Annotated in this window: 55 protein-coding genes and 1 riboswitch (2 of these 56 cut by a window edge); of the genes, 40 read left to right on the top strand and 15 right to left on the bottom strand. The window is 42.0% G+C overall.

What is annotated here, in order from left to right:
• Positions 1-731, bottom strand: the 5' portion of a protein-coding gene (locus FQV26_RS01620) for an SDR family oxidoreductase (RefSeq protein ID WP_146555631.1). The gene continues 139 nt to the left of window position 1, outside the view; 731 of the gene's 870 nt are visible here — the first part of the coding sequence; it begins with the start codon at positions 729-731; the stop codon falls past the left edge of the window.
• A 218-nt stretch (positions 732-949) separates the two neighbouring features.
• On the opposite strand from FQV26_RS01620, the gene FQV26_RS01625 reads away from it, so the two are divergent.
• From FQV26_RS01625 to FQV26_RS01635, 3 genes are all read left to right on the top strand, one after another.
• A complete protein-coding gene (locus FQV26_RS01625; protein WP_146555632.1) occupies positions 950-1,387 on the top strand; it encodes an Rrf2 family transcriptional regulator in 438 nt (145 codons plus the stop codon).
• Between the two features lie 135 nt (positions 1,388-1,522).
• Complete coding sequence (locus tag FQV26_RS01630) at positions 1,523-1,894, top strand: DUF4181 domain-containing protein (protein ID WP_146555633.1); 372 nt, start codon at positions 1,523-1,525, stop codon at positions 1,892-1,894.
• Between the two features lie 48 nt (positions 1,895-1,942).
• Complete coding sequence (locus FQV26_RS01635) at positions 1,943-2,317, top strand: DUF4181 domain-containing protein (protein WP_146555634.1); 375 nt, start codon at positions 1,943-1,945, stop codon at positions 2,315-2,317.
• 185 nt (positions 2,318-2,502) lie between these two features.
• On the opposite strand, the gene FQV26_RS01640 is transcribed toward FQV26_RS01635, so the two are convergent.
• Complete coding sequence (locus tag FQV26_RS01640; protein ID WP_146555635.1) at positions 2,503-3,105, bottom strand: hypothetical protein; 603 nt, start codon at positions 3,103-3,105, stop codon at positions 2,503-2,505.
• 136 nt (positions 3,106-3,241) lie between these two features.
• Positions 3,242-4,225, bottom strand: coding sequence for a LacI family DNA-binding transcriptional regulator (locus FQV26_RS01645; RefSeq protein ID WP_146555636.1), 984 nt, complete (start codon positions 4,223-4,225; stop codon positions 3,242-3,244).
• Between the two features lie 413 nt (positions 4,226-4,638).
• Between FQV26_RS01645 and FQV26_RS01650 the strand changes: the two genes are divergently transcribed.
• The 7 genes from FQV26_RS01650 (at position 4,639) to FQV26_RS01680 (ending at position 12,705) form a co-directional block, all read left to right on the top strand.
• Positions 4,639-5,670, top strand: coding sequence for a TRAP transporter substrate-binding protein (locus tag FQV26_RS01650; RefSeq protein WP_146555637.1), 1,032 nt, complete (start codon positions 4,639-4,641; stop codon positions 5,668-5,670).
• Between the two features lie 85 nt (positions 5,671-5,755).
• A complete protein-coding gene (locus FQV26_RS01655) occupies positions 5,756-6,265 on the top strand; it encodes a TRAP transporter small permease (protein ID WP_146555638.1) in 510 nt (169 codons plus the stop codon).
• A 13-nt stretch (positions 6,266-6,278) separates the two neighbouring features.
• Positions 6,279-7,574, top strand: a complete 1,296-nt coding sequence (locus FQV26_RS01660) for a TRAP transporter large permease (protein ID WP_146555639.1) — start codon at positions 6,279-6,281, stop codon at positions 7,572-7,574.
• Between the two features lie 68 nt (positions 7,575-7,642).
• Complete coding sequence (locus FQV26_RS01665; RefSeq protein ID WP_146555640.1) at positions 7,643-10,045, top strand: glycoside hydrolase family 31 protein; 2,403 nt, start codon at positions 7,643-7,645, stop codon at positions 10,043-10,045.
• 67 nt (positions 10,046-10,112) lie between these two features.
• Positions 10,113-11,519, top strand: coding sequence for a glucuronate isomerase (gene uxaC, locus FQV26_RS01670; protein WP_146555641.1), 1,407 nt, complete (start codon positions 10,113-10,115; stop codon positions 11,517-11,519).
• Between the two features lie 398 nt (positions 11,520-11,917).
• Positions 11,918-12,307 (top strand): DUF4181 domain-containing protein, encoded by a 390-nt coding sequence (locus FQV26_RS01675; protein WP_146555642.1) that lies wholly within the window; start codon positions 11,918-11,920, stop codon positions 12,305-12,307.
• 5 nt (positions 12,308-12,312) lie between these two features.
• The gene (locus FQV26_RS01680; RefSeq protein WP_146555643.1) at positions 12,313-12,705 is read left to right on the top strand and encodes an RDD family protein; all 393 of its coding nucleotides are present in this window, start codon (positions 12,313-12,315) and stop codon (positions 12,703-12,705) included.
• A 114-nt stretch (positions 12,706-12,819) separates the two neighbouring features.
• Here FQV26_RS01680 and FQV26_RS01685 read toward each other — a convergent pair whose 3' ends face one another.
• Positions 12,820-13,407 (bottom strand): hypothetical protein, encoded by a 588-nt coding sequence (locus FQV26_RS01685; RefSeq protein ID WP_146555644.1) that lies wholly within the window; start codon positions 13,405-13,407, stop codon positions 12,820-12,822.
• Between the two features lie 288 nt (positions 13,408-13,695).
• On the opposite strand from FQV26_RS01685, the gene FQV26_RS01690 reads away from it, so the two are divergent.
• Entirely contained in the window at positions 13,696-14,421 is a 726-nt protein-coding gene (locus tag FQV26_RS01690) for a class I SAM-dependent methyltransferase (protein ID WP_146555645.1), read from the top strand.
• A gap of 145 nt (positions 14,422-14,566) precedes the next feature.
• On the opposite strand, the gene FQV26_RS01695 is transcribed toward FQV26_RS01690, so the two are convergent.
• Positions 14,567-15,973 (bottom strand): sigma-54 interaction domain-containing protein, encoded by a 1,407-nt coding sequence (locus FQV26_RS01695; protein WP_146555646.1) that lies wholly within the window; start codon positions 15,971-15,973, stop codon positions 14,567-14,569.
• 211 nt (positions 15,974-16,184) lie between these two features.
• Here FQV26_RS01695 and FQV26_RS01700 point away from each other — a divergent pair, with 211 nt between their 5' ends.
• From FQV26_RS01700 to rpoN, 4 genes are all read left to right on the top strand, one after another.
• Complete coding sequence (locus FQV26_RS01700) at positions 16,185-17,516, top strand: aminotransferase family protein (RefSeq protein WP_146555647.1); 1,332 nt, start codon at positions 16,185-16,187, stop codon at positions 17,514-17,516.
• A 13-nt stretch (positions 17,517-17,529) separates the two neighbouring features.
• Complete coding sequence (locus FQV26_RS01705; protein ID WP_146555648.1) at positions 17,530-18,978, top strand: aldehyde dehydrogenase family protein; 1,449 nt, start codon at positions 17,530-17,532, stop codon at positions 18,976-18,978.
• Positions 18,979-18,994: 16 nt separating this feature from the next.
• Entirely contained in the window at positions 18,995-20,128 is a 1,134-nt protein-coding gene (ald, locus tag FQV26_RS01710) for an alanine dehydrogenase (RefSeq protein WP_146555649.1), read from the top strand.
• A gap of 288 nt (positions 20,129-20,416) precedes the next feature.
• Complete coding sequence (gene rpoN / locus FQV26_RS01715; RefSeq protein WP_186759587.1) at positions 20,417-21,772, top strand: RNA polymerase factor sigma-54; 1,356 nt, start codon at positions 20,417-20,419, stop codon at positions 21,770-21,772.
• Positions 21,773-21,881: 109 nt separating this feature from the next.
• On the opposite strand, the gene FQV26_RS01720 is transcribed toward rpoN, so the two are convergent.
• Positions 21,882-23,675, bottom strand: a complete 1,794-nt coding sequence (locus FQV26_RS01720; RefSeq protein ID WP_186759589.1) for a sigma-54 interaction domain-containing protein — start codon at positions 23,673-23,675, stop codon at positions 21,882-21,884.
• A 169-nt stretch (positions 23,676-23,844) separates the two neighbouring features.
• On the opposite strand from FQV26_RS01720, the gene FQV26_RS01725 reads away from it, so the two are divergent.
• From FQV26_RS01725 to allB, 17 genes are all read left to right on the top strand, one after another.
• Positions 23,845-24,048 (top strand): hypothetical protein, encoded by a 204-nt coding sequence (locus FQV26_RS01725; RefSeq protein WP_146555652.1) that lies wholly within the window; start codon positions 23,845-23,847, stop codon positions 24,046-24,048.
• A 70-nt stretch (positions 24,049-24,118) separates the two neighbouring features.
• Positions 24,119-25,564, top strand: coding sequence for a purine-cytosine permease family protein (locus tag FQV26_RS01730; protein WP_186759591.1), 1,446 nt, complete (start codon positions 24,119-24,121; stop codon positions 25,562-25,564).
• Position 25,565: 1 nt separating this feature from the next.
• Positions 25,566-26,558: a heme-dependent oxidative N-demethylase family protein gene (locus FQV26_RS01735; protein ID WP_146555654.1), complete on the top strand. Its 993-nt coding sequence runs from the start codon at positions 25,566-25,568 to the stop codon at positions 26,556-26,558.
• Positions 26,559-26,571: 13 nt separating this feature from the next.
• Positions 26,572-27,087 carry a hypothetical protein gene (locus tag FQV26_RS01740; protein WP_146555655.1) on the top strand — a complete coding sequence of 172 codons (516 nt, stop codon included), beginning with the start codon at positions 26,572-26,574 and terminating at the stop codon, positions 27,085-27,087.
• A 5-nt stretch (positions 27,088-27,092) separates the two neighbouring features.
• The gene (locus tag FQV26_RS01745; protein ID WP_261384241.1) at positions 27,093-28,058 is read left to right on the top strand and encodes a PDR/VanB family oxidoreductase; all 966 of its coding nucleotides are present in this window, start codon (positions 27,093-27,095) and stop codon (positions 28,056-28,058) included.
• Between the two features lie 21 nt (positions 28,059-28,079).
• Positions 28,080-29,570, top strand: a complete 1,491-nt coding sequence (locus tag FQV26_RS01750) for an aldehyde dehydrogenase family protein (RefSeq protein WP_146555656.1) — start codon at positions 28,080-28,082, stop codon at positions 29,568-29,570.
• Between the two features lie 389 nt (positions 29,571-29,959).
• Positions 29,960-30,139, top strand: a complete 180-nt coding sequence (locus FQV26_RS01755; protein ID WP_146555657.1) for a hypothetical protein — start codon at positions 29,960-29,962, stop codon at positions 30,137-30,139.
• Between the two features lie 51 nt (positions 30,140-30,190).
• Positions 30,191-31,789 (top strand): PucR family transcriptional regulator, encoded by a 1,599-nt coding sequence (locus FQV26_RS01760; RefSeq protein ID WP_146555658.1) that lies wholly within the window; start codon positions 30,191-30,193, stop codon positions 31,787-31,789.
• A 181-nt stretch (positions 31,790-31,970) separates the two neighbouring features.
• Entirely contained in the window at positions 31,971-33,029 is a 1,059-nt protein-coding gene (locus FQV26_RS01765; protein ID WP_261384242.1) for a TRAP transporter substrate-binding protein, read from the top strand.
• Between the two features lie 146 nt (positions 33,030-33,175).
• Complete coding sequence (locus FQV26_RS01770) at positions 33,176-33,649, top strand: TRAP transporter small permease (protein ID WP_146555659.1); 474 nt, start codon at positions 33,176-33,178, stop codon at positions 33,647-33,649.
• A gap of 15 nt (positions 33,650-33,664) precedes the next feature.
• Positions 33,665-34,939: a TRAP transporter large permease gene (locus FQV26_RS01775; RefSeq protein ID WP_146555660.1), complete on the top strand. Its 1,275-nt coding sequence runs from the start codon at positions 33,665-33,667 to the stop codon at positions 34,937-34,939.
• 21 nt (positions 34,940-34,960) lie between these two features.
• Positions 34,961-35,704, top strand: a complete 744-nt coding sequence (gene nfsA, locus FQV26_RS01780; RefSeq protein ID WP_261384243.1) for an oxygen-insensitive NADPH nitroreductase — start codon at positions 34,961-34,963, stop codon at positions 35,702-35,704.
• A 15-nt stretch (positions 35,705-35,719) separates the two neighbouring features.
• A complete protein-coding gene (locus FQV26_RS01785; protein WP_146555661.1) occupies positions 35,720-37,018 on the top strand; it encodes a CapA family protein in 1,299 nt (432 codons plus the stop codon).
• A 176-nt stretch (positions 37,019-37,194) separates the two neighbouring features.
• A complete protein-coding gene (locus tag FQV26_RS01790) occupies positions 37,195-38,439 on the top strand; it encodes a Zn-dependent hydrolase (RefSeq protein WP_146555662.1) in 1,245 nt (414 codons plus the stop codon).
• Entirely contained in the window at positions 38,436-39,221 is a 786-nt protein-coding gene (locus tag FQV26_RS01795) for a dihydroorotate dehydrogenase electron transfer subunit (protein ID WP_146555663.1), read from the top strand. The genes FQV26_RS01790 and FQV26_RS01795 overlap by 4 nt, the downstream gene beginning before the upstream one ends.
• Positions 39,218-40,156, top strand: coding sequence for a dihydroorotate dehydrogenase (locus tag FQV26_RS01800; protein WP_222433889.1), 939 nt, complete (start codon positions 39,218-39,220; stop codon positions 40,154-40,156). Before FQV26_RS01795 ends, FQV26_RS01800 begins: the two co-directional genes overlap by 4 nt.
• 26 nt (positions 40,157-40,182) lie before the next feature.
• Positions 40,183-41,574, top strand: coding sequence for an allantoinase AllB (gene allB / locus FQV26_RS01805; protein ID WP_146555664.1), 1,392 nt, complete (start codon positions 40,183-40,185; stop codon positions 41,572-41,574).
• A 64-nt stretch (positions 41,575-41,638) separates the two neighbouring features.
• Here the strand turns inward: allB and FQV26_RS01810 are convergent, their stop codons facing one another.
• The 3 genes from FQV26_RS01810 to FQV26_RS01820 all read right to left on the bottom strand — a co-directional run bounded on the left by FQV26_RS01810 (position 41,639) and on the right by FQV26_RS01820 (position 44,170).
• Positions 41,639-42,310: an HAD family hydrolase gene (locus FQV26_RS01810; protein WP_146555665.1), complete on the bottom strand. Its 672-nt coding sequence runs from the start codon at positions 42,308-42,310 to the stop codon at positions 41,639-41,641.
• A 116-nt stretch (positions 42,311-42,426) separates the two neighbouring features.
• Entirely contained in the window at positions 42,427-43,365 is a 939-nt protein-coding gene (locus FQV26_RS01815) for a Gfo/Idh/MocA family protein (protein WP_146555666.1), read from the bottom strand.
• 136 nt (positions 43,366-43,501) lie between these two features.
• On the bottom strand, positions 43,502-44,170 hold the full coding sequence (locus FQV26_RS01820) for a sulfite oxidase-like oxidoreductase (RefSeq protein WP_146555667.1): 669 nt from the start codon (positions 44,168-44,170) through the stop codon (positions 43,502-43,504).
• Positions 44,171-44,248: 78 nt separating this feature from the next.
• A riboswitch (SAM riboswitch) is annotated at positions 44,249-44,360 on the bottom strand.
• Between the two features lie 224 nt (positions 44,361-44,584).
• Between FQV26_RS01820 and modA the strand changes: the two genes are divergently transcribed.
• From modA to FQV26_RS01845, 5 genes are all read left to right on the top strand, one after another.
• Positions 44,585-45,358, top strand: coding sequence for a molybdate ABC transporter substrate-binding protein (gene modA, locus FQV26_RS01825; RefSeq protein ID WP_146555668.1), 774 nt, complete (start codon positions 44,585-44,587; stop codon positions 45,356-45,358).
• Complete coding sequence (gene modB, locus FQV26_RS01830; RefSeq protein ID WP_146555669.1) at positions 45,355-46,038, top strand: molybdate ABC transporter permease subunit; 684 nt, start codon at positions 45,355-45,357, stop codon at positions 46,036-46,038. The genes modA and modB overlap by 4 nt, the downstream gene beginning before the upstream one ends.
• Before the next feature lie 4 nt (positions 46,039-46,042).
• Positions 46,043-46,681, top strand: a complete 639-nt coding sequence (locus FQV26_RS01835; RefSeq protein ID WP_146555670.1) for an ATP-binding cassette domain-containing protein — start codon at positions 46,043-46,045, stop codon at positions 46,679-46,681.
• Positions 46,682-46,751: 70 nt separating this feature from the next.
• On the top strand, positions 46,752-47,771 hold the full coding sequence (locus tag FQV26_RS01840; RefSeq protein ID WP_146555671.1) for a ThiF family adenylyltransferase: 1,020 nt from the start codon (positions 46,752-46,754) through the stop codon (positions 47,769-47,771).
• 18 nt (positions 47,772-47,789) lie between these two features.
• Positions 47,790-48,305, top strand: coding sequence for a MogA/MoaB family molybdenum cofactor biosynthesis protein (locus tag FQV26_RS01845; protein WP_146555672.1), 516 nt, complete (start codon positions 47,790-47,792; stop codon positions 48,303-48,305).
• Positions 48,306-48,402: 97 nt separating this feature from the next.
• On the opposite strand, the gene FQV26_RS01850 is transcribed toward FQV26_RS01845, so the two are convergent.
• The 4 genes from FQV26_RS01850 to FQV26_RS01865 all read right to left on the bottom strand — a co-directional run bounded on the left by FQV26_RS01850 (position 48,403) and on the right by FQV26_RS01865 (position 52,009).
• Entirely contained in the window at positions 48,403-49,086 is a 684-nt protein-coding gene (locus FQV26_RS01850; RefSeq protein ID WP_146555673.1) for a DUF4956 domain-containing protein, read from the bottom strand.
• Positions 49,087-49,132: 46 nt separating this feature from the next.
• Positions 49,133-49,831: a polyphosphate polymerase domain-containing protein gene (locus tag FQV26_RS01855; protein ID WP_146555674.1), complete on the bottom strand. Its 699-nt coding sequence runs from the start codon at positions 49,829-49,831 to the stop codon at positions 49,133-49,135.
• 209 nt (positions 49,832-50,040) lie between these two features.
• The gene (locus FQV26_RS01860; RefSeq protein WP_146555675.1) at positions 50,041-51,330 is read right to left on the bottom strand and encodes a sensor histidine kinase; all 1,290 of its coding nucleotides are present in this window, start codon (positions 51,328-51,330) and stop codon (positions 50,041-50,043) included.
• Positions 51,323-52,009 carry a response regulator transcription factor gene (locus tag FQV26_RS01865; protein WP_146555676.1) on the bottom strand — a complete coding sequence of 229 codons (687 nt, stop codon included), beginning with the start codon at positions 52,007-52,009 and terminating at the stop codon, positions 51,323-51,325. Before FQV26_RS01865 ends, FQV26_RS01860 begins: the two co-directional genes overlap by 8 nt.
• A gap of 181 nt (positions 52,010-52,190) precedes the next feature.
• On the opposite strand from FQV26_RS01865, the gene FQV26_RS01870 reads away from it, so the two are divergent.
• Positions 52,191-54,311, top strand: a complete 2,121-nt coding sequence (locus FQV26_RS01870; RefSeq protein ID WP_146555677.1) for a carbohydrate-binding domain-containing protein — start codon at positions 52,191-52,193, stop codon at positions 54,309-54,311.
• A gap of 114 nt (positions 54,312-54,425) precedes the next feature.
• On the opposite strand, the gene moaC is transcribed toward FQV26_RS01870, so the two are convergent.
• Both moaC and FQV26_RS01880 read right to left on the bottom strand, forming a co-directional pair.
• Complete coding sequence (gene moaC, locus FQV26_RS01875; RefSeq protein ID WP_146555678.1) at positions 54,426-54,914, bottom strand: cyclic pyranopterin monophosphate synthase MoaC; 489 nt, start codon at positions 54,912-54,914, stop codon at positions 54,426-54,428.
• Between the two features lie 59 nt (positions 54,915-54,973).
• Positions 54,974-55,834: an alpha/beta fold hydrolase gene (locus tag FQV26_RS01880; protein WP_146555679.1), complete on the bottom strand. Its 861-nt coding sequence runs from the start codon at positions 55,832-55,834 to the stop codon at positions 54,974-54,976.
• Positions 55,835-56,023: 189 nt separating this feature from the next.
• Here FQV26_RS01880 and FQV26_RS01885 point away from each other — a divergent pair, with 189 nt between their 5' ends.
• Together FQV26_RS01885 and FQV26_RS01890 are read left to right on the top strand one after the other, a co-directional pair.
• Complete coding sequence (locus FQV26_RS01885; protein ID WP_146555680.1) at positions 56,024-56,944, top strand: SDR family oxidoreductase; 921 nt, start codon at positions 56,024-56,026, stop codon at positions 56,942-56,944.
• A gap of 29 nt (positions 56,945-56,973) precedes the next feature.
• Positions 56,974-57,671, top strand: partial view of an SDR family NAD(P)-dependent oxidoreductase gene (locus FQV26_RS01890; protein ID WP_146555681.1) — the 5' portion only. Its footprint extends 205 nt past the window's final position; the window shows 698 of its 903 coding nt (coding positions 1-698); it begins with the start codon at positions 56,974-56,976; its stop codon lies beyond the right edge, outside the window.

The raw sequence follows: 57,671 nt of genomic DNA on the forward strand, positions 1-57,671 counted from the left end.
ATAGGAAGCAAGAAATCAGGCAACCCTGCTTCTGACATAGTTTTCGAATAAGTTGCATCGTCTACTTGTTGGACCGGTACTTCTTTTCCGATTACTTCTCCAAGGACAGCTGCAAATTCAGCTTGTGTGAATAAGTTTCCAGAAAGCTCATAGATGGCGTTTTCGTGTCCCTCTTCTGTTAACACGGCTGCAGCTGCAGTGGCATAATCCTGCTGCGGTGCCCAGCCGACTTTGCCGTCTTCGGCAGAGGTTAACCAGGGTGCTCCTGCCAAAACGCCTTGGATACTGGAAGTTTCGTTTTCCAAATACCAATTATTGCGGAGAAACGCATAAGGAATTCCTGTTTTTTGAATCGCTTGCTCTGTTGCACGATGCGTCGGCGCCAAGAAATTTTGGCTTTCCTGAGCATTTACGACACTGGTATAGGCGATGAAGGAAACTCCGACCCGTTGTGCAGCAGCGACAGCATTGGCATGCTGGGGGATGCGGGTTTCATTGTCTCCGTCAGTGGAGACGATTAGCAGGCGGTCGATGCCGACAAACGCTTTATCCAATGTTTCAGGCTCATCGAAGTTTCCTTGGCGTACGTCGACCCCACGTTCTTTTAATTTCGCAGCTTTTTCAGGATTGCGGACACTCACTGCCAACTGTTCAGCGGGTACAGTTTCCAATAATTTGTCGACTATTTTTGAACCTAACTTTCCTGTTGCTCCTGTTACTAATAATTTCATGATTGATTCCTCCGTTTTCTATAAATTAATGGGATTGTTTAACCTGTATTCAATACTGATACATGTACTCATGATAGATACTTCTTTTGTGGTTGTCAACGAATCCGAAACTGCATTTTTTATTTTTACTGGATTTTGAGGTATACTAACTTGTAATCAGGTTAGATACAGGGGTAACGACAGCTATCGAATCATAACTAATGAGGCAGGTGAATAAAATGTCCATCAGCAGTCGTTTTACTGTAGGAATTCATATTTTGACCTTGGTCGAGTTAAATAAAGATGGAGTCAGTTCATCAGAATACATTGCTGGCAGTGTCAATACAAATGCGACTTTGATTCGCAAAATTACCGGGATGTTAAAAAAAGCGGGATTAATCGAAGTGAAGCCCGGCATTGCCGGAGCAAAACTGGCAATGAAGCCTTCGGAAATTGCGTTGCTGGATGTCTATAAGGCAGTAGATGTGGTCCAGGAGCAGGAACTGTTCAGTGTACACGACAACCCAAATCCGGATTGTCCAGTCGGCAGAAATATCCAGGATTCGGTTCTGCCAATATTGTCTGCTGCCCAACTGGCATTGGAGAAGGTATTAGGTACCGTTACAATTGAAGACATTCTTCAGGATATTGCGGTGAAAGAAGATAGAGAGAACTAATTCGAGGAAAGCATTCCGCTAGAGGGGTGCTTTTTCTATTGGATATATTCTGGCTGAAGCAAAAGCAGATTTTGTTATCTTGGAACTTCTATCCTGTCCAACCGTAGAATAAGTAAGGCGTGAGGGGGTGCAGAAATGGGAATTGCCATTGCATGGCTGGTTTTTATTTTCGGTTTTGGTTTTTTGCGTGTGTTTCTGAGAAAACGTTTCGGCATTGATCAGGAAGAACAAGCGGGAGTTCCTGTCAAACGGTTTGAGCGCTGGAACGGCGCCGTGATGACAATAGTAATAATTACGGCAGCTATATTCCTAGTAGGTTCGCTGGAAGTATTCTTCTTTTCGGTATTTTGGATTTTCTTCATAGGAAGTGGTGTGCAAATTTATCTGGAGTGGAAATACCTGAGAGGGTCACGCAAGTATCAGGCATCGATTGTTTACTTTACCGTTACAGCGCTGGCGCTCATTATTTTTATCACTTTTGTCAGATTACAAACAGGGGTGCTTTAAACTTTTAAATCAATAAATGCAGCACAGCCGTTTGGGGGAGTATGAGACATGGAGATTTTGATTTTGATAGGATTTTTTATTGGCATGTTAGTAATTGTGGGACTGCTAAGTAAACTGGAAAAAATGTATGGAGTAAATCGAAAAGAAGCCGGAAAGCCGTTGAAGAAAATTGAGCGACTAGCAGGTTGGATTTGCGGGCTCGGTTTGATTCTAATTATTTTTTTGGCGATTAACGGAGTGATGATCAACTACCTGGTAATTGTGTTAGTTGCCGGCATACTGTCATTGTTGCAGACTTTGGTCGAATGGAGATACGTTAGGAATCCACGACGCTCTCTTATCAGTTTGATGTTAACGGTCGGCTTCCTCTTATCCATATTGGGTCTGGTAGAAATGGCGGAGTGGGTTTCGCTAAATTTGTAAAAAGATAGTTGGCTAATGGTTCTTAGCTCGTTAACAGCTGGAATTTTATTTAAGAAATTGCAAAAAAGCATTTCTTCAATGGAATGCCTTTTCATCGGTTTCCTTTTCTAGTACAACAGCGCCTTTATCCATTTCGCCATGCATACTAGCTAGCGGGCCGCACATATTTTTATAAATTTATTTTTTTAATTGTTCCGCTTTGTTTTATTGATGAACAGCACCAGCACCGGCCCAAGAATCGGAATCCAGGCAAGTTTTTTGAGCTTGGCTTCCGGATAGAAACGGTAGACAGCATAGACGGACAAGCCCCATAACACAAACCAGTCGACGGTCATGACAGAGACGAGGCCTGATGCGAAAAAGGCTTCGCGGTAAGCCGCCAGCGAAAAACCCTGCAGCAGCGTCAAGCCATTGACAGCCCATGACAGCATCAAGAGGATCAGCCAGAACCGGGAACCCAGAAAACGGACGAGCCAATTGGGCGTCCGCAGCCCTCTTTCAGCTTTCCGGTCGCCGAATGCGAAATATGGCAGCAGCGAGAAAGCCCCCACGCCAAAAGACAGCAAAGCAAACGGCCAAGCCGGCCATTTCTGCCGGTCATTCAGCAGCAGCAAAGTCAAAAACACCATTGGAAACAAGCCAAGCGAATTGAAGACAGCGAGCACCAGCGGATCGATTTCTCCCAGATTGCCGCTGAATATATTTGATAAGACGGGATCAGTTTCGTCGCCGGGTGCCAGGAACACAGCATAGCCGATCAGCAGCAGCCAAATAATGAAAAAGATCACGGTCACTCCCCCTTTTTTCTATTACAATATATTTCCGTGTTTTTTGGTTGAATCTGTACTTTTGCTCGAATTTATATGCTTTGCAGAAAAAGGAAATCTGCTATTTTAGAAGCACTATATTTGCCCAACTGCCTAATTATTTGTCTTCTAAGAGGGCACAAGAACTTCTTTCTGCAATTACAGGTGTCAGCGTCTGGGTAAGTGGAACAGAATCAGGATTTTTTATGTAGCTGATTAAGGTTTGAACCATACAATGGGCAATTTTTTCTACGGGAACGCCAACACTTGTTAACGGAATTTCCATATTTTCCATTTGAGGGATATTATCGTAGCTGATTACTGAAATGTCATTAGGGATATTAAATTTTTCTTGTCGTAATGCTCTCACAATCCCCGCACTAATATCATAGCTCGCCCCAATTATTGCAGTAGGCCTATAAGAAGAATTAATGAGGTGGTTAGTTGCCATATAACCATCATACCAATTTAAACCTGCTGTATTAAAGAGACTGTTTTCAGAATCAAGATTGAAATTTTTCATTGCTTTTTGAAAGCCGCTATACTTTTCTAGCTGACGCTCATCAAGAGGTGACAAGTCCCCGATATAAGCTATTCTTTTATGACCTAAATCATATAAATATTTTACAGCACTATGCATTGCTTCTTGGTAATTTACATCAACTACGGGAAAGGGCTTATCCTTGCTGACCCCGTAAGTAAGAGCCGGTAAAGAAAAGCTTTCGGGCATGCTATCTAAATATTCATTAAAAATAATTACTCCGTCAACTTGAAAGCGCTTAAACATTTCAAGTGAAGTTTGAAGAGAATTTACTGAGAGAATCATTGAATATGAATTCTTTGAGATTTCTTCATTTATTTTTGTTACCAATGCAGAAGGTGCAACTCGCTCTAATGTTGGCCATATTAAACCGATGACTTTTGATTCTTTTGAAACAAGCCGTTGAGCGGCATAATTTGGTTCGTAGCCCATTTCTTTAGCTAATTTTATTATCTTCTCTTTTGTTTTAGGTTTAACTAGCGAACTGTCGTTTAATGCCTTTGAGACGGTCGAGTAACTTACTCCAGCAATAAGAGCAAGATCTTTTATAGTTACAGACATATATAATCCCCCGTTAATTTAAGTACTTTAAATTTTGATTTTAGAAATGCCCACCACATTAGCTTACAAAATAAATACAAAGAAAAGTTATTTCGTTATCTAAATTTAGATTTATGAAAAGAGAGAAATTTCAAATAATAAGCTTGATTAATTAATTATAATACTTTATGATAAAAATTGTAATAACAACGTTGTTATTTTGTTGTTGTTTTGAATTTAATTCAAATTTTTATATTTTTCTACAAAATGAAAGCGTTTGCTGTTAGTGGAATATTAATTTTTATGGGAAGGAGAACTGCTCGAATATTACTTAGTAACTTAAGTATGCAAATTTCAATTAAAAGAAGAGGCAAATTAATAGCTTAGCAAGATCTGAATATTAGAATGCGTTATATAAAAAGGAGGAATTTAATATGAAATTCAAAAAAGGATTTTCTTTAATATCAGTAGGTTTAAGTTCTTTATTACTGCTAGCAGCTTGTGGGAATGATGAAAGTACGTCAAGCAGCAATGCTGAAGGCGAAACAGAACCAGTTTCTCTTCGACTGGCACATAACCAAGGGGAAGATCATCCTATTCATACTTCATTGGTTGAATTGACAGAAGTAGCTTCAGAAAAGTCGAGTGACAGTGTAGATATCGAATTATTCCCGAACGGACAATTAGGGGATGAGCGGGGTGTTATTGAGCTTGTAAAATCTGGAACATTGGATATGGCGAAGGTTAGTGCGAGCGCTTTAGAATCTTTTGATAGCAACTACGCAATTTTTTCACTTCCTTATGTATTCCAGAGTGAAGAACATTATTTCAATGTGATGGACAACAGCGAAGCTGTACAGGAAATTTTTCAAAATACACGAGATGAAGGATTCTTTTCAGTTGGTTGGTATACAGGAGGACAACGCAGTATTTATACTGCCGATAAAGAAGTGGCATCTCCTGCAGATTTGAACGGCATGAAAATCCGAGTACAGGAAAGTCCAACCTCGATTTCAATGATTGAAGCAATGGGAGGAGCTCCGACTCCGATGTCCTTTGGTGAAGTATATACATCTCTTCAGCAAGGAGTCATTGATGGAGCGGAAAACAATGAAACTGGTTTAACAAGTAATAAGCACGGTGAAGTTGCTAAAGCATACTCATATACGGAGCACCAATACGTACCAGATGTGTTGATTGTAAGTACGAGCATGTGGGACGGTTTATCGGAAGAGCAACAGCAAGCAATTACAGATGCGGCAGTTGAATCTTCAGAAAGCCATAAACAAGTGTGGGCTGAAGCCATTGAAACGGCAATTACAGATGCAGAAGAAATGGGAGTCACTTTCTATGAAATTGACAAACAGCCGTTCATCGATGCTGCAACACCTCTCCACGAAACTTACCAGTCAGAAAATGAAGACAGCAAACGTTACTTTGAAGATTTCCAAAGCTATAACGAGTAAGAAATGAAAAAGGGGTCTCAACTTTTGGCAAGAAACCCTTGCTCTAGTGAGGCCCTTAATTTATTCAGGAATGGAGAGAATCCCAATGAGAGATATTGTGGATCGAATAACAGCATTTTTGACATGTTCCTTGATGGCGGCAATGGTCATAGTGGCATGCTGGCAAGTTTTTACACGATTCGTATTAAATGCGCCCAGCACACTATCCGAAGAATTTCTGCGCTACTCTTTAATTTGGCTCACAATGCTTGGTTCTGCTTATGCATATGGGAAGAAAAAGCATTTAGCGGTAGTATTTATTGCGCGTAAAATACCGAAAAAATATAAATTTTATGTTGATATGCTCGTTGAACTAATAGTACTGGCGTTCATCCTGGTTATTTTACTTTATGGTGGCACCCAAGCTTATCAGAATTCAGTAGGGCAAGTTTCTTCCGCGTTGAATATGCCAACGCAATACTTGTATTTGAGTGTAATTGTTTCGGGGATATTATTTTTGTTTTATGCAGTTATACATATCGTCGAGCATTTCCATAATAATAGAAAAATGAAAAATGTGAAGCCCAAATTTGAACCTGATGAAATTCTAGAATGAGGAAGTGGACTTTATGGCATTACAAGCAGGAATCGTTTTAGCGATTGTATTTGCATTGATGCTCGTTATTAGTGTACCAATTTCAGTGAGTATAATCATCGCTTCGTTAGCTGCAATATTAATCGTTTTACCGTTAGACATGGCTATATTTACAGCCAGCCAGAAGCTCGTTACAGGACTTGATAGTTTTACCTTATTGGCAGTTCCTTTCTTCATTTTGGCAGGCATTCTAATGAATAATGGGGGCGTTGCTGAACGACTGATCAATTTTGCGAAAGTTCTTGTCGGGCGGACACCAGGAGCATTAGCTCATACAAATGTATTGGGTAATACCTTGTTCGGTTCTCTATCGGGTTCATCGGTTGCTGCAGCAGCAGCAATTGGTGGCGTTATGGGACCATTGCAAAAAAAAGAAGGATATGATCCAAAATTTTCAGCAGCGGTCAATGTGGCATCTGCACCAATTGGGTTGATTATTCCTCCAAGTGGAACCTTGATTATCTATTCACTTGTCAGTGGTGGAACATCTGTTGCAGCTCTTTTTGTTGCAGGATACCTGCCTGGGATATTATGGGCTATTGCTTGTATGGTTGTCGCATTCATCATAGCGAAAAAAAGGAATTATCCAACCTCAGAGAGAGTCAGCGTAAAGGTGGCTCTTAAAACATTCTTTGATGCTATTCCTAGCCTCATGTTAATTGTGATTGTGATTGGAGGAATTCTTGCAGGTATTTTTACTGCAACAGAAGCAGCGGCAGTTGCTGTTGCCTATACATTAATTCTAGCCTTAGCTTATAAAGCTGTTAAATTAAAGCACCTTCCCAGAATTATTATGGAAGCGGTGGAAATCACTGCAGTCATCATGTTGCTAGTATCAGCTTCGGCAGTCATGTCTTGGGTTATGGCTTTTACCGGAATTCCGTCTGCTATCAGTGATCTCATAATGGGAATTTCAGATAATCCGATTATCTTGCTGCTGATTTTAAATGTGTTCTTATTATTGATTGGAACTTTTATGGATATCACGCCGGCCGTTTTGATATTCACACCTATATTTCTGCCAATCGTGGTAGGTTTCGATATGGATCCAATTCATTTTGGGATCATGATGGTAATGAATTTGAGTATTGGTAATATAACTCCTCCAGTAGGCAGTGCATTATTTGTAGGGTCCAGCATAGCGAATTTGGATATCGAGGATGTTATAAAACCTCTTGTTCCGTTTTATATAGCGATTATTGTTGTGCTTCTTCTGGTTACTTATATCCCAGCTATCAGTATGCTATTGCCAAACTTGCTTGGTTACTAAAATGATATGCTTCAGATCATGTAAAAATTGCGGCAATTAGCCGTGTACAGTGAAAGGATGAATAATCTATGTCTTTAAAAGAGAAGTATTTATTTGGAATTCAAAAAGAAGAAAATAATATAATCACTTTCCAACTTGATAATCCTTTGATCGTTGCACGGGTAATGGTTCTGGAAAATGATTTGGTTCGTGTATTGATGTCAAAAGAAGACGAACTAGAAATCGACAAAACATGGCTTGTTGCTCCAGGGATGGAGGATGTCCCGCTTGAAGGAAGAAATCGTTTCGATTTATCGCCTTTTTCGCTTCCTTCATATCAGTTGCAAGATCAAGGTAAGTCGGTGACCATTGAAACCGATTCACTGAAACTTTCTATTGATCTGGACGGCTTCAAAGTTACTTGGTTTTTCAAAGGAAGTGACGGCAATATCACACAGATTGCTGCGGATCGAAAAACTCAGGCTTATAATCTTGATGGATCACTTGGGAAAGGAATTTATCATTATTTAGAGAGAAGTCAGGATGAACAGTATTTTGGACTTGGCGAAAAAAGCGGTGAAATGGACCGGCATGGCAAGCGTTATCGAATGTTGAGCGTAGACCCGATGGGATACGATGCCCAATACACAGATCCTTTATACAAACATATTCCTTTCTATATCACGCGAAATAAGCAATCGGATATTTCTTTTGGAATTTTCTATGACAATATGGCACAAAGTGTCTTTGATATGGGAAATGAAATGGATAATTATCATGGGTGGTATCGTTATTATCATTCGTTCGCTGGAGATTTGGATTACTACATCATTGCCGGACCAGAGGTGAAAGATGTGGTTAAAAGATATTCTTGGCTTACCGGAAAAACCATCTTTTCACCAAAATGGAGCTTAGGTTATTCTGGTTCAACGATGACCTACACCGATGCTCCAGACGCACAAGAGCAATTGAAGAAATTTATTGAACTGTGTGAGAAAAATGACATTATATGTGATTCATTTCAGTTGTCTTCAGGATATAGCTCGATAGGCGATAAACGTTATGTATTTACCTGGAATAGAGATAAGTTTCCAGACCCCAAAGGCTTTATTGATGAATATCATCAAAAGGGAGTCCAATTATGCGCGAACATAAAACCAGCGCTTCTAAAAAGCCATCCTCAATTCAATGAATTGGAGAAACAAGGATTATTTATAAAAAATAGTTCTGGAAAAGTTGAAATGGCCCAGTTCTGGGATGAAGTAGGAGCTTACATTGATTTTACAAATGAAAAATCTGTTCAATGGTGGAAAGAAAATGTTACTACTCAATTACTGGAATATGGGATTGACTCTACTTGGAATGACAATAATGAGTTTGAGATTTGGTCGACAGACGCAGTCTCTAATGGGTTTGGTAAAGAGCTCTCGTTTGAAACGGTACGTTCTCTTCAGCCGCTTCTTATGATGAAAGCTTCTTATGAAGCACAAAAAGCGTATGCCCCTCATCTGAGGCCTTACCTGATTTCCCGGTCCGGCAGTCCAGGCATGCAACGCTACGTGCAAACCTGGTCTGGAGACAATTACACGAGTTGGAAATCACTCAAATACAATATTAAAATGGGATTGGGACTAAGCATGTCAGGAATTTACAATGTCGGCCATGATATTGGAGGATTTTCCGGACCTGCCCCAGATCCTGAGTTATTAGTGCGTTGGGTGCAGAATGGAGCTTTCCATCCACGTTTCACCATCCACTCGTGGAATGACGATAAAACAGTCAATGTTCCTTGGATGTATGAAGAAACGACAGGTTATATACGCGATATGATGAAGTTCAGACACCGCATTACTCCTTATCTGTATACAGCACTTTATGAAGCGCATACGAAGTATGAACCCATTATTCGCCCGACATTTTATGATTTCGGACATGACATAAAAACATTTGAAGAAAATGATGATTTTATGTTAGGCGAATCGATGCTTGTTGCTTCTGTTGTTGAAAAAGGAAAAACTGAGAGAGACGTGTACCTGCCGCTTAATCCGGGAGGATGGTATAACTTCCATACTTCTGAATGGCATGAAGGCGGAAAAAATATTACAGTACCAGCTCCTTTAGAATATAATCCGCTCTTGATTAAAGCAGGAGGCATTATTCCGATAAATGATGCCAATCCATCATTTGCGACTAAAGACCAAACAGACAGAGGGTTTATCTTATTCCCGCATCGCCAAGAAGGAAGTTCTGCATACCAGTTGTATGAAGATGATGGGGTATCTGCAAACTACCAGGAAAATCATGCACTAGTCAGCGTATCGATGGAATCGACTGCTGAAAAAATTCAGTTAACCTTTGAAATTCAAGGAAATTTTACATTGCCTTACAGCAAAATCAGCTTTTATTTAAATGGAGAAGATGAGCGGCAATTGATCATAAATGGACAAGAAGCAGTAAAGAAAAACGGCCGTTATGAAGTGGAGATTAACTAATCGCCGTTGAGATTTTTGTGAACATCAATCTGTGAAATTAAAATTAATTCATTAAGGGGAGGTACCCATGAAGTTTATGGATGACGATTTTTTGTTAAATAGCAAAAGTGCGAAAATTTTATATCACGAGTATGCAAAGAACCTTCCTTTGTACGATTTTCATTGTCATTTGAGTCCAAAACAAATAGCAGAAGATCATCACTATGAAAACATAACAGATGTTTGGATCAGTGGAGATCATTACAAATGGCGTGCTATGCGAGCATTGGGCATAGACGAAGAGTTAATAACAGGAAGTGCAACAGACAAAGAAAAATTTCGCGCCTGGATTCAAACAGTTCCTTACACGATGGGGAATCCGTTGTATCATTGGTCGCATTTGGAGTTAAAGAAGTATTTTAATTATGATGAAGTGATCAGAGAAGAAAATTGGGAAGAAATGTGGGAGCAATTAAATGAAATTGTACAATCAAAATCTTTTTCTGCTCGAAATCTGATTAAAAACAGTAATGTTAACGTTATTTGTACGACGGATGATCCAGCGGATAGTTTGGAATATCATATTCAAATTGCCGAAGATAGTAGTTTTGAAACCAAAGTATTGCCAGCATTTCGTCCGGACAAGGGACTAGGCCTCTCTGACCCAAATTTTGAGAGTTATGTTAATAAACTTGCTGGTTCTGCAAATATGGACATCAGAAATTATAAAGATTTTTTGAAGGCTTTGGAGAAGAGAGTGAGATATTTTCATGAACATGGGTGTCGGGTTTCAGACCATGGCTTTGAATATTTGCCGTATGAAGAAGCTTCGTTAGAAGAACTCTCTGTCGGTTTCGAAAAAGCATTAAAAGGTGAAACGATTTCAAAGTTGGAAGAAGATCAGCATAAAACATTTACAATGCAATTTCTTGGAGAACTATATGCGGAATTGGAATGGGCGATGCAATTACATATTGGACCACTTCGCAACAATAATACACAAATGTATGAAAAAGCAGGTCCCGATACTGGCTTTGATTCTATTAATGATTTTGAGCTTGCCGGGCCGTTAAACAGATTTTTAGACAGTTTAAATCAAAAGAATGCCCTGCCCCGAACTATAATTTATCCATTGAATCCTACTCATTTTGAAATGGTTGCAAGTACAATCGGGAATTTTCAATCGAGTGAAGTAAGAGGGAAAATACAGTTTGGCTCCGGTTGGTGGTATAACGATCAGAAAGAAGGCATGCTACGCCAAATGAAAGAGTTGGCTAATGCTGGTTTGCTAAGTTTATTTGTAGGTATGCTGACAGATTCGCGCAGTTTTCTTTCCTATACAAGACATGACTATTTCCGTAGAATTCTTTGCCAGCTGATTGGGAATTGGATTGAAGAAGGCGAGATTCCTGCCGATTACGAATTTGTGGGTCAAATGGTAAGTGATATTTCTTATAATAACGCGAAGAATTACTTCACTATAAAGCTGGATTGAAGACGGTAAAAATTTAGAAGTCGATTGGTGATGTGGACGAAAAAGCTGGAAAAAAAAGATTTCGAGTGACGACGCAGCCAGTCGAAAAGAAGGATAAAAGCAGTAATATGCTGCATCCGTTTCCGAGTCCAAAGTAAAAATACTCCGTTCTCTTCCAAAAAGAGAGCGGATTTTTTTCAGAATAAGCCAATGTCGATGGCGGCTTTAGCAGTATGACAATTTTATAGTAAGAACACGATGAAAAAGCATCTTCTATTGAACTGACCAAAAAAGTTAGATACAACTAACAATGGAGGTGCAGTTCATATAAGGATGCTTTTTGTTTTGCAGTAAACTTATTTGGGATATTAAGGGATTTAAGATACAATAAAGAAGTAGACTATTCAGGAGGTTTCCCCATGCATTCAGTCACCATGATCGGATTAGCCGCCATTTTTACGGCATATTTTCTTTTTATCGCAATCTATCTGAGAAAAAAGCGCAACATTAAAATGCTGCCGGGAAGTATTTTCCTGAAAGACAGGAACGTCTACGGAATAGTGCTTGAACTGGCTATTTTTATGGGCTTTATGTTTGCTTTGTTCGCCGTCTATATGAAGGGCGATGGTACAGGGATTTCCTTGATTTCCCGCATCAGTCCGTTTGCTGCTTTGTTTTTCCTGCAGACCCTGTTTCGAGGGATCGGGGAATGGCATTCGCACCGGGAAGAAGAACGTTATTGGTATGAATGGTCAGCATCATTAACAATTTTTATAGCCTTTACTTTACTACTCATGATGGAGGGATAAACAAAATGAATGAATTAGCAAAAAAACGAGCAAAAGCCATATTGATCGATACGGCAATTTCTACAGCGGTCTCGTTTGCGGTGGAGCCTTTACTGAAAAGAAAGACAAAAGGAAGCTTTATCTATACAGTGGTGTCACCGACTGTGATTTTCTGGGGACTTGAATACGCGCAACTGCGGCTGAAAGGCCAGACAGTTGGGCAGAAAATGATGGGCATCGAAGTGCAAAACGAAGCAGGCGGCGAACCGACTCCTGAACAAATACTCGAACGCATGGTGCACCGTGATACGATCGGGCCTTTCGTTTACTTGAAAGACCGTGCTAAATTCGATGCTTACGAAGGCGGAAAGTTCCCGCATGATCTGTATTCGTATACGGTGGTTAAAGAAGTAGATTAAAAATGGAATTCGTTTTATTAAGCCCTCTTTATAAAAGAGGGCTTTTTATATCTCTCCTTTACATGAAATGAATAGCAGCGCTACAACTACACGGTAATCGAGAAGCTCTGTTTATCATTTAACAAAAAACTCTTCAATCGCGTACTCATTTTCAATTTCCTTAACCAATTCTTCATTCGCGTCCAGAAAATGGAGAGAAGATTGCAAGGTGTCCTTCTCCAACTCTTGAGGGTAAGACCAGAGAATAATATCTTCAGCATTCGAATTGTTCATGTAATCTGTCAGAGGATAGACTTTTAGCGCATCTTCAAATTCATGGGCGCCTGGACTTTCCAAGTATTCTACCTCTTTACTTTTAACAAGGCCGTAAGTGTGCTCCCAACCTTTAGGTGCGTTTAGAAATGCAATTGTACGATCGAGATCTGCATCAAATACATTCAAGTTAGTCGGGAAAATTTCAAAGTCTCTGTATAGCGTGTTAATTAAGAAGCGGCGTTCGGTAATCATCAGCGCAATGGAAAGCGCGCCGTTTTCATCTATCAGGATTACTTGCCCCTCATCCACTGTCGGAATCAGTTTGGAGTCTGTTGATTGCTGCAGTTCTTCGGATGCACCGCTTGGAGTGGTGTGGTATCCGGTTACGAGATAGACAATAAGGAAAGTCACCGCAGCCCCGCTAAGCCATAAAAGAATTTTTCTCATTTTCCATCTCCTTAATTAGGTTGGAATAAAGTTCCTGTTAATTGAATAGCCTTAGGTTTACTATATCAGTCGAACTAGCGATTAATAGCTATTTACACATTCTCCAATCATTTTAAGTGTATGCCAAAGGGAGGGATGAAGAATCCGGTTCTTGCATTATTGCGTCAGCTGGTTGGAGCGATTTCTCCAGTCGAGTTTATATTATTTCCGAAGAAATACACATCGCTTTTTTCTGCATATTTTCTTTCACCGCTATATAATAAAAGAAAAATCGGAAGGATGATCCATATGAAGCTGTACAGGGAACTGGCAAAATGGTGGCCGTTGCTGTCCCCGCATACGGAGTACGAAGAGGAAGCCCATCTTTTCCTGAAAATCATCCAGCACTACCATCCTTCAGTCAAAGACGCGGTGGAGTTCGGGTCGGGAGGGGGCAGCAATGCCTTTTACCTGAAAAAACATTTTGCCATGACCTTAACTGATCTGTCGCCGGACATGCTGGAGGTTAGCCGCAATCTGAATCCGGACTGTCCGCATTTGCAGGGAGATATGCGGACGATTGATGCAGGGCGCCAATTTGATCTGGTGTTTATCCACGATGCGATTTCCTACATGACGGATAAAGGCGATCTGCTGGCGGTCATGAAAAATGCCAAAAAGCATTTAAAACCGGATGGCCTCTTGTTCATCATGCCGGATCATTACAAGGAAACGTTTGAAACGCGGACAGACCACGGCGGAGTTGATAAGGACGGGCGGGGTATGCGCTATTTGGAGTGGAGCTATGACAGCGATCCGGATGATCAGGTGGCGGAGACAGAGTATGCCTATGTCATGCGGGATAGCGATGGAGAGGTGACCCATGAGTACGACAGCATGAAGTCGGGGTTGTTTTCCATGCCCGAGTGGGAGGAGCTGCTTACGGAAGCAGGATTCCATGCCCATTTTGAGCGGGTGAAATTTTCGGATGACCCTGGTTCCTATTTTGGTATTGCAGCGACGCAGATAGACTAAGAGTAGAAGGAGCGATTCCGGGTTAGTTCTGGAATTGGCAGGCCGCACGAGATTATAGAAGAAAATTTAACTTTATACGAAAATGACAAAGGCCGATTAAAGAGATTCTCTTTAATCGGCCTTTGTCATTAAAAGTTTTGGCTTCTTATTTTCTGTTTATATTATACTGCTTCAATTTGCGGACGACGGATGGCTGGCTGATGCCCAGGTAGTCGGCCATTTCATAGGTTGTTTTACAATAGCTTGCAGCTTTCTTCAGCAGTTGCGTTTCCGTTCTTTCGATAGTGTTTTTCCAATCATGTTCGTCAGTCTCGTCATTTTCGGCTTCCAATATCACCTTGTCTTCAATTTGAAAGTCGGCATTTCTTAAATTGACGGGGAGGTGTTCAGGACGAATCGTTTCTTCATCAGCGGTTAGAATAACACGCTCCAATATGTTTTCCAGCTCCCGCACGTTTCCTGGCCAACTGTATTGAGTAAGCGCATCATATGTGCTGGCATGGATTTTTTTGGTCAATTGGTATTTTTCATTGAGGTTTTGGAGGTAATGCTGGATCAAAATCGGAAGATCTTCTTTTCTCTCTTTTAAAGGCGGGATTTGAAGCGGAATGATATTGATTCGATAAAACAAATCCAAGCGGAACTCCCCGTTTTCAACCATTTCTTCGATGTTTTTATTCGTTGCTGTAATCAGGCGGAAATTCACTTGCCTTTCCTTTTTGCCTCCTACACGCATTACCTTTTTCTCTTGAAGCACACGCAATAATTTTGATTGCATCGCTAAAGGCAATTCTCCGATTTCATCTAAAAAAAGCGTTCCTTGTTCTGCCTGTTCAATCAAGCCTTGCTTGCCATGTTTGCTGGCTCCGGTAAATGAACCTGAATCGTAGCCGAACATTTCCGATTCGAATAAAGTTTCCGGAATGGTGCTGCAATCAACTTCTATGAATGGTTCATTTTTTCGGTTGCTTTGGGCATGCAGCATACGGGCGAATGTGCTTTTTCCTACTCCAGAAGGCCCGAGCAACAAAACAGAAGCATCTGTTTTGGAAACACGGTAAATCGTTCCCACAATCTGCTCGATGGAAGAACTCCGATACAGGATGCCATGATAATCCGATTCTTTTCCTCTCAATTCCTCCACTTCCGTTTGGTAGCTGACCAGCTTTTTTTCCAAGTCTTTATACTGCTCCTGTAAATTGAATATTTCAGTCTGGTCCTGGCTATAGCTGATGGCTCGGATGATTTCTCCGTTCTGATCGAATACTGGAAACCCGGTCGCCATGACAGTGCGGCCTGTTTTGGTTTTCTGAAGGATTTGGACGGGCTTCTGGCTTTCCAGAACCATGGCATGGATAGAAGGAGACAAGATACCTTCTTTTTGCAGTTGGTATACCGACTTGCCGATGTATTGGTTCGGCTCTATTCCATAAATGGACCAATGATTGGGATTTGACCGCAAAATTATTCCGTGTTGATCTGTAATGGTTATGTTGTTATTCGACGTTTCGATAATTTTAGTTAGTTCCGTGTGCAATAAATCGCTCTCCACCTAATCCCTCCTAAATAAACTTTCAAGAATTGATTCATAAATAAATCAATCGTACCAAATAATCCGGATGTGAATCAAATATACCATTTTAATTTGAATTTGAATCAAATTTCGTTAAATGTTCCTTTCGTCTCAGTAAAAAAGTTGGCACGGAACTTGCTGTATAAATTAGTAATACCAAAATTATTTAAATCAAAGGGAGATGTTTTGAATGACTAATGAAAATACAATCCAAGAATTGATGGAATTAGATAAAAAGCACTTTTTACATCCTACTTCGCCAATTGGTCAACAACAAGAAAAAGGAGCCTCATTTATTTTTACCGAAGGGAAAGGCATTTATTTAACGGATATGAGCGGAAAAAAATTCATTGATGGCATGTCTTCGCTTTGGAATGTAAATATTGGTCACGGACGAGAGGAAATCAGTGAAGTAGCTGCTGCTCAAATGAAGAAGCTGGCTTTCAGCTCTTGCTTTGCAACGTTCAGCAACGAACCGGCAATCCGTTTGGCAGCAAAACTTGCAGAAATCGCACCAGGCAATTTATCGGCGACTTTCTTCACTTCAGGCGGCTCCGAAGCAAACGACACGGCATATAAACTTGCGCGCCATTACTGGGTACTGAAAGGGCAGCCGAATCGCCAGAAAATCATTTCGCGCACCAAGTCCTACCATGGCGTGTCAATGGGAGCAACAAGTGCCACAGGATTAAAGCCGTTTCGGGATTTTACAACATCCATCGCGCCTGACTTCCATTATGCCGAAAATTTTTCAGCTGAATCTTTGCGGGAAGTGATTGCGCGTGAAGGCGCCGATACTGTGGCGGCTTTTGTAGCAGAGCCTGTCCAAGGTGCTGGCGGTGTCCATATAGCTCCTGAAGGATACTTCAAGGAAGTTCGCAGCATCTGTGACGAGCATGGCATTTTGTTCATTACTGATGAGGTGATCACCGGATTCGGTCGCACGGGAACATACTTTGGAATTGAACATTATGACGTCGTACCCGACATGATGTGTTTTGCAAAAGGGGTTACGAGCGGTTATGCCCAATTGGGCGGCGTCATGATTTCTGAAACTCTCCATAAAGAATTTACAGAGCTTTCGACAGGAACACTACTGCACGGTTACACGTACAGCGGCCATGCAATGGCTTGTGCAGTTGCTTTGAAAAACATTGAAATTATTGAGCGTGAAAATTTAATCGGCAATTCTAAAGAGATGGGCAAAGTACTGCTTAAAGGATTTACCAAGCTTCAGCAGCAGCACGACATTATTGGTGGAGTAAGAACTCTTGGGTTGATCGGAGCAATTGAAGTGGTCAAAGACAAAGAGGCCAATGAAAGATTCGAGTCGCCTTTAGTACCGCAGCTTGTAATCGAGGCAGCCAAGAGAGGCTTGATTTTCCGCTCGGTCGTATTCGATGGGCAGGATACACTTGTATTCGCTCCGCCACTAACCATTACTCAAGAAGAAGTGGAAGCCATGATCAGCATTATCCATGAGACTTTTACGGCCGTTGAAAATAATCTTATAAAAGTATAAGGGGGCAATGTGTATGTCGCAGATTGAAGTAATCGCAGTAAAAAAACAGTTATTTATAAACGGGGAATGGGTGGAGGCGAAAACGTATAAGCCTTTGTATTCTCCTTACAGCAATGAAGAAATTGCGCAAGTCGCTTCTGCAACAGCGGAAGATGTAGACCTGGCGATTGCCGCCGCCTTTAAGGCAACGGACACAATGGCGGAGATGCCTGCCCATGAACGCGCTGAAATTTTGGAAAATGTCGCGAAAATACTAGGAGAACGTGCAGATGAAGCGGCTGGCATTATTGCAAGGGAAGCGGCCAAGCCTATAAAGACAGCCCGCGCAGAAGTCGACCGGACGGTTGCGACATATAAGTTCGCAGCTGAAGAAGCAAAACGTATTCACGGGGAAACGATTCCGATGGATGCTGCTGCAGGGGGAGAGAACCGAATCGCCTATACGGTCCGGGAACCTTTAGGGGTAATTGGAGCCATTACGCCTTTCAACTTTCCAATGAACCTGGTTGCCCATAAAGTGGGGCCGGCAATTGCTTCCGGAAATACCGTCGTGCTGAAACCAGCGGGACAAACTCCTTTATCTTCCCTATTTTTAGCAGAAGTGTTTAAAGAAGCCGGATTGCCGGCCGGTGCATTGAATGTGGTCACGGGAAGCGGTGCGGTGATCGGTGAAGTATTAGTAAAAGATGACCGGGTAAAGAAAATCTCCTTCACCGGAAGCCCGGCTGTCGGTATAGGCATTCGCAATAAAGCTGGATTGAAACGTGTAACCTTGGAGCTTGGTTCAAACGCAGCTGTCATTATTGATAAAGGAATCGATCTCGATAAAATTATCGCCCGCTGTGTGGCAGGAGCGTTTGCTTTTCAAGGACAAGTTTGCATCTCGCTGCAGCGGGCCTATATCCATGAAGATCTGTATGAAGAGTTTATTGAAAAAATGGTCGAAGCTACAAAACGTCTGAAACTCGGCGATCCGCAGGATTCATCCACCGATGTCTCTGCGTTGATCAGCAAAAAAGATGTAGAACGTGCGCTTGCGTGGATTGAAGAAGCGAAGCAAGGCGGAGCAACAGTTGCGGCAGGAGGCAAGGCAGAAGGGAACATCCTTCATCCGACTATACTGACGGGGGTCGATGCGGAGCTGAAAGTGTCTTGCCAGGAAGTATTTGCACCGATCATTGTTATAAACAAAGTAGCGTCAGTAGAAGAAGCTATTAGCCAAGTGAATGATTCACGCTATGGTTTGCAGGCGGGAATTTATACAGAAAACATCCATACAGCGTTGACGGCTACAAAGAAACTGCATGTTGGCGGCGTGATGGTCAATGATATTCCGACATTCCGTGTCGATCACATGCCATACGGGGGAGTAAAGGAAAGCGGCGTTGGACGTGAAGGCGTCAAATACGCAATTGAAGAAATGACAGAACTCAAGCTCGTTGTCTTTAACCAAAACTACTAAATTAGGGGTGAACAGGATGATTATTGGCATACCGAAAGAAATTAAAAACAACGAAAACCGTGTCGGAACGACACCTGCAGGAGTAACAGCATTTAAAAATAATGGTCATGAAGTCTGGATTCAAACGAATGCCGGAGCAGGCAGCGGTTTTACCGATGAGGAATACCAAGCTGCTGGTGCGAAAATTGTCAGCACGGCAGAAGAGGCATGGTCAGCGGAAATGGTGATCAAAGTAAAAGAGCCGGTGGCTGAGGAATATCGCAATTTCCGCGAAGGCCAGATTCTCTATACCTATCTGCACTTAGCACCAGAACCGGAATTGACCAAAGCGCTTGTCGACAAGAAAGTGACAGCTATCGCTTATGAGACGATTCAACTTGATAACGGGGCACTTCCGCTTCTGACGCCGATGAGTGAAGTTGCGGGACGGATGTCAGTTCAAATCGGTGCGCAATTCCTGGAGAATCCAAAAGGAGGAAGAGGCGTCCTGTTAGGCGGCGTTCCTGGAGTGGCTCCCGGCAATGTAGTCATCATCGGGGGCGGCATCGTTGGAACCAATGCTGCAAAAATGGCCGTCGGGCTAGGGGCGAACGTAACGATTCTTGATGTCAACATGGACCGGCTGCGCCAGCTTGATGACCAATTCAATGGACGGTTGAAGACTTTGGCTTCAAACAGCTTGAACATTGCCAATGCCGTAAAAGAAGCCGATTTATTGGTAGGGGCCGTTTTGATTCCAGGTGCCCGCGCGCCGATGCTTGTCACCGAGGAAATGGTCAAAACCATGCAGCCGGGAGCCGTTATTGTGGATGTGGCAATCGATCAGGGCGGTTCCATTGAAACGGTTGATCATATTACGACGCACAGCAATCCAACCTATGTGAAACACGAAGTACTGCACTATTCTGTAGCCAATATGCCAGGGGCAGTGGCTCGTACTTCTACCCTAGCTTTGACGAATGCAACAATCCCTTACGGTGTGCAAATTGCCAATAAAGGCTATAAACAAGCAGCATTGGACAATCAAGCAATTGCCAAAGGAATCAATGTGGTTGATGGGAAAGTCACTTATAAGGCAGTAGCTGAAGCACATAATTATCCGTACACTGAAGTAGAGAAAAATCTGATGGCGACTGTAGCTGCAGTTTAATACGGATTGGATTTCGTAAAGCCGCCTTTAACAGCTGGGGTGGCACCAAAAATTAATCCGGACAAATAGAAAACAGACAATTCCTTTGAGGATTGTCTGTTTTAGCATTGGAAATGCAAAATCAAAAACGTGTAGGTTTCATCAGGTGTAAGATAAAAATGAATAGCCTATGCTTTTTTTCCTTGTTTAACATACAACAAAGTGATTTTAAAACATATATTTAATAATTTTAAGTAAAAGTTGCTGATGTATATTATTATAAAATTAACAATATTTTATAAGGAGTTGATGACATTGCAACTAGAAGTCAGCATCAAGCAAAACCTAGCCTTAAAAATGTCACAGGAAATGCAGCAATCGCTGCAAGTTTTACAGATGTCGGCAGTGGAATTACAAGCCTGCTTAGCAGAGAAAGTGTCAGAAAATCCTTTATTGAATATTGAGTATCAAGATTACCAAGTCGACTTCAAAAAGATTGAAAAGATGGTTTTACTAAAAAATCAGCCGGCTTCAAGCAATTCAACTAAAGGAAAAACCGAAGGTTATTTAGATGCGAAGAGACCATTGAATCCTGAAATTAATGATATCGAAACATACTTAGTGGAACAAATCCCTTTTAATACTTGTTTGAGCTGCACCGAAAAAAAGATGCTGCTCTATTACATCAATAATTTAAATGAATCCGGCTACATGGATATTTCTATAGAAGATGCAGCAGAAAGCTTCGGAGTCGAGAGAGAGACGGCAGAAGATGTACTGCAGTTGCTTCAAACGTTCGAGCCAGCTGGGATTGGCGCCAGAAATCTGAAAGAATGCTTGTTGATTCAGATTGCGCAGACCCATTCAGCATCCAGTTTGCCTTATCGAATCGTTGATCAATATTTAAACGATTTGGCAGAAGGTGCTTTGAAAAAAATAGCGGGCGCTTGCGGAGAATCTAAAACGGAAATCCAGAATGCTGTGGATTACATCAGATCCCTTAAACCGAAACCGTTGCAGGAGCTGGTCCATGAGGCAGTTGAATACATCATTCCGGATATCATCGTCAATGAAGTGGAAGGGGAATGGATTGTCAGCATCAACAGACGTCATATTCCGTCTGTGTCTATCAGTGACTATTACTCGCAAATGATAAAAGAGTGTGACATTCAAACAAAGGAATACTTAAAAGCGAATTTAAAAGATGCCAGCATATTAATCCAAGGCTTGGAACAACGGGATAAAACCTTGTATCGATTAGCCAGGTTACTAGTAGAAGTGCAATCGAGCTTTTTCGAAAAAGGAAAAGCGGGTCTTAAACCCATGCGGCTAAAAGATGCAGCAGAGCTGCTTGAAGTACACGAATCCACTATCAGCAGAGCGGTCAAAAACAAATATATTCAAACACCATGTGGAATTTTCAGCATCCAAACGCTTTTTGCCAAAGGTTTAGTGAATAAGGAAGGCGAAATGGAATCCACAGCTCAGATTAAGGCAAAGATAAAAGAGATTATACAGTCTGAAGATCGCAAAAAGCCATATTCTGACCAAAATCTTGTGGCTCTGCTGCAAAAAGAAAATATTCAAATATCCAGAAGAACCGTAGCGAAATACAGGGAAGAATTATTGATCAGCAACTCAGCGAAGAGAATCCGTTACGGTTGAGCCTGGCGATTTGGATAAATTCAAACCAAAAGAAGGCAAAAGATTGATGAGTGGAAATTCATTAGTCTTCTGTCTTCTTTTTTTAGAATGCCTTTGTTTAATTGAGAGTTCAAAGGGTGATGTTTAATTGCTTGCTGAGCCGCTGCAATTCGCTGTTGACATATTCTTCACTATAATCAAAACCGATGATGGCAATGATATGGCCATTTTCATCGTAAAGGGGGGCGATGCTGCTCTTCCAAATCCCGTATTCATCTTCGTATAAAGGCGTAACGCCACTCTTTCCTTTGAATGCTTCGTAAATAACTTTCATCACTTCAGGCGGTCCGATATATTCTTCGCCAGGGTTAATGACGAAATCATCCGAAGCGGCAACGTGCATAACCTTTCCATCGGCTTGCATCTGAAAAACAAATACCCATTTGATTCCGCCTTCTTGCTGGTGTATGGCAGTGAACTTTTGGGAAAGAGGAGCTCGCAACGCAGCATTGCTCGTGTCTTTTACGGCGTTTCTCACTTCTTCAGGAGAAATGGCCACTGCTGTGACGATGGTGATGGATCGTAAATGTTTGTTTAATTGTTCTTCTAAAATCCGGCGTTTACTGAGCTGGCTGTTTCCGCTCTTTTGCATATCCCTAATTTTTTTATATTTTCTGCTCATTGTCGGTTGACTGATTCCAAGAATATTTGAAGCCAATTTTACAGATTTGTATTGTTCCATCGCCATTGTGATCAATTCCTCTTCTACCATTTCTACGGCTTCTTGCAGCGGCATCAATTGGTTGATCATGGGACTGGATACCCGGGATGGAATTGTTGGAGGGATGATCTGTTCTATCAATGAACTGGTAATAATGGATGTATTGGAAAGAACCATAAGGCGGTCTACTGTATTTTCCAATTCTCGAATATTCCCGTGCCACGGCTGTAAGCATAGATAATCCAATGCATCTGGAGAAAAACTGACTTGTTTATGATAACGGACGTTAAGTTTTTGGATGAAGTGCTGGACAAGAGAAGGAATTTCTTCGACCCGATCACGTAAGGGCGGAATCATTATCGGCACTACATTTAATCGGTAATAGAGATCTGCCCGAAATTCTCCCTTTGCTACAGCTTCTTCAAGGGGTTTATTGGTAGCTGCAACGACTTGTATATCTACTGGATAGGACTTGCTGCTGCCGATAGGCGTAATTACCCGTTCTTCAAGCGCCCTTAAAATCTTGACCTGGAGCGACAGAGGCAGTTCAGCAACTTCATCCAGAAATAAGATTCCTGTATGGGCTTGGCGAAATTTCCCTTCGACTCCGCCTTTTTTGGCTCCTGTAAAGGCCCCGTCGACAAATCCGAATAATTCACTTTCCAACAAATTCTCTGGGATGGCTCCGCAGTTAATGGAAACGAATGGTTTGTCAGAGCGGCTGCCTATTTGATGAATTGTTTTTGCCGCCATTTCTTTGCCGACTCCTGATTCCCCGAGCAACAGAACGGTCACTCCAACTGCTGCTACTTTTTTCAATTTAGAAGCAACTTCTTCCATTGGCTGGCTGTTGACGATAAAGGAGGATGTAAAATCAGTACGCTCATGATTTTCTGCTTCTATATAAGGGGGGATGAGGTGGGTGTAGGCAAAGTAAAAATGATTTTTTTCTTTAAAAACAGTTGTCAGGACATCAATCCCCATCCATGTGGTCTGCCGATAAACTTGTTTCTTAAAATCTTTATTTAATTGAGAGTAGATTCCTTCGGTAAACAATTTGGTCTCCAACTCTTCTATATTCTTATATCTGGATATATTAGCGAACAAAGGGTCATCATTTCCATCCGTGGAACAGACAATACCCTCATCAGTGGTCACAATCAAGTAATCATAAAGGTGAAGTAAAATAGATTTCCATTCCATATGCATTGCTCCTATTCGATATTTCAGAATTGAATAATAATTTCATTTTTGAATTCCATCACATAGAACCCAATGTGAAAACAGTTATTTAAAGCGCTTTCATAGTTGGCACGCTTCTTGCTATATAATCTATATACGTTTGAAAATTTTGAAAAATGGAGGGATACCAATGAACGAACTGAGTAAATACGAGCAAAATCTTCAATCTGACGACCCATTTATTCGAGGCATGTATGAAGACTTAGAAAAAAGAATCCAAGATTACGAACATAGCGAAAATGACAGAACTGAACAGGTCCAGTGGAAAGATACTATCGGTGTATTAACGGTAATGAGCCTGATCATCATCTTTTTTGCCGCTACAGTCATATAAAGCTTAGAATACCACGCAAAAAGTATTTTACCAATACTAGAAAATGACAACTGATAAAGGAGTGAATTCAATGCCAAAACAAACATCGGCTGTAACAAATGACGTTGCTTTCGGATTTTTGCCCACCGACAAAAAAGGACGGATCTTCAGTTTCTGGGATTTAATACTCGTGCAAGTAGTTATCGGGTTATCAGCTTTTGGACTTCTGACTGGCGCTTATACAGGGAGCATGCTTGGGTCATCAGAATCCTTGGCAGCCGTACTCTTCGGAAATGCGTTTCCCATGTTTTTAATCGCTCCGATCATCTTATTCTTTGCCAGGTATGGCATTGATACATTCATCGGTTTTCGCAGTTCTCTAGGCTATAAAGGAGCTCAAGCTTTTTTCTTCATCTTTTTGGCTTTGACTCTTGGCTACATAGCAATTGCTTTATTCATGGCCGGCGAGGCTTTAGTAGAAGTAGCTGTATGGCTTGGATTGCCTGCTCTTTTTACCAGCCCCGGAACAGGAACACCGTTTTTTGCAATATTCTTGTTCGCGCTTGCTTTTCTCGTGACGGTGCGCGGACCAGCAGCCATCCGGAAATTTAATCTTTTTGCGGTTCCGGCTTTCATTATTTTTTTAGTGGGGCTTTTAGGAATCATTGTGTTTGGGCAACATATTCCGGCATTATCTTCTTTGCTTCCGGCAGAACCGTTTGAAACAAACTCTCGCTCACTGGCAATCGCTCTTGAGATTAACATCGGATTAGGATTTTCATGGCTGCCTTATCTGGGGCAGTACAGCAGGCTTGCTAAAAAAGAAAGCAGCGCATTCAAAGCCGGCTTCTACAGTTACGGCGTTATCGTTGCTTTAGCGGCGATCGTTGGAGCGCTTGCGACATTAATCGCTGGTTCACTGGCTCCTGCAAGTTGGATGATGGCAATTGCGGGGACGTACGGGGGACTGATTGGCTTGCTATTGCTCACAGTGGCCAACTTAGGGGCAGCGATTTTCCTTATGTATTCACAAGCAGTCAGCTTTAAAACCTTATTCCCGAAAAGAACCTGGTTATTTTCAATGGGGACGACGATTCCCGCGGTTTTGCTGTTGTTAAGTGCTACATTCTACAACGCTTTTGGGTCTTTCATTGCTGTTGTTTCGTTTATCATGGCAAGCCTTGGAGGAATTATTATCGCAGATTACTTTTTTGTTAAAAAACAAAAGATCTCTCTGAGACATCTCTACGATACACAGGGAGCATATACGTATTGGAAGGGAATAAACCCATCTGCCCTTGTCGCGATCGGAGTCAGTATTCTGGTTTACTGGGGATTGTATAATCCGCTGACGTTCAACTCGAGCAATCTGTTTCTATACATGTCAGCAGGCATCCCGACCTACTTTGCTGCATTGATATCTTATTATGTGTCAGCCAAATATATTTTTAAATACGAAGTCGATCAGGCCGGCAGCCGCATTGTCCAAGAGTCTAAAGAACCGGCAGCTGCCTTAATCTCGAAAGGGGAAATTTAATATGTTCACACAAAAACTGGATTTCAAAACGACTGATTTAACTACTTTTCCATTTCCGTTCACGTCAGGGAATTACCGTTATTCCAATGACTTAAAGAAGTTACAAAATATAAACTGTGTGGAAATCACTCCAGAGTATGAATTGCAGATCAAAGCCAAAAGACGTTTATTGGATGAACAGCCGGAAGTTCGTTTTCAATCTTTTCCACACACGCATGAAATGCAGTGGGAAGTTCTTGAAATGTTGGTTGATATGGCAGTCAGCCGTTACCCGCAACACTTTGAAGTAGAAAAAGACGGAAAAAATTGGACATTCAAAAACAATATATTAGCAGAAGAGGAATCGTTTGTTTTTGGGGACTCCACAACACTGAAATTAGAGCCTTTTGATTATATTGGACGCCATTTCCACAATGATTTTGTTTTGATGGTACAGCGTGACGATAATTATTACTTGGAAGTTGGACAAGTATCTTATGCGGCTTTATTTTCAGCTCATTGGAATAAAGGAATGAGTTTCAACGAAATCCATGCGCCGGTTCCGTTCGTCTCCCGAAAAGGAGACCAAATGGCCGAACGCATCCGCCAATTCCTGCACTCTATCGAAGCTGGCGAACCGTGGACACGCATTAACTGGAACTTGATGGCCAATCGTTGGGATGTCAACTACGAAACGATGGATGTCTGGGAACCGGAGAGAAGTTTGATTACCGCTGAAAATGCCGGTGAACTTGTCCGCCTTCGTGTAGAAGAGCAGAAGTTTTACCGTATGCCAAGAAGCAATGCCATTTTATTTGTTTTGAATACACAATTTCTGCCGATGGAGGATTTGAAATTACGCCAGGAATGGTTTGATTTAACCTACAGCGTTTTGCAGGATATCCCGGAACCGATGGCAGAGTACAAAGGGATTGCGCCTTATTTGCCGCAAACAGTTGAATATTTGCGAAGAGAAGATGAAAAAATAAAAGCAAGTAAAGAAAGTGAAGCGTAAAGGAGAGGATTCTATGTACAGCCGTCCGGTATTATTCGATCAATCCCCTACATTAGCCGAAAATTTTTCCCTTCTGCAAGGGCGAACAAAGATTGCTGTATTGTTCGACGAAACTGGCAGAGAGCAGGCTGAAGGCATATTAGAGACAGCGAATACCATTCCGGCAGAGTCGCTGCTGGTTTCAGAGGACACTCCCGATCAGAAGGTCAGTGAATTTGTAGCTTCTCAAAAAATGGGTACTCAATTATGCATCGTCGCTCAATGGGATACGGCTTACCGTTTATTTTCGCTGACTGTTGAAGAAGGTGCATCAGAAGAGGAAATTCAAACATTTATAATAGGCCAAAAAAAGCGGTTTGTTTATTGCATGAAATGCTTCAGTACTAATGAAATTGCAGGCGAAGCATCAGCGGTGCAATGCCAATGCAGTGCTCACTTGGAAGTAGGGCCATTCTTTTCGAAAGTAAGAAAAGGCTATATTGGCTATCCATTTATACCTGTCGAACAACGACAAACAGTGGGGAGTTGAGAAAGATGAGAGTCGCAGGAAATATTCAAGTGGAAGTTGTTCAAATCATACAAGAAACAGAGTTCGTGAAACGATTCCGGTTCGCTCCTACTGATAATTTATTATTGCCGGCATTTGCGGGAGGAGCTCATATAAAAACATTTTTGCAAAAAGAAGAAGAAATTTTAGAGCGGGCTTATTCTCTTGTGAGTCCACCCCAAGAGCGGAATTTTTATGAAATAGCAATCAGGAAAGATGATTATTCAACGGGCGGATCTCTTTATTGGCATGAAGAAGTTGAAGTCGGTATGGTGCTTGAGATCAGCTTTCCGAGAAATCATTTTGCCTTAAGCTATCAAGCGAAGCATCATGTTTTTTATGCAGCAGGCATAGGGATTACTCCATTTTTAACAATGGCAAAAGATTTGGAGGAGTGGCAGACCTTTGAACTCCATTACACTGCACGCACTTCAGAACAATGTGCATTTTTCAAGGAGTTAAAAGAAATTTATGGTGACCGCTGCCATTTTTATTTTTCCCGCAGCGATGAACCTCAAAAGATGTCGCCGACTTCCATGCTGAATCATCGCATCGGCACGCATGTCTATTTCTGCGGTCCGGTAAATATGGTGAAAGAGTACCGGGATGCTGCCGCATCCTACGGATATCCGGCTAAAGCCATTCATTTCGAGCTATTTTCAAGTGCTCAGGACAACGGTCCAAAAAATGCGTTTATGGTCGAGCTGATCGACAGCGACAGAACTTTGCATGTGAGTGAAGATGAAACCTTGCTGGAAGCGTTGTTGAAAGCAGGGATTGAAGCGCCATACGCCTGTAAGATAGGCGGCTGCGGAAGTTGTGAGTTGGAAGTGGCAGAAGGTGAAGTTCTTCACAAGGATGTGTTCTTGACGGAAGAAGATCGAAAGAACCGAAACTCTATTTTGGCATGCTGTTCACGCGCCAAAAACGAAAAAATAGCGATTAAAATTTAATCTTAAGAAGGAGGAAATGATATGACAGTATTAACAAGTGTATTGGAACTTAAAAATTACATTAATGGTGAATGGCAGTTAGCAGCATCAGGAGATACGTGCGTTGTCATCAATCCTGCAAACCAGGAAGTGATTGCACATGCGCCGCGCTCGAGTAAGGAAGAAACAGAAGAGGCGATTCAGGCTGCGCGTGACTCATTTGAAAGTGGGATTTGGGCAGGCAAAACAACCCATGAGCGAGCGGCTGTCTTGAATGCGATTGCTGACAAAATTGATGAGCGTGCAGAAGAGTTAACGGTGTTGGAAACAATGGATAACGGCAAACGCAAAGAAGAAGCCGGGTTTGATATCGCTGATGCAGCCACATGCTTCCGTTATTACGCGGGTATGATTATGCATCCTGAAGGGGAAACTTACCAAGTGCCTGATAATGTCCAGGCAATGGTGGTAAAAGAACCGGTAGGGGTGGCAGGCTTGATCGTTCCGTGGAACTTCCCTCTCCTAATGAGCGTTTGGAAAATTGCACCTGCACTGGCAGCCGGCAACTCCATTGTCTATAAACCGGCAGAAGTGACACCTGTCACAGCGATGAAACTGTTTGAAATTATGGAAGAAGTCGGAGTTCCTAAAGGTGTAGCGAATATGGTCTTGGGCCGCGGTTCAGTTATCGGCCAAACAATTGCAGAAAGCATGGATGTAGATGTTGTGTCTTTCACTGGAAGCACAGAAGTAGGACGCGGAATTATGCGCGCTGCGGCTGGCAACTTGAAGAAAATTTCACTTGAACTGGGTGGGAAATCACCGAATATCGTTTTTGCGGATGCTGATTTTGAGACGGCGGTAGACTATGGATTATTCGGAATCTTCTTCGGTGCAGGCCAAGTATGTTCGTCAGGCAGCCGGATTTTAGTGGAAGAAAGCATTTATGATGAATACGTGAAGCGATATGTGGAACGTGCCAATAAAATCAAAGTTGGACCTGGCTTGGAAGAGGGCATTGATGTAGGGGCAATTGTTAGTGAAGCACAAATGAACAGTATTTTAAACTACATTGAAATCGGCAAAGAAGAAGGCGCGACATTAGCGGCTGGCGGTTATCGCTTAACTGAAAATGGCCTCGATAAAGGCTTTTTCATCAAGCCTACTGTTTTCACAGACGTTACCAATGACATGCGTATTGTCAGAGAAGAGATTTTCGGCCCGGTTGTCACCATTCAGAAATTTAGTACGGAAGAAGAAGCAATCCGATTGGCGAATGACACAGACTACGGACTTGCAGGCGGTGTATTTTCCAATGACGGCGCAAAAGCCTTGCGGGTCATCAAGAAGATTCGAGCGGGTATAACGTGGATCAATGATTATCACCCAACCTACGTAGAAGCTCCATGGGGCGGATACAAACAAAGTGGAATTGGGAGAAGTTTAGGGAAGTATGGAATGGAAGATTTCCAAGAAACTAAGCAAATCAATACTAGACTGAATGTGGAGCCGGTTGGCTGGTTCCCAAGCTGAAGAAAATTGACGTAATCGAGGTCGGAGATTCTGCCGGCATTTCAAAAGAATGTTGGGAAGAAACGATAAAAAAAGAACTGCTGAGAAAGCAGTTCTTTTTTTATCGAACTAGCATGAATCGAACTCTTTACTACAAAGAGTTGTATATGAAAAAATATGCATTTTAATACATATAGTAAGAAGAAAAAAGAATAGGGGATTAGGGAGCACCGTAAATATTTGATGGGATTACTGAGCAATAAATCTGTAATTCCAATATGTAATTTGATAAGACATATTAAAAATTCTATTAAATATAAAAAATATCAAAAAACTTAATGCATCGTGTATAATAAAAAGAATAATTAGATTATACAGATATATTAAATTGACTTTAAGGAGGAATAACAATGAATAAAGATGAGAAATTGGAAGCATTTACGAAATTGCATGGACTAATTCTGTTTTACTCTGAATATAGAGATAGACCAGTGGAGAAAGATTATGATTTTTTCGGTGAAGTAAAAAATTGTTGTGAGATATTAGATTTAGATTATGAAGCAATAAAAAAAGAGTTTCAGTTAACCTGAATGGCCAGGTTGAGAAATTAGTAAATTCATTAATAGTTAGGAAGATAACCAATGGGTATTTCTTTAAGGAATGCGATGAAGTTAGGAAAGTTTCACGAATGTAAATTAGTGGCTGGGCAAGAAGGATTATCGCGAATAATTGAAAATGTGACAATTATGGAAGTGCCGGAAGTTGTTCAATGGTTAAATGGTAAAGAATTGATTTTAACTTCACTTTTTGCAATTAAAGATGACGTTAATGCGCAAAATACTTTAGTACAAAATCTTCATAGTGCAGGAGCTACGGCCTTAGCTATAAAGCCATCCCAATTTATCGAAAAAATTCCAAAAGAAATAATAGATAGTGGAAATAAGTTAGGGTTTCCCATCATAGAAATTCCTAATCACATAAAATACTTAGACATTCTTTCACCTGTTATGCATCATATATTTAACGACAAAGTCGTTCTACAAGAAGATTTAGAGCAAGCCAACAAAATATTGCATGAAGTTTCAATAAATGCTCAAAGTATTCAGGAGTTCTTGAATAATGTAAGTTATCTAACGAAAAACACTATTACAATAGAAAGTGATGTTTCCTATGTCTCTGTACCACAATCTCCTCAAAAAATATCAGCTCTGACCAAAGAGCAAATAAACGAACTTTCAATAATTGGACGGCCACTCCACTTAAAACGTAAATTTGGGGATAAGGTTCTTTCTACCATTGCGGCTCCCATTATGAATGATGGAGAGTATTTAGGAAATATAAGCTGTTGGGAAATCAACAATGATAATTTATCTATAGATTTAGCGATTTTAGAAAAAGCTTCTAGTTTGTTAGCGTTAGAGTTCTTAAAATTACAGGTGAAATATGAAGTTGAGCAGAGGTACAAAAGAGATTTTATTAGGGAATTATTGTTCAGTGAAAATATAAAGAAAAATAAAATTATTGAATGGGGAGATCAGTACCGCATTACGAGAGAAACAAAATATATTTGTTTATCTTTATACTTTTCAGGAAGCGACTCAACTGATGAAAAATTAATTCAAGCATTCGATTATAAGATAAATGCTGCTGTTCAAAAAATTCGTCCCTCGTCATTAATTGGTTATCTAAAAGGAAATGTCGTAATTATCTTTCCCGTTGAAGAAGGTGACACAAGAGAGGTTTACGAAGAGATTTATGCTGCTCTTTCTGAATATGCAAATCTTCCATCTCCTGTCTATCTTGGAATTGGGAGGGTTGGAAAAGGACCAGAAGGAATACAGGAGAGTTTTGTGCAAAGCGAAAAAGCTATAAATTTAAATCAGGCCTTGCGCAATGCCGAAGGTATTTTCCATTATGAAGATTTAGGCGCATACCGTTTGCTGGATCAATTGAGAGGCAGTAACGAATTAGAGAATTTTTATTCGGAAACGTTAGGAAAACTAATTGAACAAGACAATAAAAACGAATTAATTAAAACGATAAAAACGTATTTTCACCACAATGAAGTTTTAAAAAGCACTGCTGAATCACTATTTATCCACATAAATACTTTAAAGTATCGTATGAAAAAAATTGAAGATATAACAGGTTGTGATTTGAAAACTTCAGAAGGAAAGTTAAACTTTATTTTAGGATTAAAAATACATGAACTTCTTCATAAAGAAAAAAAACAAAGCTAGTTGCTGCGATTATTGTTGTTTTAGACAATTATTCGGCAACTTTTTTGTGTTCCATAACCATTTAAAAATTCAGAAAATAAAGTTAAAATGAGAAATAGAACACTTGTCAGAAAACCTTACATGTATATTAAGGTGTAATGAATAAGGGATAAAAGTTTTAAAAATAGAAGGGGGAACTTTTGTGGGGTTAAATAAACTTAGAACATTGGCTGTAGGAATAAGTCTCGGTGCGTTATTGTTATCAGGTTGTGGCAATTCAGAGGATACGGCAGGAAGTGGAAGTGATGGAGCCGCAGGGGAATTTCCGGAAATGACTATTACTTTTAGCCACAATCAACCATTAGAGAGTCCAGAGCACGTGGGTGCAGAAAAATTCAAAGAAATCGTTGAAGGTGAATCTGATGGGAAAATAACAGTTGAAGTTTATCCAGCCTCACAACTCGGAAGTTTAAGAGAACAAGTTGAATCTACTCAAATCGGTGAAATCGATATAACTATGCAGCCTTCAGCTGTCGTGAGTCCGTTTGTAGATGATGTGAAATTAATTGATCTTCCTTATTTATGGCCAAAAGAAGCAGAAGAAAAATATAGAGTTCTCGATAGTGAAGTGGGTGATGAAGTTTTAAGCACACTTGAGTCGGGTGGTTTTGAAGGGCTGGGATTCTGGCCGGGAGGTTATAAGTTATTCACCACTCAAAATACGCCCATTAAGTCTCCAGAAGACTTGCAAGGTTTAACTATGCGTGTAATGGAGTCTCCGCTATTGATTGAACAATATAAAACATGGGGAGCAAATGCGATTCCAGTACCTTATGCAGAAGTATACAATTCATTGCAACAAGGAGTAGTGGACGGCCAAGAAAATCCTTTGCAAACTATTTTCTTAAACAATTACCATGAAGTACAGAATAATATAATCGAAGGTTACCATGGAACTATGACTTATCTTTTGATGGCAAATCAAGGATGGTTTGATGGTTTATCGGATGAAGTCAAAGAATTAATCCTTCAAGCTGAAGAAGAAGGCAAACAAGCCGCCAGAACAGCACTTAGCGAAACAGAGGAAGATTACAGACAGCAAATTATTGATTCGGGAGTTGAATATTACGAATTGACAGATGCTGAAATTGAAAAGTTCAGAGAAGTTTCTGAGCCCTTCCATGAAGAAGTCTATAATACTCCTGAACAATTGGAATTGTTGAAGAAAGTGAAAGAAGAAATAGAAAAAGGTGCAAATTAATTTAATTAAACAGTGAGCAAGAGATGAGAATACATAACTGCATTCAATAATCTCTTGCTTTTTTTGTTATTTACTTTCTACATAACCAGGAACTTGTCCTTTGTCCTACTGGTTTGAAGTATATTCGATTAAGAAAAGGTGATGTTATGAATATATTGAAGAAATGTGAAGATTTTTTCGTTGGATCGGCTATTTTAGCTGCAACAACAGTTCTATTCGTAAATATAATTTTACGTTATTTCTTTTCTGCAAATACCTCATGGGCTGAAGAATTTATTAGATATGCAATGATTTGGATTGCTTTCATCGGTTCAAGTATCTGCTTCCGGAGAGGGATTCATGTCGGTATCGATTTATTAATAAACTACTTTTCAAGCAAAGGAAGTTCTTTATTACAAATTTATATTAATCTAATTTCTCTTATTTTCATGTTCTTTCTTATAAAATACGGAATTGATTTAGTAATGTTTAGTATGAACTCAGGACAAATCACGCCCTCACTGGAAATTAAAACCTTTTGGATTTACTTGGCGATTCCGCTGGGAGCATTGTTATCTGTGATTCACATTTTACATCAAACATACCTGCTATTAAAAAATGGCAAATTGAGTGAGGAATAAAAAGGAGAAGTTCTTATGCTTATAACCTTGGGTGTTTTACTAATATTATTTTTATTCACCAGCGTACCTATTTTTATTTCATTAGGTATGGCTGCTTTTCTCTCAGTAATATTTCTCAGTACAACTGAACCAATGGTGCTGATTCAGCGATTATTTGGAGGGATCGACCAATTTGCTCTTATGGCACTCCCCTTCTTTATCTTAGCCGCTAATATTATGGATGAAGGAGGATTATCGAATCGTATTCTAAAGTTTTCACGCGCTCTAGTCGGTCATTTGGCAGGTGGGATAGCCTTAACTACTCAAGTAGCGAGTATGTTCTTTGGAGCACTTTCTGGCTCAAGTCCTGCAACTGTAATCGCTATCGGCAAAATCATGTATCCAGACTTAATAAGAAATGGCTATAACAAGACCTTTTCAGCCGGTTTGCTAGCTTCAGCAGGATCAATTTCACTTATTATTCCACCAAGTATCACACTTATTATTTTTGGGTCAGTTACCGGCGTATCTGTTGGAAGTCTATTTATCGCAGGAATTGGAGCAGGAATAGTGTTTGGCCTCTCATCGATTATTTATATCTATATTTACGCAAAACGTCACAACATACCTAAAGATAAAAAAGCTACAGGAAAAGAACTGCTCCGATCCTTTGGGAAAGCATGGTGGGCTTTATTAATTCCAGTAATTATTCTTGGCGGTATTTACTCAGGTATATTTTCTCCTACCGAAGCAGCAGGAGTTTCAGCTGTTTATGCATTTGTTATTGGATTTTTCGTTTACCGAGAACTGACAGTAAAAAAGTTTTGGGTCATTTGTATAGAGTCCGCAATAACTTCTGCGCAAGTATTGGTTTTAGTCGCGGCAGCACAGGTGCTTGGCTGGGTGCTGACTAGAGAGAGATTGCCCCAAATGGTGGTAGAGCTAATAACAACAAATATTACCTCAGTAATTGTTTTCTTATTGTTGCTTAACGTAATCCTATTAATTATGGGAATGTTTATGGAAGGAGTAGCAGCGATTATTGTAACTGCACCATTAATTTATCCAGCTGCCATGGCTCTAGGTGTTGATCCCGTACATTTAGGTATCATTATGATAGCAAACTTAGCTATTGGTATGTATACCCCACCTTTTGGAATAAATATATTTGTGGCACAGACTATAACAAAAATGAGTTTGAGTGAAATGATGCCCGGACTTATGAAATTTTTAGCCTTTAATCTAATAGGACTCATGGTGATTACTTACGTACCTGAAGTTTCTTTATTCTTGGTTAATTTATTAAATTAGTGATAAGGAGGCTATAAAAATTTGGAAAAGCCTGAAATGATTCAGCTTATCGAGAGTCATCGTTCTATAAGGAAGTTTCAAGATAAACCCATTGAAGAGGGGATTTTGGAAACAATTCTATTGGCTTCACGCTGGGCGCCCACCTCTCATAACATGCAAGCTTACAGCATTATCACCATAAAAAATCCTGAATCTAAAGATAAATTGAGTGTATGGTGCGGCAAACAACGGTATGTGAAAGAATGCCCAGTATTCCTGGTTATTTGCGCAGATTTTTATAGGCTCCATATTGCTTCAGAAATGCATTCAGAAAAAGCAGCTCTCGATGAAATAGAGAATGTCATAGTAGGAGCAGTTGATGCAGCCTTGGTCGCAGAAAATATTCTATTAGCTTCAAGAGCATGTGGGCTTGGCGGAGTAATGATCGGTGGAATAAGAAATAACCCAGAAGCAGTTTCGGATTTACTGAATCTGCCGAAATACGTATTTCCTGTCATGGGAATGTGTCTGGGTTATCCGGATCAAAATCCGTGGCAAAAGCCGAGAATGCCGGTAAAAGCAGTTTTTCATGAGGAAAAATATCAAACTAACCTTATTCCCAAGGCCTTACATGAATATGATGCTATTATTTCTGAGTACTATTCACTGCGAACTAATGGGATTCGGACAAGTGGTTGGACAGAACAACTTTCTTCTTATATTTCTACACCTAGAAGAAAAGAACTTAGTGATTTTCTTAGGAAAAAAGGCTTTGATTTAAAGTGAAGGCGGTGCTGAAAAGTGGGAGAAGAGGTTTCGTTTACAGCGACAGGTGACAGCTTTATTACCAGAAGATTGCCGGTAGAGCCATCTTTGGAATTTGAAAAGGTGTCAAAAATTATTCTTGAAAGTGACTTTCGGTTTACCAATTTTGAAATGACGACACCAGAAGAGGATGGCATCCCTTCGGCAGTATCTGGAGGAACGTGGGCAAGAGCAAAACCAGAAGTAGTAAAAGATTTAAAGAAATATGGCTTTAATTGTGTAGCTTGGGCTAACAATCATACTTTGGATTATTTATACACAGGGTTGTCCAAAACAAAAAAGCAATTGGAAAGCGCCGACTTTATTCATGCAGGAGCAGGAGAGAACTTAGCGGAGGCTAGTTCACCTAAATACATTGAGACTAAAGCCGGAAGGATAGCGCTGATTGCAGCAACTTCGACGTTTCATGAGACATGGATTGCTGGTGAACAAAGAAAAGACTTGCCTGGACGCCCTGGTGTAAATGGCTTGAGACATATTAGCCAATTTAAGGTTAATGAAAATGATTTATTAGTTTTAAAAGAAGTTGCAAAAAAAGTCGGAATTAATGCCAGTCGAAATCTGGACATATTAGAAGGTTTTCTACCTAAAGATAAAGATGGAGAAGTAGTTTTTGGCCATTATAGATTCGTAGAAAGTTCTCACTCTGAATTAAAAAGAATTTTAAATAAAATAGATATGGATAGAATCATTAATACTATTCACGAGGCAAAGAGGCAAGCAGATTACGTTATAGTGAGTCTGCATTCCCATGAAATGCAAGGTGAAGACAAGCAGCTCCCTGCCGATTTTATAGAAGAAGCTTCTCGAATTTTCATAGACGAGGGTGCTCACGCCGTATTAGGGCATGGACCACATATCGTTAGAGGAATAGAAATTTATAAGAAGAGACCCATTTTCTACAGTTTAGGAAACTTTATATTTCAAAATGATACGGTAGAAGTTCTCCCGTCTGACTTTTATGAGAAATATAACTTGTCTAAAGACAGCAATGTCGCTGATGGGATGGATATGAGAAGTAAAAATAATACCATTGGATTAAGTGTAAATCCACTTGTGTGGGAGTCTATCATTCCTTGTTGGAAAATGAAAGATGGAGAGCTAACGGAGTTGATCCTGCATCCCATTGATCTAGGCTACCAAAAAAAACGCTATCAAAAAGGATGGCCGGTATTATCAAGTGAGGGAAAAGGATTAAGAAATATTCAAGACTTATCAAAAGTCTATGGAACATCAATAGATATAAAAAACGGTATTGGCGTGGTGAAAATATAGTTTTCACAAAAAAATTGGGTATCGTAGCCAGATTTTAAATTTCTTTGTAATGAATTTTATAGTGTACAAAAACAATAAAAAAGATTTGAATATTCTGTTCTTTTGGCCAACGGAATGCAGTGTTTCTCTATTATATAATAGTAGTAGAAGGTAATAGGGAAAGTGGGGTTATAAAATTGAACAAAAACCGCATAGAAAAAACCCTGAATGAGATAAACAAATTTGGCGGTTCAGGGGTAGGAATAAATCGTCTCGCTTATACAGAAGAAGAGCAACAGGCAAAAAGTTATTTTGTTGAACTCTGTAAAAAAGAAGGCATGAAGGTCAAATGTGATAGTGCGGGAAATATTATTGCAAGAAGAGAAGGTGCTAATCCATCTCTTCCTGTCATAGCTTTTGGGTCTCATCTGGATACGGTATATGAAGGTGGAAAATATGATGGAGCAGTTGGTGTAGTCATAGCCTTAGAGATTATAAGAAGTTTAAACGAGGAAGAATTGACTACTGAACATCCTTTGGAAATTATTTCTTTTGCAGGTGAAGAGTCAGCACGCTTTGGCTATTCTACAATTGGAAGCAAAGCGATGGCTGGAATTGTAAGTAAAGAGTGTGAAGAGTTGAAAGACAATAATAACATCTTTTTAAAAGATGAATTATCTAAATATTCGTTTAATTTAGCGGGAGCTAAAAGAAAAAAAGAGGAGTTTAAAGCGTTTTTTGAAATTCATATTGAACAAGGGCCGATCCTCGAAAATGAAAATAAAAGTATTGCGGTCGTGACAGGAATTGCAGGTCCTACTCGCTATAAGTTGAAAATAGAAGGGCAAGCTTCTCATTCTGGAACTACACCGATGAGGTATCGGAAAGACGCATTTTTAGGCGCTGCAGAGATTGCCTTGGAATTGGAAACTGCAGCTAAGAAGGAAGAAGAGCATGGTACTGTAGCAACAACGGGAGTTTGTGAAGTGAAGCCTGGAGCAATGAATGTAGTTCCTGGATCAGTAGAGATGAAAATTGATATACGCGGAATTTCCAGTGAATCAAAGAATAGAGTGATCAATCAGTTACACGCTGCAATAGAAAACGTAGAAAATAGTAGGAATCTAAAGACAACAATTGAAAAGATAGCAGACGAAAATCCTATTCTACTTAACGACGAAGTGATTGAAAGCTTAAAGGATACGGCTGAAAACCTCGGCTATCCACCTCTTCTTCTTCCGAGTGGGGCGGGTCATGACGCCATGAATATGGCGAAACTTTGCCCAACGGGTTTGCTCTTTATCCCATCCAAAGCTGGCCTCAGCCATCACCCTCAAGAATATACCTCTTTGGAAGAAATAATAATCGGTGCAAAAATCTTAAAAGAAGAAGTAGTAAAATGGGCGAAAATAGTCGAAAAAGCTGGGAGGGAACAGTCATGAAAACTTACCAGTTAGAGATTCTATCGAATATCCAAGTAAGTGAAAGATATTGGCATATGACGCTGAATTCAGAGAATATTGAAGAACCAATTGTGCCTGGCCAATTTTTCAATATTAAATGTGGGGAAGACGAACTTCCTTTTTTGAGACGTCCATTCAGTATTTATCGCATCAATCAGGAAGAGAAAACAATTGAGTTTTTATATTTAGTAAAAGGAGCAGGAACTGTAAATTTAACAAAGTTTAAAGCCGACGATCAATTAGATGTTCTGGGTCCTCTTGGAATAGGGTTCAGATTGGAAGAGGACTGGGATTCAATTTTATTGCTGGCAAGAGGCGTAGGGATAGCTACTTTGGCTGCACTTGCTCAGGAAGCTGCTGCGAAAAACGTGAAGTGTGTAGCGATACTGAGTGCAAGAAGCAACAATGACTTATTGGCAGCGGAAACTTTGCAGGGATTTGGGGCTACAGTAATAAAGGTTACCGAAGAAGAAGGCACGAGTGGTGTTGAAAATGTCCAACGTTTAGTCGAAGAATTGATAGTCGAGCACGGGGTTAAAGCAGCGTTCACATGCGGATCGATGAGATTATCAAGACTGTTGCAGAAAATTACTTTTAAAGAAAACATACCTGCACAAATTGCTTTGGAAGAACATATGGGTTGTGCTATGGGAGTCTGTTATGCCTGCGTTTGCAATATTCGGGAATCCCATGGAATAAAATCGGTCCGCGTATGTATCGAAGGACCGGTTTTTGATTTAGAAAAGGTGGTTTTAACATGATGGATAATTTGAGTCTAGATATTCAAATTGGGAGTCTGCACCTGAAAAATCCGGTGATGCCAGCTTCCGGAGCATTCGGTTTTGAGATGGAGTCCATTCTTGATTTTAATGAACTTGGTGCTTTAGTACCGAAAAGCATAACGAAATATCCGAGAGGTGGGAATGATACACCCAGAGTTTGTGAAGTTACAGGTGGAATGATCAACTCAATCGGAATACAAAGTAAAGGTCTCCCTTATTATTTGGAACACATTATACCACAATACCAAAAATACGATGTGCCGTTAATAGCAAGTATTTCAGCTGATTCTATTGAAGAGTTTACAGAGATGTCTGAAATTATTGGAGCTAATCCGGCTGTGTCAGCTATAGAATTAAATATTTCCTGTCCGAATCTAGAGGGGAATGGCAAGGCGTTTGGAATGGATGGAGATCTTTCTTTTGAGCTTATTCAAAAAGTGAAAAGTGTAACCGATCAGCCTTTAATTGCTAAACTAACTCCGAATGTAACCAGTATTCAAGAAATTGCCCTTGCATGTGAAGAAGCAGGAGCAGACGGTTTAAATGTAGCAAATACTATATTGGGTATGGCGATAGACATTCATACAAGAAAACCTAAAATCGGAAATGTTATGGGGGGAATATCGGGACCAGCGATTAAACCGATTATAGTAAGGTTGATTCATCAAGTCCGAAACGTAACAACATTGCCCATAATTGGATGCGGGGGAATTATGAATTCAGATGATGCAATTGAAATGATTCTAGCAGGCGCAAGCTCTGTACAAATCGGTACCGCTAACTTTATAAACCCTTTAACAATGATTGAAGTTTTAGAAGGAATAAAAGAATATATGAGAAGGTATGAAATTTCCGATATAAATAATCTGGTAGGGAAAGTGAATCTTCCTTCTTCTACAAGCACTCTATATTAATTAAATGGACATGGGGGGATAAGGAAATGACATGGGATCATATCATTGAGAATGGGAGTATTGTAACTCCAGAAAACACCTATACAGCCGATATATACATTAAAGATGGAAAAATTTTCTCAATTTCAAAAGAGAAATTGGAAGGAGAAGCCAAGGAAAGAACAAACGCTAATGGCCTCTATGTTCTTCCAGGATTAATCGATACTCACATTCACTCAAGAGACGGTGGGTCGACATACAAAGAAGATTTTTATCATTCTACTCAAGCTGCTGCAGCCGGAGGTATTACTACGGTATTTGAAATGCCCAATACTAATCCTCCTGTGAGCAACGTTGAAAATTTCGACAAACAATTAAAAAACTTGGGCTCCAAAGCCCATGTAGACTTTGCAATGTGGGGTATTTGTTTAGGAGACTTAAATTTAAATGACATCAAAGATTTAAACAAATGTGGAGTAATTGGTTTTAAATACTTTTGGGGTTATGCAGTAGATAAAAATAATTATCGACTGATCTATGATTATAAAGAAGGAATGAAAGATGTAATTCCACCCAGCGACGATGGAGGAGTCTATCGTATGCTTGAAGAAGTAGCTAAGACCGAGAAAACATTTGCTATTCATGCAGAAAATAGCGATTTAATTAATCATTTGACTACAGAAATGAAAAAAACAGGAAAAAATGATTATGAGACCGTTTTGGCAGGAAGACCAAGTTTAGCTGAAGAGATGACCATTCAAGCAGGAATCGCCATGGCTAAAAAAACGGGAACACGACTTCATATCTTGCATGTAAGTTCTGCAGAAGGTACAGAAACAATAAAGAAAGCTCAAGAAGAAGGTTATCCTATCACTGCTGAAACTTGTCCTCATTATCTATTTCTAACAAATGAAGATTATGAAAAAATTGGGCCTTCTATGAAAGTGTACCCTCTTGTGAAATACAAAGAAGATCAAGAGAGAATTTGGCAAGGAATTAGAGAAGGAACTTTTTCGTTCGTTTGTTCAGATCATGCTCCTCATACAGAAGAGGAGAAACAAGGAGACCTATGGACGGTGCCTGCAGGAATGTGTGGCGTAGAATCTTTAGCCCCTTTAATGTTGAATTCGGTATCAGAAGGGAAAATTTCTCTTCAGCAATTGGTGTCTCTTCTTTCCACTAATCCTGCTAAACAGTATGGAATATTCCCACAAAAAGGAGCTCTTCAAGTGGGTTCGGATGCCGATATTACAATTGTAGATATGGACAAGCAAATGGTAATAAAAAAAGAAAATCTTCACAGTAAAAGTAAAGTAACAGCATTTGATGGTTTTGAAATAAAAGGAATCCCTGTAATGACGATTGTAAGAGGAACAATAGTGATGAAAGATGGAGAGATTATAACAGAGCCACTTGGTAAGCTGATAAAATCCAAATAAATCAGTAATTCAATCAGTATAAAAAAAGATGATGTCTGAAAAGCAGACATCATCTTTTTATGCATTAACGATTCACTTTCAATGAAGACACATAGTCAAGAAGGTCTTTAAGCGGCATATCCGCCATCGAATCCAGCCGGTGTTCAACATCACAAAAATCCATCGTATGGGTTACTTTGTTTGGAACAATGACGCAACCCATGCCCGCTTGTTTGGCGGCTGTTGCGCCATGAGCGGAATCTTCAAAAACGAGGCATTCTTCCGGAGGCAAGTCCAGACATTGGGCAGTTTGGATATACAGAGCGGGATCGGGTTTTACTTTTTCCACATCGTCCGAAGTACGGATGCAGTCAAAGTAATCGAACAGCTGAAGGTTCTTCAAATGGCTGGAGACCCAGCGGTAACTGGAGCTGGAAGCCAGCCCGATTTTCAATTCCATCTCTTTTGCAATCTGAAGGTAATCCAGTACACCGTCACGGGCTTTTTCGAGGGCCAGTGTCGAATGGAATTTCTCTTCATACTGTTCCTGAAGAAGGGCATGTTCTACAGGCTTTCCGATCTCTTCTTCCATATAATGGAATGGAGAAAACCCGCTATGCGTGCCGATTTCTTGTTGCCAGCGTGCCAACGGCAATTCGCTGCCGTGTTCGCTGAACATTTCCTGAAGAATGTGGTATTGATGGGTTTCGGTATCAAAAATCAAACCGTCAAAATCGAATATGATTGCTTTTATCATAAGGCACTTCCTTTGCTGGTTGAGTGATGATTTTCATCTATTTGGACTTAAATTAAAGGGAATTCTCTAGAATAACTTTCACCCGACTTATAAATCACTCCTGTAAAGCATCTGGTTTATGTCAGCAGTTTCGTGACTTCCCGGGAAATGGCATGTGTGTTGATAGAGGATTCCACTTGTTTATGTTTCACGCATTCCATGAATTCCGCCAATTCGTAGTACATCGTATCGAATTCATGAGCTACCGATAAATCTTCTGTCCCGCCATCTCGGTATTTAATGGTAATGTGTTTCGGGTCGCTGATCCGGTCGATTTCAATTACACCGTTTTCGCCTTGAATTTCACTTGGCATAAACGAATCCGAAATCTTGGAATACATAACGACTGCTTCCATGCCATTGTAATTCAAAATCATGCTTCCTTGTCCGTCGGCGCCTGTCGACAGCAGGTAATTGTTTTTAATTGCCTCTTCCGGTGCTCCTGCCAAATGAACGACGGGGGCAATGCAGTAGACGCCTAAGTCCATTTTGGCGCCGTTGCCGAGTTCGGGTTTGAAGGCATTTTCAATGATGCCGTTTTTGTAATTGTCATAGCGTGATGAATATTGATTGTAATGGAAGACAAAACGGCGGATTGGTCCGATTTTGTCTAAATTTTTCTTCAGACTTAGGAAAGACGGAGTCACCGTAGATTTCATTGCTTCCATATACGTCATTCCGTGTGTACGTGAAGCTTCAATGACTTTATCCATTTCTTCGATCGACGTAACGGCAGGCTTCTCGCACAAAACGTGAATGCCATGCTCCATAGCGAGTATGCTTTGCTGCGCATGCAAGGCATTCGGGGAGGCGATATAAACTGCCTCAATGTCTCCGCTAGTAAACATGGCTTCCATATCGGTGTAGACATTTTCAACTTCGTTTTTTTCTGCAAATGCGCGCCCAGTTTCCATCTTACGGGAATAAATAGCTCCGATGGCGAACTCAGGATGCTGCTTCGCCGCTTTGATAAATCGATCTGTAATCCAATTCGTTCCGATAATTCCAAACTTCATTGCAATTCCTCCTGTAGCCTACTGACTGATTATCTTATCTTCTATTCTAACCTAGATTTTTATAAAGAGAGAAGCAACTCCCATTTTCATCAATAATTATAAAAGTGGCTACCTTTTGGCAGCCACTTCCATAGAGTCAGTCAAAATCTTTTTTCTCCCATTCATCATCTGGAATTTCCAAGTCTTCGCCCGAAAAACGTTCTTCCTTGAACGGATCAGCGTTCATGTGGAAGCCGTTTTGCTCCCAGAAGCCGGGCTGGTTCTCATCGATGAATTCAATGCCGCGGACCCATTTAACACTTTTCCAGAAATACAGATGCGGCACCACAAAGCGCAGCGGATAACCGTGCTTGGCAGTCAACGGCTCGCCGTCAAGTGAATAGGCAAGCAATACATCTTCCCGGTCCAAGTCGGACAGAGCGACATTGGTGGTGTAGTCATAATCGCCGTGAAGCATGACATAGCCGCTCTTCGGTGTCACTCCCAATTCTTTCATCAAATCGATGAACCGCACGCCAGTAAATGTATTGTCGAAGCGGGACCAGCGTGTTACGCAATGGATGTCACGGGTGACGGTCGTTTGCGGCATCTTTAGTAAGTCGTCATAGCTCAATGTGACTTCCTTATCGACCTGTCCAAAAATTTTCAAGGTCCAGGTTGCCATATCATAGACGGGCACTTCGCCTTCGTGAAGGACTGGAAAGCGTTCCGTCAGAACTTGCCCTGGCGGCAGGCGCTCAGCTAATGAAGGGTCTACGACAGGGACACGTGTACGTTTGATTCGATCGGCTTTGCTTAATTTCATGTGATCACTCCTTTAAATTAACTAAAAAACTCTTCCGCTTAATAAGGGAAGAGTGGTTGGCTGCTGGTGAAATTCTCTTCCTTATCTTTCAGAGCATCAAAACTCTGCTGGATTTGGCACCATTCCAGTCAAATTTACTGGCGGTTGCCGGGCGTCATCGGGCCATTCCCTCTGCCTCTCTTCATAAGGTTGGATATATGTAATTGGTTGGGTGATGCCTCTCGCTTGTGGCGCAAAAGAAGAGAGAATCTCCACGGATTAAAGTTTCTCTTTATTCTACCCAAATGAGCAGTTTCTTACAAGATTATTCGGAAAATTATTTAGCTTCTCTTTAGCTGACGTTATACTGGAGGTATGCAAAGAATTTACAGTCATCGGTCGGCTTTATGTGAGACCTATAAGGAGTCCTATAAAATGAAAAAAATGATTGGCATGATAAGCATAGTCTTTCTATTGAGCGGCTGCGGCAGTACATCGGCTAAAAAAGACAGCGAACTGCTGGTTTCGACAGCCTCGAGCCTGACGGAAGTGATGAAACAAATGGAAGAGGAATTTCATCAAGTGGAACCAGATATTGAACTGTCCTTTAATTATGGATCTTCCAGTAAGCTGAGAAACCAAATTGAACAAGGTGCACCGGCGGATTTGTTTTTATCGGCAAGTGAAAAGGATATGGAACTGCTCGAATCGCAGGAATTGATCGATTCGGAAAGCAAAGCATCTTTCGCTGAAAATCGTCTTGTTCTCGCTTCTCTGGAAGAGTTCCCGGCATCGAAAGATTTTGCGGAGATTGTGATAAATTCAGAAGAAACCATTGCGGTCGGCGAGCCGGACAGTGTACCGCTTGGGGATTACACAAAGCAAGCATTGGAAAGCCAGGCTTTGTGGAAACCGCTTGAAGGCCTCCTTATTTATGCAAAAGATGCGCGGCAAGTCGTAACCTATATTGAAAGTGGAAATGCGGAACTGGGCATCATTTATTCCTCGGATGCGGCTATTTCCCGGGAAATAAACGGCACGCTTGAAATGCCGGAGCAGGGGGGTCCGGTTGTTTACCCGGGTGCTGTCGTGGCAGCTTCTGAAAAACAGCAGGAAGCAGAAGCTTTTCTGGAATTTGTTGCCGGTCCCAAAGGACAGGCTATCCTTAAACAATACGGTTTTATGCCTGCACTTGAGGAAAAGAAATGATGGCATATGACTTGTCTCCTCTTTGGTTATCGCTGCGAGTTGCCGTTATTTCCACGTTTTTTGTGTTTGTGGTCAGCCTTGCACTTGCCCGGCTAATGAACCGGCGTGAATTTTTCGGAAAAAGTTTTGTTGAAGCTTTGATTTTGCTGCCGCTGGTATTGCCGCCTACAGTCATCGGCTTTGGATTAATTGTCTTGTTTGGCGTCAATGGCCCGCTTGGTATTCTGCTGGAGCAATGGTTCGGTTTTCGAGTGGTCTTTACCTGGATTGGTGCGGCAATCGCTTCGTTTGTTGTATCGTTGCCGCTGATGTATCAAAGCGTCCTGGCGGCTTACGAAAAAGTGGATCCACGCTGGGAAAACGTTGCGCGGACGATGGGTGTCTCCGAGTGGCGAATTTTTAGGACCATCACCTTGCCGCTTGCCTGGTCGGGAATTCTCGCAGGGCTCATACTGGCTTTTGCACGGGGAATCGGCGAATTCGGCGCTACGCTGATGATTGCCGGCTACATTCCAGGAGTTACGGAAACAGTGCCGCTGGCGATTTACTTTGCCTATGAGGCAGGGGATATGGAGAAAGCCATGTTTTGGGTGCTGATTATTTCCTCGCTTGGGGTGGCTGCCATCACCTGGGTCAATTATTGGCGCAAAAAGAACGCAATTCGCATTGGAAGGGAGTGAGTCTATGCTTAAAGTGGATTTTCAAAAGCAATTGGACCATTTTAACTTGGTGATGCAGTTCGAGCTGGACCGGGAAATCATGGCACTGGTCGGCTCTTCCGGTTCAGGTAAAACCACTTTGCTGAATTGTGTGGCGGGCATCGCTCATCCGGATGCAGGAGAGATTACATTGAATGGGACGGATTTTTTCAAAGACAAACAAAAACCGATGAAAATCCAAAAAAGGAAAGTCGGTTATTTGTTCCAGGATTATGCGCTTTTTCCGCATCTGAATGCTGAACAAAACATCCTGTATGCATTGTCGCGTGGGACAGATGTTTCGCATATCACCGAATTGACGAAGATTTTGGGAATTACGGAACTATTGAGCAAATATCCGCACCAGATTTCGGGCGGTGAGAAGCAGCGTGTGGCACTGACACGGGCTTTGGCTGCACAGCCGGACATCCTGCTGCTTGATGAACCGTTTTCCGCTTTGGATGACGCCAACCGCGACCGCTGCCAGAACGAATTGCTGCGGATCCATGAGCAATGGCAGATTCCAATCATCTTTGTAACTCACCGGATGGCGGATGCCGAAAAGCTGGCGGACCGTGTGATCCGGGTTGAAAAAGGGAAGATGGCTGAACAGCTGGTATTTTGATGTCCATGGTAAGCTTAGATTAAGGAAGAAATGACTTGGAACTTCAGACAGATGGAAAGTGGGAATCAAAGTGGATGAACGCTATTCAAGACAAACCCTATTTAAACCGCTTGGCCAGTCCGGCCAGGAAAAACTAGCTCTCTCGACTGTTGCCATCATCGGCTGCGGAGCTTTGGGTTCGGCCATCGCTGAAACATTGACTCGCGCCGGCATCGGAACGATTCATTTAGTTGATCGTGATTATGTCGAGCTGTCGAATCTGCAGCGCCAGCAGCTTTTTACTGAAAAGGATGCACAGCAGATGCTGCCGAAAGTGGCAGCGGCAGAAAACAGGCTGAAAGCTATCCGCAGTGATGTAAAGCTGATCACGTACCTCGAGCATTTGGATGCAGCCGGAATGGAAAAGTTGGCGGCTGTCAGTGACTTGATTTTAGACGCAACCGATAATTTCGAAACCCGCCTATTGATCAATGACGCTTCTGTAAAATACGGAATGCCGTGGATTTATGGTGCTTGTGTCGGCAGTTCTGGCGTCGTCTTTCCATTCATTCCTGGAGAAAGCTCCTGCTTCCGCTGCCTGCTGCCGGTGCTTCCGGCAATCAATGAAACATGCGATACGGTCGGCATTATTTCACCCGCCGTACAGGTGACAGCGGCCCTTCAATGCACAGAAGCGTTGAAATGGCTGAGCGGAAACCACGATGCGATACGGAAAAAAATCCATCATTTCAATTTATGGGACAACAGCCAGCTGGATATCGGCGTAAAGCGCATAAAAAATCCGGACTGCCAAACATGCGGCCACAATGCCGTATTCCCGTCGCTTACCGAAACAGGTGTAAGCACTTATGCAGTTTTATGCGGTCGGGACGCTGTACAGATTTTGCCGGATCCCAATCGCCCCATTACCTTGGACGATGCCGAAAAAGCCGGCAACCGGCTGGAAGCCGGAATTAAGCGAACGCCTTATTTTGTGGAATTGAAGGTCTTCAATCACCGCATGGTGTTGTTCGGCAATGGCCGGCTGCTCATTCACGGCGTCCATAATGTGGCGGAAGGAAGAAAGTTATATCATCAAGTATTTGGATGAACAGGAGGGGGAGTTTGTATGTCGGAAATATTCAAAGGCGGTTATCAAGTGCGTGTGGCGGTATTGACGGTCAGTGATACGCGTACAAAAGAGACAGACACTGGAGGCCAGCTCGTACAACGGCTCGCCCGCAATGAAGGGCTGGAAATCGTGGATTACGAGGTAGTGGCAGATGATATAGCGGACATTCGAGTCATTGTTTCCGAGTGGCTGGAAAAGGATGAGATTGATGTAATTGTCACTACTGGAGGCACGGGGATTGCCAAGCGCGATGTCACGTTGGAGGCGATAGAGCCTTTCTTTGAGAAGACAATTGATGGGTTCGGAGAACTGTTCCGTTACGTCAGTTTCTCTGAAGATGTTGGGACAAAAGCACTTTTAAGCCGTGCGGCGGCAGGGGTAGCAAATGATAAAGCGATTTTTGTCCTGCCAGGATCACGTGGTGCAGTAAAGTTGGCGATGGAAAGGCTGATACTGCCGGAAGTTCAGCATATCCAATCCGAATTGACTAAGCACCACGAACCGCGTACATAATCGGCTGGTGACAAGAAAATTGATAATAGAGTAAATGCCAAAAGCCTATGAATCCGTCAGTAACGTGACAGATTTATAGGCTTTTCTGTGTAGTTGATTAAGCGGTGAAGTTGCCGTCATAGCTCAGCATAACAGCAGATTTTACACCAATCATTTCAGAAATATGGTTGATGAAATCCATATCTGTATCTTTGACGCGTACTTCATAGGTAACTTCAAAATCATGGTCGGAAGAAATTGATTTTGACTTGATCAAATGCTTTTTAACACTTGCTGAAAGCAACTTCTCTAATGGGTTTTCGATTTCATTGTCATTGTATTTGACGATCAGCAGATAAGGATTTTCGATTTTGATTTTGTTGACGAAAATGATTAGGACGAGGCCGATCAGCAGTGCACCGACGATTGCCAGCAGAATGAATCCCGCTCCACAAAGAATTCCGGAAACAATGGTCCAGAACAGATAAACGAGATCCATCGGGTCTTTGATTGGTGTTCGGAAGCGGACGATTGACAGCGCCCCGACCATCCCGAGTGACAACAGGACATTTGTTGATATTCCCATAATAATGAGGGTAGTGGCCATGGCCATGACGATCAAGGAGATATTGAAGCTATGTGAATAAATGACACCGGAAAAGGTTTTCTTGTAAATCATGTAGATGAACAGGCCGATGGCAAAAGACACCACCAATCCGATCAGTGAATCCGTAAGTGAGAAGCTGCTGGTGTTTTCCAAAAAACTTGATTTGAAGATATCACTAAAATTAATGCTTTCCATTTTTTCTTCCTCCAATATGTTGTTCTTTTTTTAAGTGATTTGACAATCAGCCATACATTCGGCTGATCTGGTATTTCGAGTAGGCGCCTGCGCGCATATCGCTGACCTGCAGCAATTGCTTAATGACGTTCGGCAAGAACTCATCGAACTTCACTTCCAGGATGACAACATCAGGCTCAGTTTCTACCATTGTGATGTTGGGATTGAGTACGTCATTGTTCCGAAGGCTGGTTTTGATGGAGCTGTCGAAAGTGACGCGGACATTGCCGTATTTGTAAATGAACACTTCCCGTTCGTAGTCGACGACGGTAAGAGGCTTTAGCTGCAGCAGGTTCATCTGCCAGTACAAATCTTGAATGAGTGACCGCGAGTCTGTCTCCATCCACTCTAAATCTCCTTTTCGGATCTTTTCGTATTCTTCGGCTGTCATCAAGCATTTTTGTTTATACGTGAGGTTGTTGCGTTTGCTTTTTTTCTCCAGATTTAGAAAGCTGGTGTTCGAGTCATACAGCCTTACACGAAATTTGTCTCGTTCGAAAAGTCCTTCTTTTTTTTGGTTCATCACTTTATTATCGAAGTTGTCGAAATAGACGCTTCGGATGCAGTAAGTCCCGTTTTCCTTAGCATGGGGATCTATCTCCATATAATGTTTCAATTTGTTTCTCAGTAGGTAGCAATCCATCTTGGTCATTTCATGCTTGATTTCTCTGCGGCCTTGCATGCCGTTCAAAGATTGTGCTTTCATCTTCATACTCTCCTTTTGTGTGTCTTTCGTATAACCTTATTATTGGGGCAGAACCTTAAACCAACCTTAAAATTATTTTTAGATTTAATTATTTGTTTTGATGCTGTTTTGCAAACCAGATTTGTCTGTAGTCTCCTGCAGTTATTTCTTTAAGGTTATTTCTTCTATGAATTTCTGCAAGCTAAAAGCCCGCAAATTTTTGCGGGCTTTTAATATGGCAACTTTACTTTAAAGGTAGTACCGGCCTTTTCGTTCTGGAATGCGGCAATGGTCCCACCATGGTTGATGACAATCCATTGGGCGATTGATAAGCCAAGGCCTACTCCGCCGTTTTCTCTGGAGCGGGCTTTGTCTACACGATAGAAGCGGTCAAAAATATAGGGAAGATTTTCTTTTTCAATGCCGCGTCCATTGTCGTTTACTTCAATTGCAACTTTCTGATCTTCTGTATAGGTCTTAACGGAGATTTCCTGTTTTTCATCGGTATACTTTAAGGCATTGTCCAATAAGATAACTAATAATTGATGGAGCCTCACTTCATCGGCTTTAATCTGCACACTGCAGTTTAATTCCAGCTGCAATGTTTTATTCTGTGACTCGGCAATTTCAATATAGGGTGCACTGACACGCTCGATGAATTCATCGACGTGGAGGGTTTGTTTATCCAACTGGATTTCTGCGGAATCGGCCCTTGCCAAGGTCAACAAATCGGAGGTCAGTTTGGATAAGCGTCTCGTTTCCGATAAGCTGAGTGCGATGTTTTCGAATTTCTGCATGATTTTTTGTTGCGGTTCCATAAGCAGAAGCTCAAGTTTGTTCTGAATGATCGTTAATGGCGTTCTCAATTCGTGCGAAGCATTTTCCACAAATTCCGCTTGCTTGTTCCAAGACTGAATAATGGGCTGCATCATTTTTTTTGATAGAATGTAGCTGGCGGAAATTGACAGGATAATAAAAATTAATGAGCAAATGATCAGCAGTCTGCCGAAGTTATCGAGAATGGTCTGTTCGGCGTCGATATTGACTAATATCTGTGTGTAGGCGACGTCATCTCCTATCGTCTCATCTTCAATAAGAAGATATCGGAACGTATATTCATCATCAATCGAAGTGTTGGTGATGGTGTTTAATGTCTCGATATCAGGTGTGTAATCCTGAAAGACATTTTCATATAGAAAAGTCCCGATTTGGTCTTCGTTGACGATGTCACCTTCTGCATTCCAGTCAATTATGATAATTCGCGGGTTTACGTCTCTAGGAGGTCCTTGTTCTGGGCGGTTTTCTTCTTCAGGAGCAAGAGGAGAACGGAAATCTGTGACATTATCACTTGCAACGAATTCCTGGGTCCTTTGCAGTTCCTCATCGGTTTCTGAAAAAAGTGTATTTTGAACTTGATGAAAAATAATGAACCCGAAGATTGTGAAGATGATACTAAAGGCGATCAGGTTCAAAATCATAAAACGCAATTGTTGCTTTCGGAAAATAGGCTGTCTATTCATGCTCGTCACCGGACTCCGACAACATATACCCCAATCCACGGAAAGTTTTTATATAATGGTCATAATTGAATTTTTTGAGGGTTTTCCGCAGGTTGCTGGCATAAACTTCGACGACGGTAGTGGAAGTGTCCGATTCAAACCCCCAAATACGATCGAAAATCTGTTCTTTCGTCAAAATGATATTTTTATTATTGACCAGGTATTCCAGTAAATCGAACTGCTTGCCGTTCAGTTTGACGGGTTCCTCACCTAAATAAGCAGTCTTGTTTTTGATGTTCAGTTTCAAGTCCTTGAAGGAAAGGGTATTTTGCTTCAACTCGCCCCCGGATCTTCTGACAATAGCTTCAAGGCGCAGCAATAATTCTTCCCGGTGAAAAGGTTTGGCTAGGTAATCGTCAGCACCGGCTTTGAAGCCTTGGATCTTATCTCCGATGCCGTCCTTTGCTGTCAGCATGATGACTGGCGTCGTGATGTTTTGGCTTCTGAGTTTCTTTAACACTTCATAGCCATTTAGATATGGAAGCATAATGTCCAAAATAATGCAGTCAAAAATATTCTGCTCGGCTAAAAATAATCCTTCTTCGCCATCAAAGGCCTGTTCTGTATGGAACATTTCCTGCGTGGTTTCTTTAATGGTGTCGGAAAGAGTGTGGTCGTCTTCAATGATCAGTAATTTCATTTGAGGTTCTCCTTCAGTAATTCTGAGATAAAGTTGATTATAGAACTAAGTCTGGAAATTGCAAACTATTTTACGAATTTCTTTTTCTCCCGTATTTTTAAGGTTTTGTTAAGGTTGCGGTCCAATAATGGGAAGCAATGGGAGCGCAAAGCGTCCTTCAATAACCAGAGGAGTGGAAAAGATGGCGAAAAATAAAAGAATGTTTAAACTGGCGGCAACGCTTTTAAGTGCCAGCCTGTTATTTGCCTGCAGCAACGAGACAATTGATAATCAAGCATCGGAAACGGCAACTGCCGATCCGGTGATTGCTGAAGAAATGACGGCCTTGGTCAATGAGGCAGTAGTTTACGGAGAAGATGATGAATACACAGACTGGGAAGATGAAAGTCCGTTCGAAGTCGAACTGAATGGCACCGATGCTGACTTCGCTTCAACTTCGGCCATCATTTATGAAGACAATGTGCTGACGATTAAAGCGGGAGGCACGTATGTGTTCTCCGGAAGCTTGGACGATGACCAAATCGTTGTGGATTCGGAAGACAAAAAAACCGTAAGGCTGGTGCTGAATGGTGTGGAGATCAATTCTTCCGATAGTTCCGCCATTTATGTTAAAGATGCGGAGAAAGCAGTGATTTCTCTAGTGGAAGACACAGAAAACAGCATTTCCGATGGCTCCGAGTATGTATTTGAAGATTCTTCAGAAGATGAGCCGGATGCCGCGATTTTCAGTAAAGCAGATCTGACAATCAACGGCTCTGGAAAACTGGCCGTGACAGGCAATTATAACGATGGAATTGCCAGCAAGGATGAACTGAAAATTACTGGAGGAGATATCCAGGTGACTGCGGCGGATGACGGCTTGAAAGGGCGTGACCTTGTGGCAGTTAAAGCGGGAACCTTTGCTATTAAGGCAGGCGGCGATGGCATCAAGTCTACTAATGATGAAGACGCGACCAAAGGAAGCATTGCACTGGAAGGCGGAACATTCGATATCACCTCCGGCAACGACGGCATCCAGGCAGAAACGTCCTTGTTGATTACGGATGGGGCATACACGATTGCCGCTGGGGGAGGCAGTCCCGAAACCATAGAAGCTGCTGCGGGCGACGTTATGCCGGGAACGCTGCAGGAAGCACCCGTAGAAACTACTGAAGAAGAAACGGAAAGCACAAAAGGCATTAAGGCAGGCAGTGCAATTGAAGTGAGCGGAGGGGTATTTGCCATCGATTCTCTGGATGACGCTGTGCACAGCAACGGTGATGTGGTGATTGCCGGAGGACAATGGGATCTTGCCACCGGAGACGACGGTGTTCATGCAGATGCTTCACTTGTTATCAAAGATGGTTTGCTTGCCGTAACGAAGAGCAATGAAGGTATAGAAGGAGATCAAATCACGATTGATGGAGGCACGATTGATGTGACGGCAACGGATGATGGCATAAATGTTAGTGGAGGTACATCAATGGCACCTGGGATGGGTCAGGAGACTGAAGAAACTGCAGAAACCACCGAGACTGAGACTGAAACAGAGACCGAGACGGAACAAGAACTTGTGACTTTGTTGACGATCAATGAGGGAGCTGTCACAGTCGATGCCAGTGGAGACGGCATTGATTCGAATGGCTCAATTGAAATGACCGGCGGTATGGTCATTGTCAACGGTCCTACTGAAAACATGAATGGTTCTTTGGATTACGATGGAGACCTTAACGTTACAGGAGGGACTTTAATAGCGGCTGGGAGTTCAGGGATGCTTCAAGCAGCTTCTGAAGATTCTGATCAAGCTTCTGTAGTGATGACTTTCCCCGAAACTCAAGCAGCTGGAACCATAGTACATCTGCAGGACAGCGAAGGAAACAACATTGCAACCTTTGCTCCGGCGAAGGATTATCAGGCCATAATGATCAGCTCTCCTGATCTCTCTGTTGATTCTTCGTATACCTTTTCTTCAGGAGGTACCTCGGCTGAAGAGCAAACGAACGGTCTATACGCAGATGGTGGATATGAGGGTGGAACAAAGATCCTTGACTTCGCCATCACGGAGCAGGTCACCTGGTTAAACGAAAGTGGGGTCACAGAAGCTGGCAGTTCAGGAGCCGGTGGAGGTCCAGCTGGCGGCGGATTTAGCGGAACGCCACCTGAAGGCGGTGCCGGTGGTATGCCGCCTGGCACTGACATGGATGAGGAAACCATGGAGAAAATGCAGGCGATAAGAGAACAGCAAATGAATGGGACAATCACAGAAGAAGAAGCCCGGGAGCAAATGGCCGAACTTGGCATCGAAATGCCGGAAAGACAATAAAGTATTCCTAAAACAAAACAGCCAGGGAGAAGTGAATCATTTCTCCTCGGCTGTTTTTCATGTTCATTAACCCTTACGTTGGGTGAATAGAAGTAGTCCGTTCGGCAGTTACAGTCAGTCTCGCGCGTAATCGCCGGATTTCCCTCCGGTTTTCTGAAGCAGCATAGTCGGACCGATAACCATTTCCTTGCCGGCGGCTTTGCACATGTCATAAATCGTCAAAGCAGCAGCGGAGGCGGCAGTGAGAGCTTCCATCTCGACTCCTGTGGGGCCTTTCGTTTTGACTTCGGCAGTCAACAGGACTTCGAAATGATTGGCGTCTTCATCGACATTCCATTGAAATTCAATGTCGACGCCGCTGAGAGCCAAAGGATGGCACATCGGAATGATCTGTGCGGTGTTCTTGGCAGCCATGATGCCTGCTACTTGTGCGACGGCAAAGACATCGCCTTTTTTATTTGTGCCTTCTTTGATTTGCTGGTAGATTGCTTTATTCAGCAGGACAGAAGTGGTGGCACGGGCTGTGCGGACACTGTCTTTCTTTTCGGAGACATCGACCATTTTCGCACGTCCTTGAGCATTAAAGTGAGTCAGTTCTGACAACAGAATCATCCTTTCAGTAGTAGGTGTTTTCAGTATAGCATGACTGATGGAGATTCTTTTTAAGCACTTAAAAACGCCTTCAATTGCTCATAAGTTTCATCAGGCGCTTCTTCTGCAAGATAATGACCGCAGTCGATTCCGCGTCCTCTTACATTCTCTGCCCAGTCTCTCCAGACATCGAGTACATTATACCAATTGGGCAATGCGCCTTTTTCACCCCATAGAACAAGAACGGGACAAGCGACTTTTTTGGTTCCCCGATCTGCTTCGTCCAGCTCGGAATCGATTGTCGCACCCGCTCGGTAATCTTCACACATGGCATGAATCGTTCCGGGATTATGGATGCCCCGCCAATATTCCGTGAGCGCCTCGGGATGGAACAGGTGGCGCGTGCCCTGGAAGTAGAAGTTGTCCGGACTCGCGCCAATGACCCGTTCCGGAAAATCAAAAGGCTGGGCGAGAAAAAACCAATGCCAATAGCCCATAGCAAAATCTTTATCCGCTCTTCTAAATGTTTCTCCAGTCGGAATGATGTCCATAACCGTGAGTTTTTCAACCGCTTCCGGGAAGTCGAGTGCCAAGCGGTAGGCACAGCGGGCTCCACGGTCGTGCCCGACAACAGCAAAGCGGTGAAAACCAAGCTGCTTCATGACTGCCATCTGGTCTCTGGCCATGGCCCGTTTAGAGTAAGTGGAGTGATCGGCAGATGATTCAGGCTTTGAACTGTCTCCATATCCCCGCAGGTCCGGCATCACGATGGTATAATCCTTTGCCAGCCGTGGTGCCAATTCATGCCACATCATGTGAGTTTGCGGATGGCCATGAAGCAGAAGCAGCGGCGGGCCCTGCCCTCCATAGCGCAGAAAAATCTCTGCTTCGCCAGTGTCGATGACCGTGGACTTGAATTCTTCAAGCAGCATAAGCTCACTCCTTTCTTTTTATTATCCCTGATTCCCTGATCAACAATTTCTGAACCATCTCGAAACGTGTTTTTGTTATAGGGAAAAGGGTACTTATGTAAAGAATAAATAGAAAATTCAATAAATTAATGTTTTACTGGCCTAAGAATAAATAAGTACAATTTTATTTTCCGGATAGGAGCTGAAAGAGTGCCAAAAAAAATACGGCAAGACTTGACTGTCGTTGTTACTGGGGCATCGAGTGGATTTGGCAAAGGCATAGCTCAAAAGCTGGCAGCAGAAGGTGCCAACCTTGTGCTGGCTGCCAGACGGACTAAGCTGATCGAGGAACTGGCTGGAGAGTTAGGCGACAATGCACTTGCTGTAACGATGGATGTAAGCCGGGTGAAAGATGTGGAAAGCTTGATGGCTGCAGCGGTTTCAAGGTTCGGGAAAGTGGATGTGTGGATCAACAATGCCGGACTTGGCATCATGGGTTCGTTCACGGATATTCCACTGAACGATATGAACCGCTTGGTCGACATCAATTTGAAAGGCATGATGTATGGAAGCCACTATGCGCTTCGCCATTTCAAGGAAAATGGAAGTGGAACCTTGATTAATATGTCTTCATTTATCAGCAGTGTGCCGCTGCCATTCGGTGCGGTCTATTGCGGGACGAAGTATGGAATTGCAGGTTTGACGGCTGGTCTGCATTTGGAGATGGAGCAGGAAGGATGGAGTGATATCCATGTTTGCATGGTACATCCGTGGGTGACCGACACGCCTTGGCCAGAACATTCCGGAAACTATAGCGGGCACGAAATCACTTTAGGTCCGGCCGATGATCCGGAGACAGTCATTGATGCGGTGATCGGGCTGATCGACCAGCCGACAGAAAGTGTGGAAATCGGCATTAAATCAAAAGCCGCCATCCTTTCCGAACATTTGATGCCGCTTGGAACTGAGAAACTGAACGGCGCTTTATTGGTGAAAATGCTTGAGGCAGCGCCGAGAGCGGAGAATACTTCCGGGAGCATCCACTCTCCCCGGCCTGAAGGGACAGAAGTATCCGGAAATATGCGGAACAGATTAAAACAACAGATTCAAAAAGGCAAACAGCAGCAATAATGATAGTTTTATTGACGGGAGGAATCTATATGTCTACTGAAAAAGAACATGCTGGCTTGACGGTTGTCATTACCGGAGCCTCCAGTGGAATTGGAAAAGGCCTGGCGCAGCAATTGGCGGCTCAAGGTGCCAACATCGTTTTAGCGGCACGGCGGACTCAGGAAATTGAAGTGCTGGCGGAAGCCTGTGGTCCGAATGCGATTGCGGTAACTACTGATGTCAGCCGGGAAGAAGACGTTGCAAAGCTCTTCGAGACGACGATGGGCGTATTTAGCAGCATCGACGTGTGGATCAACAACGCCGGCATTGGCACTTACGGCTCGTTCACCGATACACCATTGAGAGACTTGAACCGGACAGTGGAAATCAACTTTTTGGGTACGATTTACGGCAGCCATCACGCTTTAAAGCAATTCAAGAAACAGGGATATGGCACCTTGATTAATGTTTCGTCTTTCGCGAGCAAAACACCGATGCCGTTTGGCGCAGCATATACAGGCAGCAAATACGGTGTTTCCGGTTTAAGCAATGGGCTGCATCAGGAAATGAGAATGGATGGCTTTGATGACATCCATGTTTGTTCGGTGGACCCTTGGGTCACTGATACACCTTGGACCCAGCATGCCGGCAACTACAGCGGCCATGAAATTATTGTGGGACCGGCGGATGATCCGCAGAAAGTAGTGGATGCCGTCACTGGCTTGATTGATCATCCGCAAAAATCAGT

Origin of the sequence: Planococcus sp. CPCC 101016 (assembly GCF_007859295.1) — a bacterium.
Classification (GTDB): Bacteria; Bacillota; Bacilli; order Bacillales_A; family Planococcaceae; genus Planococcus.

What these genes read in the sequence shown, in the direction of transcription:
- FQV26_RS01625 (WP_146555632.1), top strand. Translation starts at nt 950, where the DNA reads ATGTCCATCAGCAGTCGTTTTACTGTAGGAATTCATATTTTGACCTTG.
- FQV26_RS01630 (WP_146555633.1), top strand. Translation starts at nt 1,523, where the DNA reads ATGGGAATTGCCATTGCATGGCTGGTTTTTATTTTCGGTTTTGGTTTT.
- FQV26_RS01635 (WP_146555634.1), top strand. Translation starts at nt 1,943, where the DNA reads ATGGAGATTTTGATTTTGATAGGATTTTTTATTGGCATGTTAGTAATT.
- FQV26_RS01645 (WP_146555636.1), bottom strand. Translation starts at nt 4,225, where the DNA reads ATGTCTGTAACTATAAAAGATCTTGCTCTTATTGCTGGAGTAAGTTAC.
- FQV26_RS01650 (WP_146555637.1), top strand. Translation starts at nt 4,639, where the DNA reads ATGAAATTCAAAAAAGGATTTTCTTTAATATCAGTAGGTTTAAGTTCT.
- FQV26_RS01655 (WP_146555638.1), top strand. Translation starts at nt 5,756, where the DNA reads ATGAGAGATATTGTGGATCGAATAACAGCATTTTTGACATGTTCCTTG.
- FQV26_RS01660 (WP_146555639.1), top strand. Translation starts at nt 6,279, where the DNA reads ATGGCATTACAAGCAGGAATCGTTTTAGCGATTGTATTTGCATTGATG.
- FQV26_RS01665 (WP_146555640.1), top strand. Translation starts at nt 7,643, where the DNA reads ATGTCTTTAAAAGAGAAGTATTTATTTGGAATTCAAAAAGAAGAAAAT.
- uxaC (WP_146555641.1), top strand. Translation starts at nt 10,113, where the DNA reads ATGAAGTTTATGGATGACGATTTTTTGTTAAATAGCAAAAGTGCGAAA.
- FQV26_RS01675 (WP_146555642.1), top strand. Translation starts at nt 11,918, where the DNA reads ATGCATTCAGTCACCATGATCGGATTAGCCGCCATTTTTACGGCATAT.
- FQV26_RS01680 (WP_146555643.1), top strand. Translation starts at nt 12,313, where the DNA reads ATGAATGAATTAGCAAAAAAACGAGCAAAAGCCATATTGATCGATACG.
- FQV26_RS01685 (WP_146555644.1), bottom strand. Translation starts at nt 13,407, where the DNA reads ATGAGAAAAATTCTTTTATGGCTTAGCGGGGCTGCGGTGACTTTCCTT.
- FQV26_RS01690 (WP_146555645.1), top strand. Translation starts at nt 13,696, where the DNA reads ATGAAGCTGTACAGGGAACTGGCAAAATGGTGGCCGTTGCTGTCCCCG.
- FQV26_RS01700 (WP_146555647.1), top strand. Translation starts at nt 16,185, where the DNA reads ATGACTAATGAAAATACAATCCAAGAATTGATGGAATTAGATAAAAAG.
- FQV26_RS01705 (WP_146555648.1), top strand. Translation starts at nt 17,530, where the DNA reads ATGTCGCAGATTGAAGTAATCGCAGTAAAAAAACAGTTATTTATAAAC.
- ald (WP_146555649.1), top strand. Translation starts at nt 18,995, where the DNA reads ATGATTATTGGCATACCGAAAGAAATTAAAAACAACGAAAACCGTGTC.
- rpoN (WP_186759587.1), top strand. Translation starts at nt 20,417, where the DNA reads ATGACATTGCAACTAGAAGTCAGCATCAAGCAAAACCTAGCCTTAAAA.
- FQV26_RS01720 (WP_186759589.1), bottom strand. Translation starts at nt 23,675, where the DNA reads ATGGAATGGAAATCTATTTTACTTCACCTTTATGATTACTTGATTGTG.
- FQV26_RS01725 (WP_146555652.1), top strand. Translation starts at nt 23,845, where the DNA reads ATGAACGAACTGAGTAAATACGAGCAAAATCTTCAATCTGACGACCCA.
- FQV26_RS01730 (WP_186759591.1), top strand. Translation starts at nt 24,119, where the DNA reads ATGCCAAAACAAACATCGGCTGTAACAAATGACGTTGCTTTCGGATTT.
- FQV26_RS01735 (WP_146555654.1), top strand. Translation starts at nt 25,566, where the DNA reads ATGTTCACACAAAAACTGGATTTCAAAACGACTGATTTAACTACTTTT.
- FQV26_RS01740 (WP_146555655.1), top strand. Translation starts at nt 26,572, where the DNA reads ATGTACAGCCGTCCGGTATTATTCGATCAATCCCCTACATTAGCCGAA.
- FQV26_RS01745 (WP_261384241.1), top strand. Translation starts at nt 27,093, where the DNA reads ATGAGAGTCGCAGGAAATATTCAAGTGGAAGTTGTTCAAATCATACAA.
- FQV26_RS01750 (WP_146555656.1), top strand. Translation starts at nt 28,080, where the DNA reads ATGACAGTATTAACAAGTGTATTGGAACTTAAAAATTACATTAATGGT.
- FQV26_RS01755 (WP_146555657.1), top strand. Translation starts at nt 29,960, where the DNA reads ATGAATAAAGATGAGAAATTGGAAGCATTTACGAAATTGCATGGACTA.
- FQV26_RS01760 (WP_146555658.1), top strand. Translation starts at nt 30,191, where the DNA reads ATGGGTATTTCTTTAAGGAATGCGATGAAGTTAGGAAAGTTTCACGAA.
- FQV26_RS01770 (WP_146555659.1), top strand. Translation starts at nt 33,176, where the DNA reads ATGAATATATTGAAGAAATGTGAAGATTTTTTCGTTGGATCGGCTATT.
- FQV26_RS01775 (WP_146555660.1), top strand. Translation starts at nt 33,665, where the DNA reads ATGCTTATAACCTTGGGTGTTTTACTAATATTATTTTTATTCACCAGC.
- FQV26_RS01795 (WP_146555663.1), top strand. Translation starts at nt 38,436, where the DNA reads ATGAAAACTTACCAGTTAGAGATTCTATCGAATATCCAAGTAAGTGAA.
- FQV26_RS01800 (WP_222433889.1), top strand. Translation starts at nt 39,218, where the DNA reads ATGATGGATAATTTGAGTCTAGATATTCAAATTGGGAGTCTGCACCTG.
- allB (WP_146555664.1), top strand. Translation starts at nt 40,183, where the DNA reads ATGACATGGGATCATATCATTGAGAATGGGAGTATTGTAACTCCAGAA.
- FQV26_RS01810 (WP_146555665.1), bottom strand. Translation starts at nt 42,310, where the DNA reads ATGATAAAAGCAATCATATTCGATTTTGACGGTTTGATTTTTGATACC.
- FQV26_RS01815 (WP_146555666.1), bottom strand. Translation starts at nt 43,365, where the DNA reads ATGAAGTTTGGAATTATCGGAACGAATTGGATTACAGATCGATTTATC.
- FQV26_RS01820 (WP_146555667.1), bottom strand. Translation starts at nt 44,170, where the DNA reads ATGAAATTAAGCAAAGCCGATCGAATCAAACGTACACGTGTCCCTGTC.
- modA (WP_146555668.1), top strand. Translation starts at nt 44,585, where the DNA reads ATGAAAAAAATGATTGGCATGATAAGCATAGTCTTTCTATTGAGCGGC.
- modB (WP_146555669.1), top strand. Translation starts at nt 45,355, where the DNA reads ATGATGGCATATGACTTGTCTCCTCTTTGGTTATCGCTGCGAGTTGCC.
- FQV26_RS01835 (WP_146555670.1), top strand. Translation starts at nt 46,043, where the DNA reads ATGCTTAAAGTGGATTTTCAAAAGCAATTGGACCATTTTAACTTGGTG.
- FQV26_RS01845 (WP_146555672.1), top strand. Translation starts at nt 47,790, where the DNA reads ATGTCGGAAATATTCAAAGGCGGTTATCAAGTGCGTGTGGCGGTATTG.
- FQV26_RS01850 (WP_146555673.1), bottom strand. Translation starts at nt 49,086, where the DNA reads ATGGAAAGCATTAATTTTAGTGATATCTTCAAATCAAGTTTTTTGGAA.
- FQV26_RS01855 (WP_146555674.1), bottom strand. Translation starts at nt 49,831, where the DNA reads ATGAAAGCACAATCTTTGAACGGCATGCAAGGCCGCAGAGAAATCAAG.
- FQV26_RS01860 (WP_146555675.1), bottom strand. Translation starts at nt 51,330, where the DNA reads ATGAATAGACAGCCTATTTTCCGAAAGCAACAATTGCGTTTTATGATT.
- FQV26_RS01865 (WP_146555676.1), bottom strand. Translation starts at nt 52,009, where the DNA reads ATGAAATTACTGATCATTGAAGACGACCACACTCTTTCCGACACCATT.
- FQV26_RS01870 (WP_146555677.1), top strand. Translation starts at nt 52,191, where the DNA reads ATGGCGAAAAATAAAAGAATGTTTAAACTGGCGGCAACGCTTTTAAGT.
- FQV26_RS01880 (WP_146555679.1), bottom strand. Translation starts at nt 55,834, where the DNA reads ATGCTGCTTGAAGAATTCAAGTCCACGGTCATCGACACTGGCGAAGCA.